Annotated in this window: 45 protein-coding genes, 2 tRNA genes and 2 pseudogenes; 31 read left to right on the top strand and 18 right to left on the bottom strand. The window is 74.2% G+C overall.

The window, feature by feature from the left end; genetic code table 11:
• Window positions 1-145 precede the first annotated feature (145 nt).
• Complete coding sequence (locus ACFWOG_RS05800; protein ID WP_380355183.1) at window positions 146-1,471, bottom strand: MATE family efflux transporter; 1,326 nt, start codon at window positions 1,469-1,471, stop codon at window positions 146-148.
• Between the two features lie 589 nt (window positions 1,472-2,060).
• Between ACFWOG_RS05800 and dnaB the strand changes: the two genes are divergently transcribed.
• Window positions 2,061-3,575, top strand: a complete 1,515-nt coding sequence (gene dnaB / locus ACFWOG_RS05795) for a replicative DNA helicase (protein ID WP_329948397.1) — start codon at window positions 2,061-2,063, stop codon at window positions 3,573-3,575.
• An 88-nt stretch (window positions 3,576-3,663) separates the two neighbouring features.
• Here the strand turns inward: dnaB and manA are convergent, their stop codons facing one another.
• Window positions 3,664-4,863, bottom strand: a complete 1,200-nt coding sequence (manA, locus tag ACFWOG_RS05790) for a mannose-6-phosphate isomerase, class I (protein WP_380355180.1) — start codon at window positions 4,861-4,863, stop codon at window positions 3,664-3,666.
• Window positions 4,864-5,179: 316 nt separating this feature from the next.
• Between manA and ACFWOG_RS05785 the strand changes: the two genes are divergently transcribed.
• The 12 genes and pseudogenes from ACFWOG_RS05785 to ACFWOG_RS05730 all read left to right on the top strand — a co-directional run bounded on the left by ACFWOG_RS05785 (window position 5,180) and on the right by ACFWOG_RS05730 (window position 17,904).
• Window positions 5,180-5,941 carry a polyprenol monophosphomannose synthase gene (locus tag ACFWOG_RS05785; protein WP_329884835.1) on the top strand — a complete coding sequence of 254 codons (762 nt, stop codon included), beginning with the start codon at window positions 5,180-5,182 and terminating at the stop codon, window positions 5,939-5,941.
• 310 nt (window positions 5,942-6,251) lie between these two features.
• Window positions 6,252-7,298 carry an MBL fold metallo-hydrolase gene (locus ACFWOG_RS05780; RefSeq protein ID WP_380355178.1) on the top strand — a complete coding sequence of 349 codons (1,047 nt, stop codon included), beginning with the start codon at window positions 6,252-6,254 and terminating at the stop codon, window positions 7,296-7,298.
• 23 nt (window positions 7,299-7,321) lie between these two features.
• A pseudogene (locus ACFWOG_RS05775) lies at window positions 7,322-7,891 on the top strand (molybdenum cofactor guanylyltransferase); the annotation flags it as partial.
• 171 nt (window positions 7,892-8,062) lie between these two features.
• Window positions 8,063-8,314: pseudogene (locus ACFWOG_RS05770) on the top strand (DUF6457 domain-containing protein); the annotation flags it as partial.
• Window positions 8,311-9,522, top strand: a complete 1,212-nt coding sequence (locus ACFWOG_RS05765; RefSeq protein ID WP_380355176.1) for a molybdopterin molybdotransferase MoeA — start codon at window positions 8,311-8,313, stop codon at window positions 9,520-9,522. The pseudogene ACFWOG_RS05770 and the gene ACFWOG_RS05765, both read left to right, overlap by 4 nt.
• Window positions 9,519-10,574 (top strand): potassium channel family protein, encoded by a 1,056-nt coding sequence (locus ACFWOG_RS05760; RefSeq protein ID WP_380355173.1) that lies wholly within the window; start codon window positions 9,519-9,521, stop codon window positions 10,572-10,574. Before ACFWOG_RS05765 ends, ACFWOG_RS05760 begins: the two co-directional genes overlap by 4 nt.
• Window positions 10,575-10,600: 26 nt before the next feature.
• Complete coding sequence (locus tag ACFWOG_RS05755) at window positions 10,601-11,164, top strand: YbaK/EbsC family protein (RefSeq protein ID WP_380355171.1); 564 nt, start codon at window positions 10,601-10,603, stop codon at window positions 11,162-11,164.
• An 80-nt stretch (window positions 11,165-11,244) separates the two neighbouring features.
• Window positions 11,245-12,222 (top strand): NAD(P)H-quinone oxidoreductase, encoded by a 978-nt coding sequence (locus tag ACFWOG_RS05750; RefSeq protein ID WP_329884839.1) that lies wholly within the window; start codon window positions 11,245-11,247, stop codon window positions 12,220-12,222.
• Between the two features lie 152 nt (window positions 12,223-12,374).
• Window positions 12,375-13,454 (top strand): hypothetical protein, encoded by a 1,080-nt coding sequence (locus ACFWOG_RS05745; protein WP_380355168.1) that lies wholly within the window; start codon window positions 12,375-12,377, stop codon window positions 13,452-13,454.
• Window positions 13,455-13,672: 218 nt separating this feature from the next.
• Window positions 13,673-14,281, top strand: coding sequence for a bacterial proteasome activator family protein (locus ACFWOG_RS05740; RefSeq protein ID WP_380355166.1), 609 nt, complete (start codon window positions 13,673-13,675; stop codon window positions 14,279-14,281).
• A gap of 302 nt (window positions 14,282-14,583) precedes the next feature.
• Window positions 14,584-15,990 carry a protein kinase gene (locus tag ACFWOG_RS05735; RefSeq protein ID WP_329948368.1) on the top strand — a complete coding sequence of 469 codons (1,407 nt, stop codon included), beginning with the start codon at window positions 14,584-14,586 and terminating at the stop codon, window positions 15,988-15,990.
• Between the two features lie 111 nt (window positions 15,991-16,101).
• Window positions 16,102-17,904, top strand: a complete 1,803-nt coding sequence (locus ACFWOG_RS05730) for a protein kinase (protein ID WP_329948367.1) — start codon at window positions 16,102-16,104, stop codon at window positions 17,902-17,904.
• Between the two features lie 9 nt (window positions 17,905-17,913).
• Here the strand turns inward: ACFWOG_RS05730 and ACFWOG_RS05725 are convergent, their stop codons facing one another.
• Complete coding sequence (locus ACFWOG_RS05725) at window positions 17,914-19,002, bottom strand: phosphotransferase (protein ID WP_329884843.1); 1,089 nt, start codon at window positions 19,000-19,002, stop codon at window positions 17,914-17,916.
• Between the two features lie 65 nt (window positions 19,003-19,067).
• Complete coding sequence (locus tag ACFWOG_RS05720) at window positions 19,068-19,727, bottom strand: response regulator transcription factor (protein WP_329884844.1); 660 nt, start codon at window positions 19,725-19,727, stop codon at window positions 19,068-19,070.
• A gap of 378 nt (window positions 19,728-20,105) precedes the next feature.
• On the opposite strand from ACFWOG_RS05720, the gene pdhA reads away from it, so the two are divergent.
• The 3 genes from pdhA to ACFWOG_RS05705 are packed head-to-tail and all read left to right on the top strand — an operon-like array spanning window position 20,106 to window position 23,723.
• Window positions 20,106-21,260, top strand: a complete 1,155-nt coding sequence (gene pdhA / locus ACFWOG_RS05715) for a pyruvate dehydrogenase (acetyl-transferring) E1 component subunit alpha (RefSeq protein ID WP_380355161.1) — start codon at window positions 20,106-20,108, stop codon at window positions 21,258-21,260.
• Window positions 21,260-22,234 (top strand): alpha-ketoacid dehydrogenase subunit beta, encoded by a 975-nt coding sequence (locus tag ACFWOG_RS05710; RefSeq protein ID WP_380355158.1) that lies wholly within the window; start codon window positions 21,260-21,262, stop codon window positions 22,232-22,234. Before pdhA ends, ACFWOG_RS05710 begins: the two co-directional genes overlap by 1 nt.
• Window positions 22,235-22,247: 13 nt before the next feature.
• Window positions 22,248-23,723 carry a dihydrolipoamide acetyltransferase family protein gene (locus ACFWOG_RS05705; RefSeq protein ID WP_380355155.1) on the top strand — a complete coding sequence of 492 codons (1,476 nt, stop codon included), beginning with the start codon at window positions 22,248-22,250 and terminating at the stop codon, window positions 23,721-23,723.
• A 91-nt stretch (window positions 23,724-23,814) separates the two neighbouring features.
• Here the strand turns inward: ACFWOG_RS05705 and ACFWOG_RS05700 are convergent, their stop codons facing one another.
• Window positions 23,815-24,801: a hypothetical protein gene (locus ACFWOG_RS05700; RefSeq protein WP_380355153.1), complete on the bottom strand. Its 987-nt coding sequence runs from the start codon at window positions 24,799-24,801 to the stop codon at window positions 23,815-23,817.
• A 222-nt stretch (window positions 24,802-25,023) separates the two neighbouring features.
• On the opposite strand from ACFWOG_RS05700, the gene ACFWOG_RS05695 reads away from it, so the two are divergent.
• The 3 genes from ACFWOG_RS05695 to ACFWOG_RS05685 all read left to right on the top strand — a co-directional run bounded on the left by ACFWOG_RS05695 (window position 25,024) and on the right by ACFWOG_RS05685 (window position 29,185).
• Entirely contained in the window at window positions 25,024-26,259 is a 1,236-nt protein-coding gene (locus tag ACFWOG_RS05695; RefSeq protein ID WP_329948364.1) for a benzoate/H(+) symporter BenE family transporter, read from the top strand.
• Window positions 26,260-26,443: 184 nt separating this feature from the next.
• The gene (locus tag ACFWOG_RS05690) at window positions 26,444-27,676 is read left to right on the top strand and encodes a M64 family metallopeptidase (protein ID WP_329884849.1); all 1,233 of its coding nucleotides are present in this window, start codon (window positions 26,444-26,446) and stop codon (window positions 27,674-27,676) included.
• A gap of 144 nt (window positions 27,677-27,820) precedes the next feature.
• Window positions 27,821-29,185: a nitrate/nitrite transporter gene (locus ACFWOG_RS05685; RefSeq protein ID WP_380355149.1), complete on the top strand. Its 1,365-nt coding sequence runs from the start codon at window positions 27,821-27,823 to the stop codon at window positions 29,183-29,185.
• Between the two features lie 95 nt (window positions 29,186-29,280).
• On the opposite strand, the gene ACFWOG_RS05680 is transcribed toward ACFWOG_RS05685, so the two are convergent.
• Window positions 29,281-30,102, bottom strand: coding sequence for a maleylpyruvate isomerase family mycothiol-dependent enzyme (locus tag ACFWOG_RS05680; RefSeq protein WP_329884851.1), 822 nt, complete (start codon window positions 30,100-30,102; stop codon window positions 29,281-29,283).
• A gap of 174 nt (window positions 30,103-30,276) precedes the next feature.
• On the opposite strand from ACFWOG_RS05680, the gene ACFWOG_RS05675 reads away from it, so the two are divergent.
• The 3 genes from ACFWOG_RS05675 to ACFWOG_RS05665 all read left to right on the top strand — a co-directional run bounded on the left by ACFWOG_RS05675 (window position 30,277) and on the right by ACFWOG_RS05665 (window position 33,161).
• On the top strand, window positions 30,277-31,074 hold the full coding sequence (locus ACFWOG_RS05675) for a carbon-nitrogen family hydrolase (protein WP_329948362.1): 798 nt from the start codon (window positions 30,277-30,279) through the stop codon (window positions 31,072-31,074).
• 157 nt (window positions 31,075-31,231) lie between these two features.
• Window positions 31,232-32,392: a GntR family transcriptional regulator gene (locus tag ACFWOG_RS05670; protein ID WP_380355145.1), complete on the top strand. Its 1,161-nt coding sequence runs from the start codon at window positions 31,232-31,234 to the stop codon at window positions 32,390-32,392.
• Between the two features lie 121 nt (window positions 32,393-32,513).
• Entirely contained in the window at window positions 32,514-33,161 is a 648-nt protein-coding gene (locus ACFWOG_RS05665; protein WP_329884854.1) for a hypothetical protein, read from the top strand.
• 103 nt (window positions 33,162-33,264) lie between these two features.
• Here ACFWOG_RS05665 and ACFWOG_RS05660 read toward each other — a convergent pair whose 3' ends face one another.
• On the bottom strand, window positions 33,265-34,050 hold the full coding sequence (locus tag ACFWOG_RS05660) for an SLATT domain-containing protein (RefSeq protein WP_329884855.1): 786 nt from the start codon (window positions 34,048-34,050) through the stop codon (window positions 33,265-33,267).
• A 461-nt stretch (window positions 34,051-34,511) separates the two neighbouring features.
• Between ACFWOG_RS05660 and purD the strand changes: the two genes are divergently transcribed.
• From purD to ACFWOG_RS05640, 4 genes are all read left to right on the top strand, one after another.
• Window positions 34,512-35,759, top strand: coding sequence for a phosphoribosylamine--glycine ligase (gene purD / locus ACFWOG_RS05655; protein ID WP_380355142.1), 1,248 nt, complete (start codon window positions 34,512-34,514; stop codon window positions 35,757-35,759).
• Between the two features lie 653 nt (window positions 35,760-36,412).
• A complete protein-coding gene (locus tag ACFWOG_RS05650) occupies window positions 36,413-37,981 on the top strand; it encodes a hypothetical protein (protein ID WP_329948359.1) in 1,569 nt (522 codons plus the stop codon).
• 225 nt (window positions 37,982-38,206) lie between these two features.
• On the top strand, window positions 38,207-39,748 hold the full coding sequence (locus ACFWOG_RS05645; protein ID WP_329884858.1) for a N,N-dimethylformamidase beta subunit family domain-containing protein: 1,542 nt from the start codon (window positions 38,207-38,209) through the stop codon (window positions 39,746-39,748).
• Between the two features lie 108 nt (window positions 39,749-39,856).
• Complete coding sequence (locus ACFWOG_RS05640; RefSeq protein WP_329948358.1) at window positions 39,857-40,756, top strand: phosphoribosylaminoimidazolesuccinocarboxamide synthase; 900 nt, start codon at window positions 39,857-39,859, stop codon at window positions 40,754-40,756.
• A 99-nt stretch (window positions 40,757-40,855) separates the two neighbouring features.
• Here the strand turns inward: ACFWOG_RS05640 and ACFWOG_RS05635 are convergent, their stop codons facing one another.
• The 7 genes from ACFWOG_RS05635 to ACFWOG_RS05605 form a co-directional block, all read right to left on the bottom strand.
• Window positions 40,856-41,476: a response regulator transcription factor gene (locus tag ACFWOG_RS05635; RefSeq protein WP_329884860.1), complete on the bottom strand. Its 621-nt coding sequence runs from the start codon at window positions 41,474-41,476 to the stop codon at window positions 40,856-40,858.
• A gap of 25 nt (window positions 41,477-41,501) precedes the next feature.
• Window positions 41,502-42,725 carry a histidine kinase gene (locus ACFWOG_RS05630; RefSeq protein ID WP_329948357.1) on the bottom strand — a complete coding sequence of 408 codons (1,224 nt, stop codon included), beginning with the start codon at window positions 42,723-42,725 and terminating at the stop codon, window positions 41,502-41,504.
• Between the two features lie 92 nt (window positions 42,726-42,817).
• Window positions 42,818-43,651: an ABC transporter permease gene (locus ACFWOG_RS05625; RefSeq protein ID WP_329948356.1), complete on the bottom strand. Its 834-nt coding sequence runs from the start codon at window positions 43,649-43,651 to the stop codon at window positions 42,818-42,820.
• On the bottom strand, window positions 43,648-44,649 hold the full coding sequence (locus ACFWOG_RS05620; protein ID WP_329948355.1) for an ABC transporter ATP-binding protein: 1,002 nt from the start codon (window positions 44,647-44,649) through the stop codon (window positions 43,648-43,650). Before ACFWOG_RS05620 ends, ACFWOG_RS05625 begins: the two co-directional genes overlap by 4 nt.
• Before the next feature lie 180 nt (window positions 44,650-44,829).
• A tRNA-Gly gene (locus ACFWOG_RS05615) sits at window positions 44,830-44,905 on the bottom strand.
• A 40-nt stretch (window positions 44,906-44,945) separates the two neighbouring features.
• Window positions 44,946-45,018 (bottom strand) — tRNA-Gly (locus ACFWOG_RS05610).
• A gap of 131 nt (window positions 45,019-45,149) precedes the next feature.
• Complete coding sequence (locus ACFWOG_RS05605) at window positions 45,150-45,467, bottom strand: Lsr2 family protein (protein ID WP_030304494.1); 318 nt, start codon at window positions 45,465-45,467, stop codon at window positions 45,150-45,152.
• Between the two features lie 466 nt (window positions 45,468-45,933).
• On the opposite strand from ACFWOG_RS05605, the gene purS reads away from it, so the two are divergent.
• From purS to ACFWOG_RS05585, 4 genes are all read left to right on the top strand, one after another.
• Window positions 45,934-46,188 (top strand): phosphoribosylformylglycinamidine synthase subunit PurS, encoded by a 255-nt coding sequence (gene purS, locus ACFWOG_RS05600; protein ID WP_329884864.1) that lies wholly within the window; start codon window positions 45,934-45,936, stop codon window positions 46,186-46,188.
• Window positions 46,185-46,862 (top strand): phosphoribosylformylglycinamidine synthase subunit PurQ, encoded by a 678-nt coding sequence (gene purQ / locus ACFWOG_RS05595; protein WP_329948354.1) that lies wholly within the window; start codon window positions 46,185-46,187, stop codon window positions 46,860-46,862. The genes purS and purQ overlap by 4 nt, the downstream gene beginning before the upstream one ends.
• Window positions 46,862-49,117: a phosphoribosylformylglycinamidine synthase subunit PurL gene (gene purL / locus ACFWOG_RS05590; RefSeq protein ID WP_329884866.1), complete on the top strand. Its 2,256-nt coding sequence runs from the start codon at window positions 46,862-46,864 to the stop codon at window positions 49,115-49,117. Before purQ ends, purL begins: the two co-directional genes overlap by 1 nt.
• Window positions 49,118-49,182: 65 nt before the next feature.
• Complete coding sequence (locus tag ACFWOG_RS05585) at window positions 49,183-50,010, top strand: sterol carrier family protein (protein ID WP_329948353.1); 828 nt, start codon at window positions 49,183-49,185, stop codon at window positions 50,008-50,010.
• 76 nt (window positions 50,011-50,086) lie between these two features.
• On the opposite strand, the gene ACFWOG_RS05580 is transcribed toward ACFWOG_RS05585, so the two are convergent.
• The 4 genes from ACFWOG_RS05580 to fbaA all read right to left on the bottom strand — a co-directional run bounded on the left by ACFWOG_RS05580 (window position 50,087) and on the right by fbaA (window position 53,593).
• Window positions 50,087-50,854: a hypothetical protein gene (locus ACFWOG_RS05580; RefSeq protein ID WP_380355134.1), complete on the bottom strand. Its 768-nt coding sequence runs from the start codon at window positions 50,852-50,854 to the stop codon at window positions 50,087-50,089.
• A 74-nt stretch (window positions 50,855-50,928) separates the two neighbouring features.
• Complete coding sequence (locus ACFWOG_RS05575; RefSeq protein WP_380355131.1) at window positions 50,929-51,744, bottom strand: DUF3152 domain-containing protein; 816 nt, start codon at window positions 51,742-51,744, stop codon at window positions 50,929-50,931.
• Between the two features lie 356 nt (window positions 51,745-52,100).
• Complete coding sequence (locus ACFWOG_RS05570) at window positions 52,101-52,514, bottom strand: DUF3151 domain-containing protein (protein WP_329884870.1); 414 nt, start codon at window positions 52,512-52,514, stop codon at window positions 52,101-52,103.
• Window positions 52,515-52,570: 56 nt separating this feature from the next.
• The gene (gene fbaA, locus ACFWOG_RS05565) at window positions 52,571-53,593 is read right to left on the bottom strand and encodes a class II fructose-bisphosphate aldolase (protein ID WP_329884871.1); all 1,023 of its coding nucleotides are present in this window, start codon (window positions 53,591-53,593) and stop codon (window positions 52,571-52,573) included.
• Window positions 53,594-53,996: 403 nt separating this feature from the next.
• On the opposite strand from fbaA, the gene ACFWOG_RS05560 reads away from it, so the two are divergent.
• Window positions 53,997-54,716, top strand: coding sequence for a VTT domain-containing protein (locus ACFWOG_RS05560; protein ID WP_329948350.1), 720 nt, complete (start codon window positions 53,997-53,999; stop codon window positions 54,714-54,716).
• Window positions 54,717-54,760 lie beyond the last annotated feature (44 nt).

Genomic DNA, 54,760 nt, shown 5'->3' with positions numbered 1-54,760 from the left:
CGCGTGCCTGCCAACCCGCGCCGCGGCGTGGGTGGTCGCACCACCCCTGCCGTTGACCCGCCGACCCATTGCCCCGTGCGCGGCCCCCCCCGGGGGGGGGAGGCCGGCCCTCGGTCGTTCCCGGGCGGGACCGCCGGTCCGGGCCTCAGCTCCGGACCGCCCCGGTGACCAGCCACCGACCGCCCAGCGCCCGGCGGACCAGGAAGCCGCCGCGGACCAGCATGAAGAGGTTCATCGCCCACCAGAGCCCGGCCAGGCCGGTGCCGCTCGCGGGCACCGCGAGGGCGGCCGGCGCGAACACCGCGAGGGTGGCGAGCATCGCCCAGGCCAGGTACGGGCCGTCCCCGGCGCCCATCAGCACCCCGTCCAGGACGAAGACCAGCCCGGAGACCGGCTGGCAGAGCGCGAGCAGCAGCAGGACGGTGTTCAGCTGGGCCTGGACCGCCGGGTCCGGGGTGAAGAGCGGGACGTACAGCGGCCGGGCGACCACCACCAGCAGGCCCAGCAGCACACCGGCACCGACGCCCCACTCGATCATCCGCCGGGTGGCGGCCCTGGCCCCCGGGACGTCCCCGGCACCCAGGTAGCGGCCGATGATGGCCTGGCCCGCGATCGCGATCGCGTCCAGCGCGAAGGCGATGAAGAGGAAGACCGTCATGGCGATCTGGTGCGCCGCCATCCGGTCGTCGCCCAGCCCGGCGGCCACCGCGGTGGCGATCATCAGGATGGCGCGCAGGCTCAGGGTGCGGACCATCAGCGGGCCGCCGGCCTTCGCGCTCGCCCGGATCCCGGCCGCGTCCGGCCGCAGCGAGGCCTGCTCGCGGCGGGCACCGCGCACCACCACGTACAGGTAGGCGCCGGCCATCCCGGTCTGTGCCAGGACGGTGCCCCAGGCCGAACCGGCCACGCCGAGTCTGGCGCCGTACACCAGCCCGGCGTTCAGGCCGAGGTTGGCGGTGAAGCCGGCGACCGCCACCACCAGCGGCGTCCGGGTGTCCTGGAGACCGCGCAGCACACCGGTGGCCGCCATCACCATCAGGACCGCCGGTATGCCCAGCGCACTGATCCGCAGGTAGGTCACGGCGTACGGGGCGGCCGTCGGCGAGGCGCCCAGCACCCCGGCCGCCCAGGGGGCGAGGAGCAGGGTCAGGACGACCACTCCGGCCGACAGGGCCAGGGCGAGCCAGATGCCGTCGATGCCCTGCTGGACGGCGGCCCGGCGGTCCCCGGCGCCGATCCGGCGGGCGACCGCGGCGGTGGTGGCGTAGGCGAGGAAGACGAAGACCCCGGTGGCGGTGGTGAGCGCGGCCGAGGCCACGCCGACACCGGCCAGCTGCGCGGTGCCGAGGTGGCCCACGACGGCCGAGTCGGCCATCAGGAAGAGCGGCTCGGCGACCAGGGCGCCGAAGGCCGGGACGGCCAGGGCGAGGATTTCCCGGTCGTGCCGGCGGCGGTCCGTGAGGAGGGTCATGGGGTCCAGGCTACTCATCCACAGGTAACAGCCGCCAGGGCATTTCGTCGCTTACTCGGAAGTGTGAGCGACCGGCTCGCCGACGTCTGTGGCCACCGCCACCCGGCTGTGTGTGAAGTATTTCTCATGCACAGCCCCGGGACGAGGGAATTGCAGGTCAGCGGGTTGACGGTGGATCGATGGTCTGGTTATCCACAGGGCTTTCCACAGGGGCGTCCACAGGTTTGCGGTACTTCTCCACAGTCGTGGGCCGCTCGTCCACACCCCCTGTGGATAACCGCCTTGGCTGAAGGGCTCCCGGCACCTTAGCGTGGGCCCTCCGCCCGACACTCCCACCCGCTCCGGCGTCCGATTTGTCGGTGCGGTGGCGTAGAAATGCGGTGGCGCGGAACGAGGCTCCGCCGCAGCCGGCCACCGGCAAGGACCGCTCCAACTCGCACCACTCGCTGATCGGGGAACACGCGTGACCGGCCCCCAGTACGACGACCACGACGCCCCGCCGCCCGAGGACGACTGGCAGACCGCCGACGACCCGTTCCCGGTCGGCGCCTTCGCCGACGCCCCGTTCCCGGACGGCCCCGGCGACCGGCTGCCGGTCTCGCGCGGACGCGGCGGCGGAGCGGGCCAGGGCGGCTCGGGGGGCGGTTCCGGGGGCGGCTTCCAGAAGGGCGGCAAGGGCGGTTCCGGAGGCTCCGGGGGTTCCGGGGGCTTCCAGCGGGACGGCGGCGGCAAGCGGCGCCAGGGCGGCGAGGAGGAGCGCGCCGAGGGCGGCCTCGACGGCTTCGAACGCGTCCCCCCGCAGGACCTCGCCGCCGAGCAGTCCGTCCTCGGCGGCATGCTGCTGTCCAAGGACGCCATCGCCGACGTGGTCGAGGTGCTCAAGCCGGCCGACTACTACCGGCCCGCGCACGAGCTGGTCCACGGCGCCATCCTCGACCTCTACGCCCGCGGCGAGCCGGCCGACCCGATCACCGTGGCCGGCGAGCTGACCAAGCGCGGCGAGCTCCAGCGGGTCGGCGGCCCGGGCTACCTGCACACCCTGGTCAACTCCGTCCCCACCGCGGCCAACGCCGAGTACTACGCCCAGATCGTCCACGAGCGCGCGGTGCTGCGCCGGCTGGTCGAGGCCGGCACCCGGATCGCCGGCATGGGCTACGCCGCCGAGGGCGACGTCGACGAGATCGTCAACGCGGCCCAGGCGGAGATCTACGCCGTCACCGAGCAGCGCACCAACGAGGACTACGCACCGCTCGCCGACATCATGGAGGGCGCCCTCGACGAGATCGAGTCGATCGGCTCCCGCAACGGCCAGATGTCCGGCGTCCCGACCGGCTTCGCCGACTTCGACGCCCTGACCAACGGCCTGCACCCCGGTCAGATGATCGTCATCGCGGCGCGTCCCGCCATGGGAAAGTCCACCCTGGCGCTGGACTTCGCCCGGGCCTGCTCGATCCAGCACAAGCTGCCGAGCGTGATCTTCTCGCTCGAAATGGGCCGCAACGAGATCGCCATGCGCCTGCTCTCCGCGGAGGCCCGGGTGGCGCTGCACCACATGCGCTCCGGATCCATGACCGACGACGACTGGACCCGGGTCGCCCGCCGGATGCCGGACGTCAGCGAGGCACCGCTCTTCATCGACGACTCGCCGAACCTGTCGATGATGGAGATCCGCGCGAAGTGCCGCCGGCTCAAGCAGCGCAACGACATCAAGCTCGTCGTCATCGACTACCTCCAGCTGATGCAGTCCGGCGGCTCCCGCCGGGCCGAGAACCGCCAGCAGGAGGTCTCCGACATGTCGCGAAACCTCAAGCTGCTGGCCAAGGAGCTGGAGGTGCCGGTGATCGCGCTCTCCCAGCTGAACCGTGGCCCCGAGCAGCGCACCGACAAGCGGCCGATGGTCTCCGACCTGCGTGAGTCCGGCTCGATCGAGCAGGACGCCGACATGGTCATCCTGCTCCACCGCGAGGACGCCTACGAGAAGGAGTCACCGCGGGCGGGCGAGGCCGACCTGATCGTCGCCAAGCACCGAAACGGCCCCACCGCCACCATCACCGTGGCCTTCCAGGGCCACTACTCCCGCTTCGTCGACATGACCCGGGACTGACGGCCGAAGCCGTCGCACGGGGGAGGGGCAGACCCGGAAGGGGCGGACCCGGACGGGCCGGGGCGGACGCCGCCCGGGCCCGCCGGCGTCAGAGCGTGACGGTCGCGCGGAAGACGGTGGCGCCGGTGCCGGTGAGGCGGGTGGTGGTGCCGGTGGCCGGCAGGAAGGCGGACTCGCCGCGGGCGAGGTCCAGGGTGGTGCCGTCGGCGGCGGTGAGCCGGGCGGTCCCGGCGGTGCAGAGCAGGATCTGCGGGGCCCGGCCGTCCACCTCCCGGTCACGGCCGTCCAGGGCGAACCGGGAGAGCCGGAACTCGTCGATCGGCACGGGGTAGAGCTCCTCGCCGGGCGTCCCGTCGACCGGTACCGGCAGCAGCGGCGCCGGCGAGCAGGCGGCGAACTCCACCACTTCGAGCAGCTCCGGCACGTCGATGTGCTTGGGGGTGAGCCCCGCCCGCAGCACGTTGTCCGAGTTGGCCTGCAGTTCCACGCAGACGCCGTGCAGGTAGGCGTGCGGCACACCGGCGCCGAGGTAGAGCGCCTGACCGGCCCGGAGCCGGACGTGGTTGAGCAGCAGGCCGGCGATCAGCCCGCGGTCCCCCGGGAAGTCGCGGGTGATCCGGGTGTACGGGGCGTACGGGCCGTCCGGGTCCTCGGCGGCGGCCTTGTCGACCGCCTCGGCGGTGTCCCGGACCGCGGCCCCGGCGGCCGGACCGTCCAGGTCGAGGGCGGCGGCCAGGGCACGGCTGAGCGCCTCGGCCTCGTCGCCGGCCCCCAGCAGGGCGATCAGCGGCTCCAGCGCGGGCACCCGCAGCCCGGCCAGCAGCGCGGCCGCCCCGGCGGGCCGGCGGAAGCCGCAGAGGCCGTCGAAGTCACCGAGCGCGCAGATGAGTTCGGGCTTGTGGTTGTCGTCGCGGTAGTTCCGGTGCGGGGCGTCCAGCGGGATGCCCCGGGCGTTCTCGGCGGCGTACCCGGCCCGCGCCTGGTCGAGCGAGGGGTGGGCCTGGATGGAGATCGGGATGCCGGGCGCGAGCACCTTGAGCAGGAACGGCAGCGTGGGCCCGAACCTGGCCACCGAGGCGGCGCCCAGCTCGCGTTCCGGGTCGGCGGCGATCAGCTCGTCCAGCCGGCGCGGCCCGTCGCCCCGGTCGGCCCGGGAGGGGTCGCCGGGGTGGGCGCCCATCCAGAGCTCGGCCTGCGGTTCGCCGGTCGGCTCCTGTCCGAGCAGCTCGGGGAGTGCGGTGACCGATCCCCAGGCGTACGGGCGGACGGTGTTGACGAGCTTGTCCATGGGCGCGGTCCTGCTCCTTTGCTGCAGTGGCTGACGGGTCCCTGCCGCCGGGCGGCGGTCCCCGGACGGGCGGGCGATCCGGGCAAAGGCCGGGCATCGACCCTAGCCGACCGGCCCCTCCCCGGGGGAAACGGCCGGTACCGACCGGGAGTGCCTCGGGCGGCGGGGCAGTCCGATGACGCGGTAGTAGGATGCCAGGACCCAGTGTTTTCCACAGTGGTCTCCAGGTCGGCGGGACGCCGCCGGGGACCGCGTCTTCTGATGAGTGCGGGCAACGGTGACTGGCACTTCCCGCCACCGGCCGAGAGGTTAGTACGTGACCGTCAACCAGCAGAGTTTTGCTGATCTCGGCAGGGTGCTGGTGATCATCCCGACCTTCAACGAGGCGGAGAACGTCGAGTCGATCGTCGGCAGGGTCCGCGCCGCCGTTCCCGAGGTCCACGTCCTGGTCGCCGACGACAACAGCCCGGACGGCACCGGTGAGCTGGCCGACAAGCTGGCCGCCGAGGACCCGCACGTCCACGTCCTGCACCGCAAGGGCAAGGAGGGCCTGGGCGCCGCCTACCTGGCGGGCTTCCGCTGGGGCATCGACCAGGGCTACGACGTGCTGGTCGAGATGGACGCCGACGGCTCGCACCGCCCCGAGGAACTGGACCGGCTGCTGACCGCGCTGCGCGGCGCCGACCTGGTGCTGGGCTCGCGCTGGGTGCCGGGCGGCCGGGTGGTGAACTGGCCGAAGTCTCGCCTGCTGCTCTCCCGCGGCGGCTCGACCTACTCGCGGCTCATGCTCGGCGTGCCGATCCGGGACGTCACCGGCGGCTACCGGGCGTTCCGCAAGGAGACCCTGCTGGGCCTGGGCATGGACGAGGTCGCCTCCGCCGGGTACTGCTTCCAGGTCGACCTGGCGTGGCGGACGGTGAAGGCCGGCTTCAAGGTGGCCGAGGTGCCGATCACCTTCGTCGAGCGGGAGCTGGGCGCGTCCAAGATGAGCCGGCACATCGTGGTCGAGGCGCTCTGGAAGGTCACCTCCTGGGGTGTCGCCGACCGGGTGGCCCGGCTGACCGGCCGGAAGGCCTGAGCCGGCCGGAGCGGCCGGGTTCCGGGCCGGGCCCGGAACCGCGAGTGGGAAGGCGTGCCCCGTCGGGCGCGCCTTCCGCGCTTTCGGCGCGCCGTACTCCCATGCTGTAGGGCGCGGGGACCCGGACGACGGCCGTCCGACCCGCCACCCGCCCGGCCGTACCGCAGGCCGGACCGCGGCCCGGCCCCCGCCGGGTCCGAGGTGCGGGAGCGCCGGGCAACCGGCCGACCGGGCAACCGGCCGACCGGACCGCAGGCCGGACCGCCGAACAGGACCGCCGAACAGGACCGCAGACCAGAGGGAGCAGCCAGTGACGTCGTCCTCGCCCGAGGAGAACGCCGCCCCGGTGGACGCGGCGGCCCCGGTGGACGCGGCCGACGGAGCCGCCGCCGAACCGCCGGTCCGACCGCTGGAGACCGCCGTCTTCACCGGCCCCGAGTCGGCCTTCTTCGCCACCTCCACGCTGATCCTCGGCGAGCGCACCGCGATCCTGGTCGACGCCCAGCTGACCCGCAGCGCCGGCCGCGAGCTGGCCGAGTGGGTCGCCGGCAAGGGCCGCCGGCTGCTCGCCATCGTGGTCACCCACCACCACCCGGACCACTACTTCGGTGCCGAGGAGGTGCTCCGGCTCTTCCCCGAGGCACAGCTGCTGGCCGCTCCGCCGGTGGTGGACGGCATCCTGCGCACCGCCGCCGCCAAGGTCGCCCAGTGGAAGCCGGTCTTCGGGGACGACATCCCGGACCACCCGCTGGTGCCGGCCCCGCTGCTGCCCCAGCCGCTGATGCTCGACCGCCAGGTGATCCCGGTGCTGCTGCTCGGCCAGGGCGACTGCGACGGCTCCACGGTGGTCCACGTGCCGAGCATCCGCACCGTGATCGCCGGGGACTTCGTCTACAACGGCACCCACGTCTGGACCGCCGACACCACGCCGGAGCAGCGCACCGCGTGGACCCGCAACCTCGGCCGGATCGCCGACCTCGGGGTCGAGCGGGTGATCGCCGGGCACCGAGCGCCGGAGCAGGGCGACGAGGCGGCCCGGGTGCTCGCCTTCACCGGCGAGTACCTGCAGGACTTCGACCGTCTGCTGGCCGAGCACCCGGACGACCCGGAGGCGCTGGCCGCGGCGGTGAACGAGCGGTACGGGGAGCTGACCCTCCCGGCGGTGCTGGAGCTGAGCGCCGCCGCCAACACGGCGCGGGCGGCAGGGCCGGCGGAACCTGCGGAGCCGGGTGGCCCGGAGGAGACCACGGAGCCGGGTGGCCCGGAGGAGTCCGCGGAGCCGGACGCGCCGGGGGAGACCGCCGCCGGGCCGGACGGGCCTGCGAAGGAGCCGGGGGCCGGGTCGGACGGGTCCTGACCCGTCCGGCGGATACTGGCGGCATGACCCCGTACGACGTGATCGTCCCGGCCGGCGGCGCCGCCCGGCGGCTCGGCGGGGCGGACAAGCCCGGCCTGACCGTGGGCGAGGCCACCCTGCTGGACCGGGTGCTCGCGGCCTGCGCCGGAGCCCGCACCACCGTCGTGGTCGGCCCGGCCCGGTCCACCGCCCGCCCCGGCGTCCGGTGGACCCGTGAACGGCCGCCCGGCGGCGGGCCGGTGGCCGCCGTGGCCGCCGGCCTGGCCGAGGTGACCGCCGACCTGGTGCTGCTGTTCGCCGCCGACCTGCCGTTCCTCGACGAGCGGACCGTCCACCGGCTGGCCGCCGCCCTCGACGCCGCCGCGCCGGACACCGAGGCGGCCGTCCTGGTCGACGCCGGCGGACGTGACCAGCCGCTGGCCGCCGCCTACCGCGCCGCCGCCCTGCGGGCCGCGCTGGCCGCCGCCGGAGACCCCGCGGGGCTGCCGCTGCGCCGCCTGACCGGCGGGCTGCGCACCCTCCGGCTGGCCGACACCGACGACGTCACGTACGACTGCGACACCTGGGAGGACCTGGCCCGGGCCCGCGAACGCGACACCACCGGACCCACCGCCTAGCCCGCCGCCCGGCCCACCCCCGGCCCCCACCTCCGGCCCGCTCACGTGCGCCGGCGCCTGGGCGTGAGCGAAACGACGCGCGCCGCTCACCGGGCAAACATGCCGGGGAAACCACCGATCGGGCAGCATGGGCGCATGGAGCGCACGCTGGATGACTGGATCGCCGAGGTCCGGGCCGAGCTGGACATCGACCTGGACGTCGACGTCCACGGACTGCTCGACCTGGCCCGGGTGGTCGCCCACGGGGTGGCCCGGCCCGCCGCGCCGCTGACCGCCTTTCTGATCGGCTACGCGGCCGCCCGGCAGGGCGGCGGCCCCGGGGCCGTCGCCGAGGCGGCCCGGCGGACCGCCGCACTCGCCGAGCGGTGGGCGGCGGACGCCGAGCCGGGGCGGACGTGAGCACGGTGGAGGAGCTCGCCGTGCTCGACCAGCCGCCGGCCCCTGCCCGACCGACGAGCTGGGCGCGGGCCAGGGACGCCGCCCGCCGGGCCGGCCGGACGCCGCTGCCGCCGCTGCGCCTGCCGCTGGCCGGGGCGCTCGGCCACACCCTCGCCGAGCCGCTCGCCGCGCTCACGGACCTGCCCGCCTTCGACACCTCGGCCATGGACGGCTGGGCGGTCGCCGGCCCCGGCCCCTGGCGGGTGGCCGGACGGCAGCTGGCCGGCCGGCCGGCCACCGGGGCGCTCGCCGACGGAGCCGCCGTGGAGATCGCCACCGGCGCCCAACTGCCCCCCGGCGCCACCGCCGTACTCCGCCGGGAGCACGGCGAGCCGGCCGGCCCGTTGCTGTACGACCGCACGCCCGGCTCGCTGACCACCGGCCAGGACGTCCGCCCGCGCGGCCAGGAGTGCCGGCTCGGCGAGCCGCTGCTCCCGGCCGGCACCCCGGTCGGTCCGGCCGTGCTGGGCCTGGCGGCCGCCTGCGGCCACGACCTGCTGACCGTCCGCCGCCGCCCGGTGGTCGAGCTGCTGGTCCTCGGCGACGAACTGCTCGGCTCCGGCCTGCCCCGGCCCGGCCTGGTCCGGGACGCGCTCGGCCCGCTGCTGCCGCCGTGGCTGTGCGCCGCCGGGGCCACGACCGGCGAACCGCGCGCCGTCCGGGACGACTTCGGTCTACTGCGGGACGCCCTGCGGCACTCCACCGCCGACGTGGTGGTCACCACCGGCGGCACGGCCGCCGGACCGGTGGACTACCTGCACCGGGCGCTCGCCGAGGTCGGCGCCCGGCTGCTGGTGGACGGGGTCGCCGTGCGCCCCGGCCATCCGATGCTGCTCGCCGAACTGCCCGGCGGTCGCCACCTGGTGGGCCTGCCCGGCAATCCGCTGGCCGCCGTGGCGGGGGCGGTCACGCTCGCACTGCCGCTGCTGCACGGGCTGGCCGGCCGCTCCACCGCCCGCCCGGTCCGGGCGGCGGCCGTCGACGACCTGCCCGGGCACCCGGCGGACACCCGGCTGCTCCCGGTCCTGCGCACCGACCGAGGGATCGTCCAGCTCCGGTACGACGGACCGGCGATGCTCCGGGGTCTGGCCCGGGCCGACGCACTGGCGGTGGTGCCGCCCGGCGGCGCGGCGGCCGGCGACCTGATCGAACTGGTGGAGGCCCCGTGAACACCCGACGCAGGCGCGAGCGGTTCCCCGGCCCGCTCACCCCCGGGACCGAGCCCTGGGCGGACGCCGGGATCGTGCTGCCGGCCCGGCGGTCGGCGCCCGCCGTCCGGCAGGTCGGCGTCCGGCTGCTGATCGCGCTCGCCGTGCTGCTGGCCACCACGTTGGTCGTCTGGCTGGACCGCGACGGCTACAACGACAACGCCGGCGGCGGGCTGAGCTTCCTCGACGCGGCGTACTACGCCACCGTGACGCTCTCCACCACCGGGTACGGCGACATCACCCCGTACAGCGAGGGTGCCCGCCTCACCAACATCTTCGTGATCACGCCGCTCCGGGTGGTCTTCCTGATCATCCTGGTCGGCACCACCCTTGAGGTGCTCACCGAACGCACCCGTCAACAGTGGCGGTTGAACCGCTGGAGGTCCACCGTGCGCGAGCACACCGTCGTGATCGGCTACGGCACCAAGGGCCGCAGCGCCGTCGACACGCTGCTCGGCCAGGGAGTGCGCAAGGACGAGATCGTGGTGGTCGACCCGCAGCGCAAGGTGGTCGACCAGGCCGCCCAGCACGGCCTGGTCGGCGTGGTCGGCGACGCCACCCGGACCGACACCCTGATCCGTGCCGGACTGCCCACCGCCGCCCGGGTGGTGGTCGCGCCGGAGCGGGACGACACCGCCGCACTGGTCACCCTGACGGCGCGCCAGCTCACCAGGGCGGCCACCATCGTCGCCGCCGTCCGCGAGGACGAGAACGCCCCGCTGCTCCGGCAGAGCGGCGCGGACGTCGTGGTCACCAGCTCCAGTTCGGCCGGCCGGCTGCTCGGCATGTCGATGCTCAGCCCGCACGCCGGCGAGGTCATGGAGGACCTGCTGACCTACGGCAACGGCCTGGACGTGATCGAGCGCCCCGTCACCCGGGCCGAGGCCGGGCACAGCCCGCGGGAGTGCGAGGACCTGGTGGTGGCGGTGGTCCGCGGCCGCCGGGTGATCAACTACACCGAGCAGGAGGCGCAGACGCTGCAGCTGACCGACCGGGTGATCGTCATCAAGTGATCCGGTTGCCCGTAGGGTCGGGCACCATGACCGATCAACCGCAGCTCCCCTTCGGCACCTTCGACGCCTTCGGACCCGCGCTGGACGTGGTCGACCAGCTGGCCGGGCCGGTGGCGGACGCCCTCAAGAACTGGGACGACCGGGAGGCCGCCCGGTCCGTGCTGTACGTGGACACCGACCCGGAGAAGGCCGACACCGCCGTCTTCTGCGAGACCTACGGCGTCCCGCCGGAGGCCTCGGCGAACTGCGTGGTGGTCGCCGCCAAGCGCGGCGGCGGGACGACCCTGGCCGCCTGCCTGGCACTGGCGACCACCCGGGTGGACGTCAACCGCGCGGTCCGCCGGCACCTGGAGGCCCGCAAGGCGTCGTTCGCGCCGATGGACACGGCCGTCGCCGCGAGCGGCATGGAGTACGGCGGCATCACCCCGGTCGGTCTGCCCGCGGACTGGCCGCTGCTGGTCGACGAGGCGGTGGCCGCGACGCCGTACGTGCTGGTGGGCAGCGGGCGGCGGCGGGGCAAGCTGATCCTGCCGGGCCGGGTGCTGGCCGGGCTGCCGGGCGCCGTGGTGCTGCCGGATCTGGCGGGCTGACGCGACGGGCCCGACCGGATCCGGTCGGGCGGGCACCGGGAGCGGTCCCGACCGGGGTGCCGCGGAGTAGCGTCGGGATCATGCATGCGATGACGATTCCTGAACCCGGTGGGCCCGAGGCGCTGGTCTGGGCCGAGGTGCCGGATCCGGTGCCCGGTGAGGGCGAGGTCCTGGTCGAGGTGGCGGCGACCGCCGTCAACCGCGCCGACCTGCTCCAGCGGCAGGGCCTCTACAACCCGCCGCCCGGCAGCTCGCCCTACCCCGGTCTGGAGTGCGCGGGCCGGATCACCGCCCTGGGTCCCGGGGTGGCCGGCTGGGCGGTCGGCGACGAGGTCTGCGCGCTGCTGGTCGGCGGCGGGTACGCGGAGCGGGTGGCGGTCCCGGTCGGGCAGCTGCTGCCGGTACCGAAGGGGCTGACCCCGGAGGAGGCCGCCGCGCTGCCGGAGGTCGCCTGCACCGTCTGGTCCAACGTGTTCCTCACCGCCAACCTGCGTCCGGGCGAGACCGTGCTGGTGCACGGCGGCGCCAGCGGCATCGGGACGATGGCGATCCAGCTGGCCAAGGCGGTCGGCGCCCGGGTGGCGGTGACGGCGGGCAGCGCCGGGAAGCTCGCCCGGTGCGCGGAGCTGGGCGCCGACGTCCTGATCGACTACCGGGAGCAGGACTTCGTCGAGGTGCTGCGGGAGGCCACCGACGGGGCCGGGGCGGACGTGATCCTGGACATCATGGGCGCCCGGTACCTGCAGCGGAACGTGGACGCGCTGGCGGTCAACGGGCGGCTGGTGATCATCGGGCTGCAGGGCGGCGTGCAGGGCGAGCTCAACCTGAACACCCTGCTGCGCAAGCGCGGCGCGGTGATCGCCACCAACCTGCGCGGCCGGCCGCTCGCCGAGAAGGCGGCGATCGTGGCGGCGGTGCGCGAGCACGTCTGGCCGCTGGTGGAGTCGGGCGTGGTGAAGCCGGTGATCGACCGGGTGGTGCCGCTGGCCGACGCGGCCGCCGCGCACCGGGCACTGGAGGCCGGCGAGCAGGTCGGCAAGGTGGTGCTGCGGGCCTGACGGGGCCGGGTCCGAGGGCGGGCGGGAACCGGGGGGCGAACGGCCCAGGATGGTTCGAAATGCCCTGAATGTCGGATTGTGTGAGGCTGTTCGGGAGCTGTCCCGCCGCCGACCCGCCCTGCGCGGTCGGCCGTCGCGGAAGGACCTCGATCGTGGCCGCACCTTCGTACGCGTTCCTCGGGCCGCTGCCCGCAGCGTTGTCGCACCGCCGTTCCCGCCGCGCCGGGCGTGTCCTCGCCCGGCGCGCCGAGCGGTGCTCGCGGCGCCTGCTGGCGGTGGCGGTGCTCGGTCTCGCGGTGCCGCTGACGGTCCCGGTGGCGGTCGCCGCCCCGGTCGGACCCGGCGCCGCCGTCCGGCCCGCCTCCCTCGCCCCGCCCCCCTCGACCGGGTCCGGCACGCTGTCCGGGACCGCCGGGGCGGACGAACCCCCCGCGGCGGACGAACCTGCCGCGGCGGGCGGGGCGGGCGTGTCGGCGGAGCCGGGCGCGGCGCTGCCCTCGGGCGGGGTGGTGCGTTCCGGTTCGCCCTCCCCGGCCCCGGCGGGGCCGTCCGGGCCGTCCGGTGGAGCCGCCACCGGGCCCGCCGCCTCGCCGGCCCCGGTCTCCGGGCCCGCCGCCACCGGGCCGGTGACCTCGGAGCCGTCCACCCCGCGACCCGCCGCCACGGGGCCGGCCGCGCCGGGGCCCGTTCCCGCCCCGGAGCCGGAGCCGGAGCCCTCGGCCGCGCCGGACACGCCGGACACGCCGGACACGCCGCCGGTCACGTCTCCCGTCCCGGCCGTGTCGGCGACCGCCGTCGCCACCGCGGCGACCCCGACCGCCGTCACGCCGCCGCGGGTCCAGAGCGCTCACCCCCGGCCCGGCGCCGGCGGGCTCCGGGCCGATCGGGACCAGAAGTGGTTCCGGCACCGCCCGGGCTCGGCGCCCGAACGTGTGCGGTCCGCGCCGGAGCGCGGCCGGGAGCACTCCGTCGAGCAGCCGCCGGAGCAGCCCTCCGCGACCGCCGCCCCCGGGGCGGACCCCGCCGGTGCCGGGGGGCCGACCGACTCCGCCGACACCACGGGGAGCGCGGTGGTGGCGCTCGGCCGGCCCGACGCGCAGGCCGTGGCGGCCCCGGTCGTGCTGCCCGCCCGCTGGCACGACGCCTCCACCCTCCAGCTGCCGCTCGGCGCCGGCCTCGGCCTGATCGGCTGCGGCCTGGGGCTGATCGGCCTCCGGCTGCGCAGGAACTGAGCGGCGCCCGGGCCGGGGAGGTCGGTCGGCACCCGCGGTGGCGGGCGTGCCCCGGCCCCGGGCGAACTGAGTATCCGTACGGATACCGGCGGCCCGCCCGGGGGGCGTAGCGTCGTGTCCGGGCAGGCGGCGGTACGCGTGCGGCGGCCGATGCCGGTCCGGGGCGGTGCGGTCGGGGGCCTCCACCCGACCAACCCCAGTGAGGGAGAATGTGATTCATGACGAATCCGATGAACGAGCGCTCGTCGCAGGAGCTCTACCAGGGCATGGGCGGGCAGTCGCAGGACGGCCAGAAGGTGCTGATCGTCGGACCGGACGGCCTGCCGGTGGGCCACGGGTTCCCCGGTTCGCCGGGGAACGACGACGGTGACGGCCCGCGTGAACTGCCGGTGACCGAGATGGTCGAGCAGCCGGCCAAGGTGATGCGGATCGGCAGCATGATCAAGCAGCTGCTGGAGGAGGTCCGGGCGGCCCCCCTCGACGAGGCCAGCCGGGCCCGGCTGAAGGACATCCACGCCAGTTCGATCAAGGAGCTGGAGCTCGGCCTGGCGCCCGAGCTGGTCGCGGAGCTGGAACGGCTCTCGCTGCCGTTCACCGAGGACTCGATCCCGACCGAGGCCGAGCTGCGGATCGCGCAGGCGCAGCTGGTGGGGTGGCTGGAGGGCCTGTTCCACGGCATCCAGACCGCCCTGTTCGCGCAGCAGATGGCGGCGCGGGCGCAGCTGGAGCAGATGCGGCGGGCGCTGCCGCCCGGTCTGCACGGCGGCGAGCCGGAGGGCGACGACCCGGGCGAGGGCCGCGGCATCCGTTCCGGCCCGTACCTGTAGGCCCGGCGGGACACCGCGGGACGGCGCGCCGCCGCACCGCGGCGGCCGTCACGGCATCGGGCGTACCACGACGACCCGGTGTCGAACGCACTACCGACCGGTACCGGGTCGCGGACCGGACACAGTGTCGGCCCTGAGCCGATCACCGGCGCCGCGAGCCGATACCCTGGGCCCCTGTCGCAGGCCGGGCGAGCGCCGCGACAGGGGTCGGGCAGGCCGTCGGGCCGGGCCCGGACACGCACGGACGAGACCGAACGTCACGGTCGCGGCGGCACTGCCGCGACGAGGGGGAGCAGAGGACCATGAGCGAGCACGGCAACGCGGAGGTCGAGGGCTACTCCCTGGGCAACGGCCGGTACGTGCTGCAGCGGGTGCTGGGCGAGGGCGGCATGGCCTCCGTGCACCTCGCGTACGACAACGTCCTGAAGCGGCCGGTGGCGCTGAAGAGCATGCACGCCGAGCTCGGCCGGGACGCGTCGTTCAAGGAGCGGTTCCGCCGTGAGGCGCAGGCCGTGGCCCGTCTGGAGCACGAGAACATCGTCCGGGTCTACGACACCGGCGAGGACGTGGCCCCCGACGGCTCCACCACGCCGTACATCGTGATGCAGCTGGTCGACGGCAAGGGCCTGCGGGACGCGATCAACGAGGCGGTCGCCCAGCACGGCGCGATGCCCGTCGAGGAGGCGCTGCGGGTCACCGTCGGCGTGCTGAACGCGCTGGAGGCCTCGCACGACCAGGGCCTGGTGCACCGTGACATCAAGCCCGGCAACGTCATGTTCGACCGCAAGGGCGTCGTCAAGGTCATGGACTTCGGCATCGCCCGCGCGCTGGAGAGCGGGGTCACCTCGATGACCCAGACCGGCATGGTGGTCGGCACGCCGCAGTACCTCTCGCCCGAGCAGGCGCTGGGCAAGCCGGTGGACGCGCGCTCCGACCTGTACTCGGTCGGCGTGATGCTCTTCGAGATGATCACCGGCCAGCTGGTCTTCGACGGCGACTCGGCCTTCTCGATCGCCTACAAGCACGTCCAGGAGGAGCCGCCGGCGCCGTCCACGCTCAACCGGGCGCTCGACCCGGCGGTCGACGAGTTCGTCGCCACGGCGCTGCGGAAGGACCCGGCGCACCGGTTCGCGAGCGCGGCGGCGATGCGGGACGAGGCCGAGCGGCTGATCGCGGTGGCCAAGGGCGGCGGCAGCCCCCTGGCGGCCAGCTCCCCGCTGGTGATCACCGACGGCCCGCGTTCGGTGCACGCCGCCCCGCCGGTCCCGTCCGTCCCGCAGGCCCCGCAGACGCCGCAGCCGTTCCACCGGCCGCCGGCCTACCAGACCCCGCCGCCGGCGTTCCAGACGCCGCCGCCGCACTTCCCGCAGCAGGCGCACACCCCGCCGCCGCAGCCGCAGGCCTACCAGACCCCGCCGCCGGCGTTCCAGACGCCGCCGCCGCACTTCCCGCAGGCGCACACCCCGCCGCCGCAGCCGATGCCGGCGCCGTTCCAGCCGGCCCCCGCGTCGAACAGCGGTGGCTGCTCCACGGCCCTGGTGATCGTCGGCATCATCGTCGGCGTGATCGTGCTGGCCGTCATCATCATTGCGATCGTGGTCAACCGAGCCAAGAACGAGACCGCCGGCGGGTCGACCTCGCGGGTCTCGGAGCGGACGGCCACCGTGCTCCACCTGGACGGTCCGGCCGACCGGAATGGCCTGCTCTGACGCATTCCGTCCGGATCGGGCGTGCCACGGGGGCAGGCCGGAGGCGGTAGCGTTCGGGCAAACGAGGCGACAGGGCACCGCGATCCGAGCGAAGGCCCGGGGCGAGGAGCGATGGCACAGACGCAGCAGCCGGACGACGACGAGGGCGCCTGGGCGACCGGTTCGGCCGGTGGTGCCCCGAGGACGCCCGGAACCGGTAGCGACGCCGCCACCACCGCGCTCCCGCCGTTCGGCGGCCCGCAGACGCCGGGCCGTGGCACCGCCGCCCCGCTGGGCACGGTCGGCGACGGCCGCTACCGGCTGACCCACCGGCTCGGCCGGGGCGGCATGGCCGAGGTGCTCGCCGCCCAGGACGTCCGGCTCGGCCGGACCGTCGCGGTCAAGCTGCTCCGCGGCGAGCTGGCCCAGGACGAGATCGCCCGGCTCCGCTTCACCCGGGAGGCGCACGCCGTCGCGGCGCTCAACCACCACGCGATCGTCGCGGTGTACGACACCGGCGAGGAGTACGTCGGCGAGGAGTCGACGCCGTACATCGTGATGGAGCTGGTCGAGGGCCGGACCGTCCGCGAGCTGCTGGTGGACGAGTCGGAGCCGCCGGTCGACCAGGCGCTGCTGATCATCGCCGGGGTGCTGGAGGCGCTCGCCTACAGCCACCGGCACGGCATCGTGCACCGGGACATCAAGCCGGCCAACGTCATCATCACGACCACCGGCGCGGTCAAGGTGATGGACTTCGGCATCGCCCGCGCGCTGACCGGGACCGCCTCCACCATGACCCAGACCGGCATGGTCATGGGCACCCCGCAGTACCTCTCGCCCGAGCAGGCGCTCGGCAAGCCGGTCGACCACCGCTCCGACCTGTACGCGGCCGGCTGCATGCTCTACGAGCTGCTGACCCTGCGCCCGCCGTTCACCGGCGACACGCCGCTCTCGGTGGTCTACCAGCACGTCCAGGACATGCCGGTGCCGCCCTCGCAGGCCAACCCGCGGGTACCGGCGGCGCTCGACCCGCTGGTGCTGCGCTCGCTCGCGAAGAACCCGGACGACCGCTTCCAGGACGCCGACGAGTTCCGCGCGCACCTCGAACACGCGTTGCGCGAACTGCAGGGCGGCACGGGTGCCTGGGCGGCCGGTTCCGCGGCCTCCGGCCTGGCCGCGGCCGGGCAGGGCTACGGCGGCATGCCGGTGCCCGGCGCGGACGAGACCGCGGTGCTCGGGGCCGGCGTCCCGGGGGACCCGACGGCGATGCTGCCGTACCAGGTGCCGGGCGGCCCGCACACCCCGTCCTCGCCCTACCCGGCGGCCGGCGGACCGTACGGCGGCGGTGACGGCGGCGACGGCTCCGGCGGCGGCGGCCACGGACGCGACCGGGGGGGCCGCGGGCCGTGGCGCTGGGTGGCCGGCATCGTGGCGGTGATCGTCGCGTCCGGCGCCGGGATCGCCCTGGCGCTCAGTGGCAACGACGAAGGCTCCGGCGGGAAGATCCAGCCGACCACCCCGCCGCCCGGTGTGGTGTCGACGGCGCCGGAGGCCACCACGCCCACCACGGGCGGCGCCGTGACCACGGCCCCGACCACCCAGAACACCCGGCGCCCGCAGCAGCCGACCGACACCGGCAACGGGAACGGCGGCAACGGCGGCAACCAGAGCCAGCCGCCTGCCACCTCGGGCGGCAAGCACACCATGTCGTCGACCCCGAGCACGACCGGCAGCAAGCCCGCGACGACGGCTCCGCCGGCGACCGGGACGCCGACCGCGCCGCCCACCACCGCCCCGACCACCGCGGGCGGCGGCGCGACGACCGCGCCGCCGGCGACGTCGACGGCGACCCAGCCGCCGCCGGCGACGACGGCACCGCCCGGGGGCAACACCTCGCCGAAGCCGCCGGTCTCCCCGCCGGCGACCGCGGGCTGACCCGAGGGGTCAGTTGGCGAAGGCGTCCAGGACCTGCTCGTACTCCTGGCACCACCACGCCAACTGGCCCGCCGAGGCGGGGTAGAGCGGGTCGGCCCGGTGGTCGGCCCGCTGATAGCGCCACTGGAGCATCCAGAAGTCGTTCAGCCGCTCCCACCAGACCCGGTGCACGGCGGCGGCCAGGTGTTCGGCGGTGGCGGCCCCGGTGGCCCGGTACGACTGCGAGTAGTGCCGGACGCGGACGAGGTCCAGCACCCCCGTGGCCCGGTCGTTGAAGACCAGGGTGGCCGCGCGCACGGCCTCCTCGGCGCGCGGCTGGGGCCCGAGCTTGTCCCAGTCCAGGACCGCCGAGATCCGGCTGCCGTCGTGCAGCAGGTTGAGCCCGTGGAAGTCGCCGTGGGTCCAGCCGGTGGGCGGGGCGGTCTGCGGGGCGGGACGCCGGTGCGCGTGGTCGGCGAGCAGCTCCAGCCGCTCGGAGAGACGCCGTTCGACCAGGGCGTCCAGGTCGTCGAACGGGCGGTGCTCGCGGGCGTGCGAGCGCAGTTCACGGGCGAGTACGGAGCTGTCGCGCGCGTCGGCGCTCCGGTAGCCGGAGGGCTGGGCGACGGGGGCGCAGACGTCGTCGAGGGCGCCGTGCAGTCGGCCGAGCAGCGTGCCGAGGTCGTCGCACTGCGGCAGGGAGAGGTCCGTACCGTGCCGGTGCCGGCCGTCCACCCAGGGGAAGAGGGCGAACAGCCGGCCGCCGAAGGCGGCGACGGTGCCGGTCCGTTCGGCGAGGGCGAGCGGAGGGGCGACGGGCAGCCCCAGGGCGGAGAGCGCGGCCATCGCGCGGTGGTGGCCGGCGACGGCCTCGCGCCCGGCGGTCGCGGCGTCGACGTAGCACTTCAGGAAGTAGGTGCCGGCTTCGGTGGTGACGCGGTAGCCCCGGTTCAGCAGGCCTTCGGCGACGGGTTCGGCGGTGAGCAGGCGGCCCACCCGGTAGCGGCGGAGGATCTCGGCGAGGGCGGCGTGCGGGACGGGCGGGCTGAGCGTTCCTATCGGGGGGGCCGTGAGGTCGGGACGGGCTGGTGCACAGGCAAGGGTCTGGCTGAAAGTCACAGCCAGAGGTTAGGGCCCCCCGGCGGGGGCCCTTGACAGGGCGTCAGATGTGTGCAGCTCGCGAGTCAGTGCTGGTGGTCCGCCTGGTGCCGTGCCACGAAGGCGGCCGCCTGGGTCCGTCGCTCCATCCCCATCTTGGCGAGCAGACTGGAGACGTAGTTCTTGACCGTCTTTTCGGCGAGGTGCAACTCGTTCCCGATCTGACGATTGGTCATCCCTTCGCCGATCAGGTCGAGGATGCGGCGCTCCTGCTTGGTGAGCTGGGACAGTCGTTCGTCCTCCTTCTCGCCGCCGTCGCGCAGCCGGGCGAGCACCCGGCTGGTGGCCACCGGGTCGAGCAGCGACTTCCCGGCGGCGACGTCCCGCACGGCGGTGATCAGGTCGGTGCCGCGGATCGCCTTCAGCACGTAACCGGAGGCACCCGCCATGATCGAGTCGAACAGCGCCTCGTCGTCGGAGAAGGAGGTCAGCATCAGGCACTTGATCTCCGGCAGCCGGGAGCGGATCTCCCGGCAGACCTCGACGCCGTTGCCGTCCGGCAGGCGGACGTCGAGCACCGCGACGTCGGGGTGGACGGCCGGGATCCTGGTGAGCGCCTCGGCGGCGGTGCCGGCCTCGCCGACCACCTCGATGTCGTCCTCGACCGAGAGGAGTTCGTGGACGCCCCGCCGGACCACTTCGTGGTCGTCGAGCAGGAATACCCTGATTTGTCCAATATCAGTCACGCGCAAAGCCTCCCATATCACCCTACAAAAGACCTATCGCCCGCACCAGGGCGGGGGTGCGATCCGGCCAGAGCGGGAGAAAGCGATGCCGGTAACCCCCTTACGCGGGAGCCCCCGCCCGGATAACGTGCGCAGGTGTCCTGATGGCGACCGAATTGAGAGCTGCGCCACACCCGTAGTTGTCGGCATCCAACAACTAGGACGTCCTAGCGCAGACGCGCCCGGGGCGGACGCTGGGTAACGTTCTCGTGAGGGCGACGTCGGAAGAGGATCACCACCTGCCCCGCAGTAGGTGCGCACACCCACGCGCGCCCCGCGAGGCGGTGACCGGACCGGTCACCGGCGACCCCGGGCGGCCGGACAGACCGAGGAGTGAACGTGACCGTCAAAAGCACGGCGAGGGCCCGCAAGAAGGCGGCCCCCGGCGTCCCTGACACCCTCCGCGCCACGGGTACGGACGCCCAGCCGGAGCTCGTGCAACTGCTCACCCCGGAAGGCGAGCGGGTCGAGCACCCGGACTACCCGCTCACGGTGGAGCCCGACGAGCTTCGCGCCCTCTACCGTGACCTGGTGCTGGTGCGCCGGTTCGACGCCGAGGCGACCTCCCTGCAGCGACAGGGGGAGCTGGGCCTCTGGGCCTCGCTGCTCGGCCAGGAGGCCGCCCAGGTCGGCTCCGGGCGCGCGCTGCGCCCCGGCGACTACGCCTTCCCGACCTACCGCGAGCACGGTGTCGCCTGGTGCCGTGACGTGGACCCGCTGAACCTGCTCGGCATGTTCCGCGGCGTGAACCACGGCGGCTGGGACCCGAACGAGAAGAACTTCCACCTCTACACCATCGTGATCGGCGCGCAGACCCTGCACGCCACCGGCTACGCGATGGGCATCACCAAGGACGGCTCCGACGACGCGGTCATCGCGTACTTCGGCGACGGTGCCTCCAGCCAGGGCGACGTCAACGAGGCCTTCACCTTCGCCTCGGTCTACAACGCGCCCGTGGTGTTCTTCTGCCAGAACAACCAGTGGGCGATCTCCGAGCCCACCACCACCCAGACCAAGATCCCGCTGTACCGCCGCGCCTCCGGCTTCGGCTTCCCGGGCGTCCGGGTCGACGGCAACGACGTGCTGGCGTGCCTGGCCGTCACCCGCTGGGCGCTGGAGCACGCGCGCAGCGGCAACGGCCCCGTCCTGATCGAGGCCTTCACCTACCGGATGGGTGCGCACACCACCTCCGACGACCCCACCCGCTACCGGCTCGCCGAGGAGACCGAGGCCTGGAAGGCCAAGGACCCGATCAGCCGGCTCAAGGTCCTCCTGGAGAAGGAGGGCCTGGCCGACGAGGAGTTCTTCGCCTCGATCGACGCCGAGAGCGAGCAGCTGGGGCTGCGGGTGCGCGAGGGCGTGCGCGGCATGCCGGACCCGGACCCGACCCTGATCTTCGACCACGTCTACGCCGAGCCGCACACGCTGGTCGATGAGGAACGGGCCGGGTACGTCGAGTACGCGGCCTCCTTCGAGGCGGGGGAGAACCTCTGATGGCCGGTCAGCTCAGCATTGCCAAGGCGCTCAACGACGCGCTGCGGAAGTCGCTGGAGAACGACCCGAAGACCGTCCTGATGGGCGAGGACATCGGCAAGCTCGGTGGCGTCTTCCGGATCACCGACGGCCTGCAGAAGGACTTCGGCGAGGACCGGGTGATCGACACGCCGCTCGCCGAGTCCGGCATCGTCGGCACCGCGATCGGCCTGGCCCTGCGCGGCTACCGCCCGGTGGTGGAGATCCAGTTCGACGGCTTCGTCTACCCGGCCTTCGACCAGATCGTCTCCCAGCTGGCGAAGATGCACGCCCGCGCGCTCGGTCACGTGAAGATGCCGGTCACCGTCCGCATCCCGTTCGCGGGCGGCATCGGCGCGGTCGAGCACCACAGCGAGTCGCACGAGGCCTACTTCGCGCACACCGCCGGTCTGCGCGTGGTCGCCCCCTCCAACGCGCACGACGCGCACTGGATGCTGCGCCAGGCCATCGAGTCGGACGACCCGGTGATCTTCCTGGAGCCCAAGCGCCGCTACTGGGACAAGGGCGAGATCGGCGACGCCGCCGACCTGGGGCTGCACGACGCCCGGATCGTCCGCCCCGGCACCGACGCCACGCTGATCGCCTACGGCCCGATGGTCAAGGTCTGCCTGGAGGCCGCCGCGGCCGCCGAGGAGGACGGCCGCCGGCTGGAGGTGGTCGACCTGCGTTCGCTCTCCCCGGTGGACTTCGCCGCCCTGGAGGAGTCGGTCAAGCGCACCGGCCGCGGCATCGTGGTGCACGAGGCGCCGGTCTTCCTGGGCATGGGCGCCGAGCTGGCCGCCCGCCTCACCGAGCGCTGCTTCTACCACCTGGAGGCGCCGATCCTGCGGGTCGGCGGCTACCACGCGCCCTATCCGCCGTCCCGGGTCGAGGAGGCGTTCCTGCCCGACCTGGACCGCGTGCTCGACGCCGTCGACCGCGCGTTCGCCTACTGAGCGGGGAGCGAAGATGACCACCGAAGTTCGCTCGCTCCGCGAGTTCAAGATGCCCGACGTGGGCGAGGGCCTCACCGAGGCCGAGATCCTCAGCTGGCACGTCAAGCCCGGTGACACCGTGACGGACGGCCAGATCGTCTGCGAGGTGGAGACCGCCAAGGCCGCCGTGGAGCTGCCGATCCCGTTCAACGGGGTCGTCGAGCAGCTGTTCTTCCCGGAGGGCGCGACGGTCGACGTCGGCGCCGTGATCATCTCGGTCGCGGTGGCCGGCGAGGCAGGGGCTCCCGCCCCCGCCGTCGCGGCCCCGGCGGCTCCGCCGGCCCCGGCCGCCGAGGTCGAGCCCGAGCGGCGCGAGGTGCTGGTCGGCTACGGCCCGCGGACCGGTGTCGCCCAGCGCCGGGCCCGCCGCACGACCGTGGTGGCGACCGCCTCCACCTCGGCCCCGGTGGCCCCGGCTCCGGCCGTGACTCCGGTTCCGGCCCCGGTCGTGGCCCCGGCCCCCGTCGTGGCTCCCGCTCCCGCGGCGGTGCCCGCACCGGCGGTGGCGCCCGCCGCCGTCACCGGTGACCGCCCGCTGGCCAAGCCGCCGGTGCGCAAGCTCGCCAAGGACCTCGGGATCGACCTGCGGGCCGTCACCCCGACCGGCCCCGCCGGCGTCGTCACCCGCGAGGACCTGCACGCCCACGCGGCAGCGTCCACCGCTCCGGTGCCCGCCGCGGTCGAGGCCGCGGCCCCGGCCCCGGCCGCCGAGCCGACGGTCGCCGCCCAGGTGGCCGTTCCGGTCGCGGGCGACGTCCGGGTGCCGATCAAGGGCGTCCGCAAGGCGATCGCGCAGGCGATGGTGGCCTCGGCCTTCACCGCCCCGCACGTCACCGAGTTCGTCCAGGTCGACGTCACCCGCACGATGAAGTTCGTCCGCCGGCTCAAGGAGAGCGGCGAGCTGGGCCGGGACGTCCGGGTCAGCCCGCTGCTGCTGGTCGCCAAGGCGCTGCTCACCGCGATCAAGCGCCACCCGGAGATCAACGCCCAGTGGGACGAGGCGGCCCAGGAGATCGTCATCAAGGGTCAGGTGAACCTCGGCATCGCCGCGGCCACCCCGCGCGGCCTGATCGTCCCCAACATCAAGGACGCGGGCGGCAAGACCCTCGGGGGCCTGGCGGTGTCGCTCGGGGAGCTGATCGACACCGCCCGCCAGGGCAGGACCTCGCCGAACGACATGCAGGGCGGCACGGTCACCATCACCAACGTCGGCGTCTTCGGCGTCGACACCGGCACCCCGATCCTCAACCCGGGCGAGGCCGCGATCCTGGCCTTCGGCGCGGTCCGGGAACTGCCGTGGGTGCACAAGGGCAAGGTGGTCCCGCGACAGGTGACCACACTGGCGCTCTCCTTCGACCACCGCCTGGTGGACGGGGAGCTGGGCTCGCGGGTGCTGGCCGACGTGGCGGGCATCCTGGAGTACCCGAAGCGTCTGATCACCTGGGGCTGAGCCCCGGCTGCCGAAAGGGCCCTGCCTCCGCACCGCCGTGCGGAGGCAGGGCCCTTCGTCTACCCCGTGCGTCGGCCGCTACCGCCCTGGCTCAGTGGCGGGCGCCGCGCAGGCGGCGCACGGCGACCAGGACGGCTGCGCCGGCGGTGGCGAGGGTGCCGGCGAGGGCGGCGAGGAGGCCGTTGGGGGTGCCGGCGCCGGTCTGGGCGAGCTCCGGGGTGCCGGCGGGCGCGGTGGTGGCCGGTGCGGTGGTGGGCGTGGCCGCGGGGGCCCCGGTGGCCGCGGTGCCGGGGGAGGCGGCCGGAGTCTGCGCGGCGACCGGCTCGGCGGGAGCGGGCTTGGCGGTGCCGGTCGGCTTGGCGGCCGGCTTCGGGGTGGCGGGCTTGGCCGTGGCGGAGGGCTTCGCGGTGGGCTTCGCGGTGGGCTGGGCGGCGCCCGTGCCCTGGGGCCGCGTCACCTTGACCGCCTTCAGGTCGGTCGCACCCGGGGCGCCCGCGCCGGCGCGGCCGACCGAGGCCAGCAGGTTGATCGTGGTGACGTCCTCGGGAGTGGTCGGGGCGAGGGAGAAGCGGAACCTGAAGGTGACCGACGTGTTGTCGGACATCCTCTGGCGCTGGGCGTCGCCGGCGTCGATGATGCGGTAGCAGCCTTCGGTCGCCGGGACGTTCTTCCACGCGCCGGTGTAGTCCAGGAACTGGATCCGGACATCCTTCGAACGCACCGCCGCGCGCTCACCCGGCGTGTAGATGGCGAACTGGGGCTCCATCCCGTGGGCCTCGGTGCCGGTCTTGTTGGTGACCTTCAGGGAGACCTCGTTCCAGCCGCCGTCCGCGACGACCGAGGACTTGGCGGAGGTGAGGGCGGCGTCCGGGGAGACCAGGGTTCCGGGGGCGTGGTGCTCGGTGCCGGTGGCCGGGTGCGGGCCGCCGATCCGGTCGTCCCCGCAGGCCCAGGAGGTGTCGGCGGTCATGAGCTGGACGGAGCCGACGAGGACGGCGGTGGCGGCGACGGTGGCGAGGCGGCGGCCGGAGAGCGGGCGGATGTTCTTCGCGAATGCGGGCATAACGGACTTGCTCATGACGTGTCTCCCCAGGGTCATGGTGGTGCGGGTGTGTGAGGTGAAGGTGACCGGCGTCCGCTGCTCGCGAGCGGTAGCGCCCCCCGGCCCTCGCCGGTCTCGCTCTCCGTGCCTTCATCCGTATAGACGTCCGTCCCCGCCGGGGGTTGCAGGTGGGTTCGGAAGTTTTTCCGGGAATCCTCGAACCGCCCGCGGTGGGGGCTGCTCCGCGATACTGCCGGGATGGCAGAGGAGCTGATAACCCGTGCGGCCGAGGGTCCTTCCGACCACCCCGAGGAACGCCGCTCGCTGCGGCGGGACGCCTCCGTCCCGGCGCTGCTGGCCGGACTGGTGTGCATCGTGGTGTCGTTCTCCGGTCCGCTGGTCGTGGTGCTCGCGGCGGCCGCCGCCGGGCGGCTGGACCAGGCGCAGACCGCCTCCTGGATCTGGGCGGTCGCGGTCGGCAGCGGGCTGACCTGCCTGCTGCTCAGCTGGTGGACCAGGACGCCGGTGATCACCGCCTGGTCCACCCCCGGCGCCGCCCTGCTGGTGACCAGCCTCGGCGACTACCCCTACCGGGAGGCGATCGGCGCCTTCCTGGTGAGCGGGGTGGTGGTGGCGCTGTTCGGGGTCACCGGGCTGTTCGGCCGGCTGATCGCCGCCGTCCCGGCCGGGATCGTCAACGCGATGCTGGCGGGCATCCTCTTCTCCTTCGGCGCCGGGATCTTCGGCGCGGTGAAGGGGGCGCCCGTCCTGGTGCTCGGCAGCTTCGCGGCCTTCCTGCTCGCCAGGCGGACGGCCCCCCGGTACGCCGTGCCGGCCGCGCTGCTGGTCGGCGGGGTGCTGGCGGCCGTCACCGTCGGTCTGCCGCTGGACCTCGGATCCGGCGGGCCGACCCGGCCGGTGTTCACCGTGCCCGCGTTCACCGGGCCGGCCATGGTGGGTCTGGCGCTGCCCCTCACCATCGTCGCGCTGGCCTCGCAGAACGCGCCCGGCCTCGGCGTGATGCGGGCCTTCGGCTACCGGCCGGACGACCGGCTGCTGATCGGATCCACGGGCGGGGTCTCCGTCCTGCTGGCGCCGTTCGGCTCGCCCGGCGTCAACCTGGCCGCGATCACCGCCGCCATCTGCGCCGGCCCGGAGAGCCACCCCGACCCGCGCCGTCGTTATGTGGCCGGGATGTCGGCGGGCCTGCTCTACCTGGTGGTGGGCAGTTTCGGAGGGGTCCTGGTGAGCCTGTTCACCGGACTGCCGAAGGAACTGATCGCGGTGATCGCCGGGGTGGCGCTGCTGGCCTCGCTGCAGGGCAGCCTGGCCGCGGCGGTCGCCGAGGAGCGCGGCCGGGACGCGGCGGTGGTGACCTTCCTGGCGACCGCCTCCGGGATGAGCCTGTTCGGCATCGGCGCGGCCTTCTGGGGCCTGCTGTTCGGCCTCGTCACCCATCTGGTGCTGGAGGCCCGGCGGGACCGGGGCCGCTGAGGTCACGGCCCGGGGTGATCATCCACCTGACAGGACTCATAGGTATGACTGGTGAGGTGCCTGTCGTTCGGCCAGGTCGGTGACATTTTCGCCGACCGGTGAGGCCGACACACCGGGCCGGGTACGTCTTCGCGTCCACCACCCGGGCGACACCGGGTGACCGGAACGTCGAGGACGCACCCGTATGCCGCCTGGCAACCCTGGCCGGCTCGTCCGGAGTCTGGCCGCGCTCGTGCTGGTGTCCACCGCCGTACTCCCGGCCGCGCTCGAACTGGCCGGCCCGTCACCGTTCGGGGTGATCGGTCCCGGCGCCCCCGCCGACCGGGCGGTGCCGCCGCACGCCGCGCTCCGGGCCGACGTGCGCGTCGCCGGCACCGCGCCGACCGTCGACATACGGCGGACCGGCGACCCGGCCAACCGGATCACCCTCGTCCTGCTCGGCGACGGGTACACCGAGGCCGAGCAGGAGCTGTTCCGCGAGCAGGCGGACCGGGCCTGGCACGCCCTGATGGAGATCGAGCCGTTCCGCAGCTACCAGGGGTTCTTCAACATAAGGCGTGTCGAGGTGGTCTCCCCGGTCTCGGGCATCGCCGAGACCGAGAGTCGCGGACGCCAGGCGGCCACCCCGCTCGGCATGCACTTCTGGTGCGAGGGCACCGCCCGGCTGCTCTGCGCCGACGAGGACGAGACGGCCCGCTTCGCCGGCCGGGGCGACGGCCCGCAGTACCTGATCGCCCTCGCCAACTCCGGGGAGTACGGCGGTGCCGGCGGGACCGGGGTGACCACCCTGGCGGGCGGCAGCCCGGACGCGGGCCGGATCATCCAGCACGAGATAGGGCACACCGTCGGCGACCTCGGCGACGAGTACGACAGCGCGCCGGACGACGCCGACTACCCCAACCTCGCCGTCGAGAACGCCGACGAGATGCGCCGCAAGCAGGTCAAGTGGTGGCGCTGGCTCGGCGCGGAGTCCCCGGACGGCGCCGGGACGATCGGGGCGTACCGCAGCGCCAACGGCGTCTACCGGCCCACCCCGGACTCGGTGATGCGAACCCTCGGCGGCGCGTACAACCTGCCGTCGCGGGAGGCGATCATCGAGGAGATCTACCGGCGGGTCCGGCCGACCGACACCCCGGTCCCGCCCCCCGGTGAGGTCACCGGCCGGCCCCGGCTGGAGGCCAGGCCGCTGCCGCTGGCCGGCGCCCGGCAGCTGCGGGTCGACTGGACGGTGGACGGCGTCCCGGTGGAGCCGCAGGCGGCGGACCGCAGCTGGCTCGACACCGCGCTGCTGGGGCTCGCGCCCGGGCACAGCGCCACCGTCACCGCCACGGTCCGGGACACCACCGACTGGGTCCGCGACGAGGCCTTCCGGGACCGGTACATGACGCGGTCGGTCTCCTGGACGGTGGTGGGGTAGGGGAGCACGGGGCGGGCGGAAAGGGGGCAGGGGGCAGGGGCAGGGCGGGCAGGACCGGGAGTGGCCGGATCGGGACGGCCGGTGTCCGTCCTCGGTCACCCCGGTCTGGGCGTCCAATGATGGGATGACTACGCTGGGCGCACTATGACCGTGGAGCCAGCCCGTCCAGCCAGCCCCCTGCCGGCCGTCGCTCCCGGTGCCACCGCCGCGGTGTCCGCGCCCCCGGTCGTGGCCCACCCGCCGGGCGGGCGGGCCGCCTGGCTGGCCTGGTCCATCGGCGTCAGCGTCTACGTCCTCGCCGTCATCCACCGCACCAGCCTCGGCGTGGCCGGACTCGACGCCGCCGACCGCTTCGGCATCGGCGCCTCCGCGCTCTCCACGTTCTCGATCCTCCAGGTCCTGGTCTACGCGGCCATGCAGATACCCGTCGGGCTGCTGGTCGACCGGTTCGGACCGCGCCGGGTCCTGCTGCTCGGCATCCTGCTGCTCAGCACCGGGCAGCTCGCCTTCGCCTTCTCCGACGCGTTCGCCCCCGCGCTCGCCTCCCGGGCGGTGCTGGGCTGCGGCGACGCCATGACCTTCATCAGCGTGCTGCGGATCGCCGCCCGCTGGTTCCCGGCGGCCAGGAACCCGTTCGTCGCGCAGCTGACCGGCCTCGCCGGGATGGGCGGCAACCTCGTCACCACCGTGGTCCTCGCCCAGGCCCTGCACAGCGAGGGCTGGACGCCCACCTTCACCGCCATCGCCCTGCTCGGCATCGGGGTGTTCGCCCTGGTCGCGCTGTTCCTCCGGGAGGCGCCGGGCACCGTACCTGTCGGGCCCGCCGGGCCCGCCGGGCCCGGCGGGCTGTCCGGGCCCCGGCCCGGTGTCGGGGGGCAGGTGCGGGAGGCCTGGCGGGAGCCGGGCACCCGGCTCGGGCTCTGGGTGCACTTCACCACCCAGTTCCCCGGCAACGCCTTCGGCCTGCTCTGGGGCCTGCCCTACCTGGTCGAGGCGCAGGGCATGTCCCGCACCGAGGCCGGCGGGCTGCTCACCCTGCTGGTGCTCGCCAACATGAGCTTCGGCTTCCTCTTCGGCCGGCTGCTCTCCCGCACCGCCCGCGCCCGGATGCCGATCGTGTTCACCGCCATCGGCGCCACCGCCGCGCTCTGGGCCGCCGTCCTGGCCTGGCCCGGCGGCCACCCCCCGCTCTGGCTGCTGGTCGCGGTCATCCTGGTGATGGGCAGCAACGGCCCGGCCTCCCTGGTCGGCCTCGACTACGCCCGCGCCCGCAACCCCGTCGAACGCCTCGGGACGGCCTCCGGCATCGTCAACATGGGCGGCTTCATCGGCACGATGATCACGCTCCTCGGCATCGGCGTCCTGCTCGACACCCTCAGCCCCGCCGGCGCCGACACCTACTCCGCGACCGCCTTCCGCTGGGCGTTCTGCTGGCAGTACGTCCCCCTCGCGGTGGGCACGCTGATGATCCTCCGGCTCCGCCGGAAGCTGGCACCGGCGACGCCGTAGGGCTTCCGACCTGCGGAAACCTCGGAGCCCTCAGAACTTCTGACGCCTACCGGGCGGAGGTCGACGGTTTGCGCCTCCTGAGGCCGCACGGAGGGCTACGGGGTGACGGCGAAGTTGGTGAGGACGCGGTCGGCGAGCTCCTTGTCGCCCTCGACGGCGACCGGGCCGGGGCGGCCCCGGCCGCAGGCGAGGCGGACGTAGGTCTCCCAGTCGAGGGTGAGCTGCACGTCGGGCGCGAGGCTGATGGACTCGTCGACGGTGCCGCGGCCGGCGGAGTCGACCCGGACGGTGCGCAGGAACTCGACGCGTCCGGTGACGTCGACGACCAGGGCGGTGCCGGCCGGGGCGCCGGCCTGGTGGGCGACCGCCTTCGGCAGCGCCTCCAACAGGACGTCACGGGCGATCAGCGCGGCCGGGGAGTCGAGGTCGCCGGGCAGCCCGAGGGCGCGGCGGAGGTCCTGCTGGTGCACCCAGACGTCGAAGGCCCGCAGGCGCAGCAGCTCGTGGTACGGCACGTCGCGGCCGTGCGGGCCGCCCGGCCGGCGGACCGGTTCGGTGGGGGTCTGCTTGGCGTTCCGCAGCGCGCGGGAGCGGCGGATGATCGTGTACTCCAGCTCGCTGGTCATCTCCAGCGCGGTGTGGCAGCGGCGCTTGTCGACCGGCAGCTCGATGTAGCGGGCGTAGTCGCTGGCGACGTGGCGGAGGTCGCGGGGGAGCGAGTGGATCGGGCGGGGGTCACCGAGCAGTTCGGACTCGACGGCGATGACGTGCGAGACGACGTCCCGGACGGACCAGCCGGGGCATTCGGTGGCCCGGTTCCAGGAGTTCTCCGGCAGTGGCGTCACCAGCTCGGATATCGCCTCGATGGCCTGCGTCCACGCCTCGGTGTAAGCCTGCACGGTCTGGTTGTCCGTCACGGGAATCTCCGGCCCTCCGTCAGCTGCCTTGCCACGCGTGCCCCGGGTTCGGGGTCGGCCGGGAAAGGTCCGGCTTCCGGGCACACACGCTAACCGCACGTTACGCTGCCGGGTGATAGCAGGGCAGCGCTTTCGGGTGACGATCGTAGGACTCTTGCCGTGGACGGTGGTACTGTGCGCGCTTCATTGATCCAACTCGGGGTATCCGACGCCGAGCCGCCCGCCGAGCGGCGGGCCCGCGCGGCCGCGCTGGTCCGGGCGCAACAGGGGGCCGATCTGGTCGTCCTGCCGGAGCTGTGGCCGCTCGGCGGTTTCGCCCACGACCTCTGGTCGGACGGCGCGGAGGCCCTGGACGGGCCGACCTCGGACGCGATGGCGGCGGCCGCGAAGGCGGCCGGTGTCTGGCTGCACGCCGGTTCGATCGTCGAGCGCGATCCGGACGGGCCGATCTACAACACCTCGCTGCTCTTCGCCCCGGACGGCGAGCTGGTGCACACCTACCGCAAGATCCACCGCTTCGGTTTCGACAGCGGGGAGGCGGTGGCGATGGGCGCCGGCCAGGAGATCGTCACGGCCACGACGGACCTCGGCACGCTGGGCCTGGCGACCTGCTACGACCTGCGGTTCCCGGAGCTGTTCCGGGCCCTGCTGGACGCGGGTGCGCAGCTGCTGGTGATTCCGGCGGCGTGGCCGGAGCGGCGGCGGGAGCACTGGACGCTGCTGAACCGGGCCCGCGCGGTGGAGGAGCAGGCGTACGTCCTGGCCTGCAACACGGCGGGCACGCACGGCGGGGTGGAGCAGGCGGGCCACAGCATCGTGGTGGACCCGTGGGGCCGGGTGCTGGCCGAGGCGGGGTCCGGGGAGGAGGTGCTGACCGTGGAGTTCGATCCGGCGGAGGTGGCCAGGGCGCGCGCCGAGTTCCCGGTGCACCGGGACCGTCTGCTGGGCATTCCGGCGCCCGTGCAGAGGTAGCGGCGGCGGAGGAGCGCGCGGGGCGCGCCCGGGGCGTATGGGGGGCTTGTACACGTCGGTGTCCTTTTTGAGAAGATGAGCCTTCGTCGTGTTACCAGCCGTTCTACCGCCGGTCTGTCCCCGTCAGGCCGTCCAGCCCGCCGAGGAGGTCGCGCGCATGTTCGGCACCGGCCCAGGCGACACCCGCCCCGTGATCCACCGGAACAGCCTGCGCGAACAGATCGCCGGCGCGCTGCGCGAGGAGATGATGGCCGGCCGCCTGGCGGCCGGGCGCAACTTCACCGTCAAGGAGATCGCCGAGCTGTACGGGGTCTCGGCGACCCCGGCCAGGGAGGCACTGGTCGACCTGTCCGCGCAGGGGCTGCTCCGGGCCGAGCACCACCGGGGCTTCACGGTGCCCGAGTTCGGCTGGGAGGACTTCCTGGAGATCTTCGAGTCCCGGGTGCTGATCACCGACAGCTACTTCCGGCAGCTGGCCGCGCGTCCCGGACCGACGGACGAGAGCCGGCTGCCCTCGCTGCGCCGCCGTGCGGACGCGGCGGTGCGGGCGGCCCGCGCCGGGAACCTCGACGTGATGGTGGGGTGCGACCGCCGGTTCTGGCAGGAGGTCGCCGGGCTGCTCGGCAACCGCCGGATCGCCGACTACCTGGACTGGCTGCGGGTGCAGTCCTGGATGTTCGCCGCGCCGCACCTGCGGGCGATGCCCGAGCTGTCCGGGGTCTGCTGGGACAGCCACGTCGAGCTGGTGGACGCGATCGAGGCCCGGGACCTCGCGGCCGTCCACCGGATCGTCTGCGAGTACAACCTCTTCACCGTCCGGCTGCTGGCCGAGCTGTCCGGGCAGTCGGTGGAGTCGGTGGGGGTGCTGGCGCTGCTGGCCGGTCGGCCGGTGCCGGAGCGGGCGGCCGTCTCGCCGGGCGGTGCCGCCCTGCCGGGCACCGGCCCGGACCCGACGGCTCCCGGGGACGCCCCGCCGGGCGGTGCCGGAGCGGGTGTGCCGGACGCTCCGGGGATCGCCGCGCCGGTGGAGGGCCCGTCCGACGGCGCGGCCGTCCCGGGCGAGGCGGCGCGCGCCGACGCCGAACTCGGACCGGGCGGGGCGGGCCGGGACCCCGGGCCGGTCCGGCCGGCCGGCGGCGCCCGCGGCCGGGAGCACGAGCTGGGCCGTGAACTGGGCCGTGAACTGGGCCTGGGCCTCGGTCTGGTGCCGCAGCCCCGCTCCGTCCCGTACGGGCGGTTCGGCCGCCGGCTGCCCGAACCGCAGCCCGGCCAACTGCCGGAGGGGCGGCCCGATCCGCATCGCGCGCCGGGCCGGTAGGGTGGGCGGTCGTCCGCCCCGGCCGGTCCTCGGACCGACTGCCCCGGGCGCCGACCCGCCCGTTCGCCGTCCGCCGCCCCGCGCGGCCGGCCCCCGATGCCCGGAGAGGAAGAGCCGTCCCATGGCCTGCGACCTCTGGCTCGTCCCGCTGGTGGACGTGCTGAGCCACAGCCCCGACAATCCCTTCCGGGACGACCTCGCGCTCTACAACCAGGTGCTGGCCTCGTACGGCCTGCCCGAGGTGCCGGTGTACCACTACGTACCGGGTCTCAGCGGGGCGGTCGAGCCGATAGCCGCCTTCGACTACGACTCGCTGCACTTCCTGCGCCGGGCCTACCTGCTGGGTCTGACCGGTCTGGACATCACGCCGGTCGACGAGCTCGGCGGCGACTACGAGCAGTTGCTGGAGATGTTCGAGAGCAGCGCCGAGCAGTCGCACCTGGTCTGGCACTTCGATCACGCCGGCGCGTACGTGCCGATCGAGTTCGCCGTTCCGCTGGTGGACGAGGCCCTGCTCGCCTCGGGCGGCCCGCTCGGCTCCAGCCACGGGCTGCTGCGCGAGCTGCAGGCCGTCGCCCCGGCGCTGGGCATCGACCCGTTCGACCCGCCGGCCCCGACCCGGCCGCTCGGCCCGACCGGGCTGGAGCAGCCGTTCGGCCCGCCGCTGGACGACCTGCACCCGTTCGCCCGGGAGCGGCACGCCTGGGCGGGCCTGTACGCGGCGGCGACCCGCAGCCTGCACCAGGGCTCGATGATCGTCTTCGCCTGACGGGGCGGCTCGGCACCCGCCGCCCGCGCTGCCCACGCCTCACGCCGCCCAGGGCTCACGCGCCGCGCGGCGCGGCGCCCGGGAACCGCCCGTACGGCCTCCGCTAGCGCAGCGGCCCCTCCGGCGGCCGCTGGCGCGGCATGGTCGGCCGGGTGCCCGGCGGCGGCAGCACCCGCACCTGGGCGCCGATGCCCGGCTCGGTGCGACCGCCCCAGCTCCCGGGGGCCTGGGTGGGCAGCTGGGTCATCCCGGCGCGGAACTCCAGCATCCACTCCGAGGTCTCGGTGCGGACCATGTCCGAGATGTCCTCGCAGAACCGCCGCAGCACCCCGAGGCACCGCTCGGCGGCCTCGCCCGCGGTGCCCTCCGTGGGGCCGAGCACCTCCCGCACGCACTCCGACGCCCAGTCGAACTGGAAGGCCTCCAGACGGCGTTGCAGCGCCTGCCCGGTGGAGACGTCCCGCATCCAGCCGGAGGTGAGGCCGAACACCCGGTCCACGCCGTGGCAGGCGGCGGCGAGGGCCAGCCCGACGTAGCCCCAGCTGGTGCCGTTCGCCACCGCCCCGGTCAGGTCGACCAGCGGGGCGGTCACCCCGCCGATCGCGAAGCCGGCCGTGCCGAACCGCAGCAGCCGGGCCCAGCGGCGCTTCCAGACCCGGTCCCGCCGGTACCACTCGATCGCCTCGACCGCGCGCTCCTCCGACCAGCGGTAGAGCTCCTCCAGCCGCTCGGCGGGCTCGCCCCAGTCCCCGAGGGGGAACTGGCGGGTGCTCAGATCGGACCGGCGGCGGGTGGAGGCAGGGCGCGCGACGGTCGCGGCCGGCGGGTCCTCCTCGCCGATCTCCTTGCCCCAGGCACTCTCCTCGGGCTGCATTTCCGGCTGGCTCACCTGTGGGGCTCCCTGTGGCGGGCGGACTGCTGGGTCTGACTGTGCGCCGACTGACGTGACATCGGCCTGACGGCCCGTGAAACACCGGTCGAACCGTCGGACACGTGCCGGGTCCGGGGCGGACGCGGATGCCCCGGGGCGGCGGTACCGGCTGCGGCCGGTAGTGGTCCAACAGCACTTCTTACCGCCAAATGGCTGACCGTGTGGCCGCTTCGCCAATGATCGTTACCGGATTCGGCCACCGGATCCCGAGGTGGGAGGGTTGCGGCGGTCGGCGAGATTTCACCCGTCCGAGCGAGGCCCCGGTGACCCGCTGTCCTGACCCGGGCACTGCGCGCCTACCGTCCGGCGCCGGGATCGGACGATCCTCCGGGGCCGTGCGTGTACCGGAGCCCTCCGTTCGTGGCTTCCGACGGGACCGGAGAGCGGCCCGAACCGGCCACCGGCTACCCTTGCGCAGCGTGAAGGTCCTCGTCATCGGCGGCGGCGCCCGCGAACACGCCCTGTGCCGCTCTCTGTCCCAAGATCCCGCCGTGACCGAGCTGCACTGTGCCCCGGGCAACGCCGGGATCGCGCAGGTGGCGACGGTCCACCCGGTCGACCAGCTGGACGGCGCGCAGGTCGCGGCGCTCGCCCGGCGGCTCGGCTCCGACCTGGTCGTGGTCGGCCCGGAGGCCCCGCTGGTCGCGGGCGTCTCCGACGCCGTGCGCGCGGCCGGCATCCCCGTCTTCGGCCCGTCCGGGGAGGCCGCCCTGCTGGAGGGGTCCAAGGCCTTCGCCAAGGACGTGATGGCCGGCGCCGGCGTGCCCACCGCCCGCTCCTACGTCTGCACCACCGCCGAGGAGGCGGCCGAGGCGCTGGACGCCTTCGGCCCGCCCTACGTGGTCAAGGACGACGGCCTGGCCGCCGGCAAGGGCGTCGTGGTCACCTCCGACCGCGAGGCCGCGCTGGCCCACGCCACCGCCTGCGATCGGGTGGTCATCGAGGAGTACCTGGACGGCCCCGAGGTCTCGCTCTTCGCGATCACCGACGGCACCACCGTGCTCCCGCTCCAGCCGGCCCAGGACTTCAAGCGCGCGCTGGACGGCGACGAGGGTCCGAACACCGGCGGCATGGGCGCCTACTCGCCGCTGCCGTGGGCCCCCGAGGGCCTGGTGGAGGAGGTCCTGGAGACCGTCCTGCAGCCGACCGTGGACGAGCTGCACCGCCGGGGCACCCCGTTCTCCGGCCTGCTCTACGCCGGCCTGGCGCTGACCTCGCGCGGCACCCGGGTGATCGAGTTCAACGCCCGCTTCGGCGACCCGGAGACCCAGGTCGTGCTGGCCCGGCTGCGGACCCCGCTGGCGGGCGTCCTGCACGCCTCGGCCACCGGCACGCTGGACCAGCTGGAGCCGCTGCGCTGGGACGAGGGCGCCGCGGTCACCGTGGTGATCGCCTCCGAGGGCTACCCGGCGGCGCCGCGCACCGGTGACCCGATCGAGGGTCTGGCCGAGGCGGAGGCCGCCGACGGCACCGCGTACGTGCTGCACGCGGGGACGAAGCTGGACGAGGACGGCCGGGTGCTCAGCGCCGGCGGCCGGGTCCTGTCGGTCACCGCCACCGGGACCGGCCTCGCCGAGGCGCGGGACCGGGCGTACCGGGCGCTCGACCGGATCTCCCTCAAGGGCGGCCAGCACCGGACCGACATCGCGCTGAAGGCGGCGGGCTGACGGCTCCCCCTCAGGCACCCCCGGGCCCCCGGCGAGCGATCGCCGGGGGCCCGGGCCGTTCCCGGCCGGCCGCCCCGCCCGCCGACCCGGGCCCGCGGGTCCCCGGCCCGTCGGCCGGCGGAGCGGGACGGCTGGGCCAGCGGGGCGGCGGGACAACCCCCATGGCCGCAGAGCGGACCGGCGTTTCGGGGGCGGGAGGGGCCGGAGCGGATCCGGGGCCGCCGCACCGTTCGGCGGCCGGAATCCAGCCCATCGAGTGACAGCGGCCGCATCCGGCTGACGCAGCCGGGCGCCCGGCCTTATGGTGCGCTGGATCGCAGCGCCCCGGGCCGCGCCGTTCCCGGCCGCCGCCGGGTAGCGGCGGTCCTGCGGGGGGATGCTGGACGGCGTCCGGCCGGGTCGGACGCCCGGGCCGCTTCGTGCGACGCCCGGGTGCGGTCGTCCGGAATTCGGACGGCGTCACCGGGACGAGTGGAAACCGGGGCGATCCGGAACACCCACCCGGACACGGGCGTCGAGAATGTCAGAAGCGCCACGCAGCATGCACTACCGGGGACCGGACGTCACCGTCCCCCGGTCGGAACTGATCGTTCGAGTCGGCTCGGACCCCCGTCACCGGGTGCCCGAGGGCTCCGAAGGGGGTGCCGCACCGTATGGCCGTTGTCGACACCGCGCGCGCTCATGCCCAGGCGGTCCTGCGGATCCGGGGTCTCGCCCTGGCCGCCGCCGCGCTGCCCGCCGCCGCTGCGGCGGTGCTGCTCGCAGGCCGGTTCACCGGCCGGCTCGGCGCCCCCGGTTCCCCGGACGCCGCCGGCTGGGACGCCGCCCGCTGGGTGCTCTGCGCGGTCGCCGCGCTCACCCTGCTGGTGGCCGGGCTGGCCGCCCGGACGTACCGCCGGGCCGTGCCGCCGCAGACCCCGGCCGTCCCGATCGCCCGGGGACAGGCCCCCGAGCTGTACCGGCTGATCGACGAGCTGGCCGACCGCCTGGAGGTCCCCGCGCCCTCCGCCATCGCGCTCACCCCGGACTGCGACAGCTGGCTGGAGGACGTCCCGCCGCCCCGCCCGGCCCGCCGGTCCCGCCGGGCCGACCACCACGAGCAGCCCGCGCCGGTCCTGGTGATCGGTTCGCCGTTCCTCTGGTGGATGCGGGCCGGCGAGCTGCGCGCCCTCCTCGCCCCGGTGGTGGCCGGCACCGCGGCCGCCGCCGACCCCGAGATCGCCGCGGCACGCCGCTTCCTGCGCGCCCTGGACGCCAGCCTGGACGCCGCCCCGGCCTCCGGTCTGGTCTGCGCCCCGCCCGAAGGCCCGCGGCCCGCCCGCCGGGGCCCGGCCGGGCTCACCGACCGGATCACCCGACGGCTGCTCGGCGCCTGCCGCGGGCACGCCGCCGAACTGGAACGCGCCGTCGCCGGCTGGGCGTCCGAGCAGGCCCGCGAAGTCGACTACGGCCTGCGGATCGCCGCCCAGGAGCAGGTCGGCCTCGCCTACGCGGGTTGGGACCGGCTGCTCACCCGGGTCGCGCTGCCCGCCTGGCGGCTGGGCCGCCACCCCGCGCACCTGAACGCGGGTGTGGTCGCCGCGCTGACCGAGCTGTCCCGGCGCGACCGGCTGGCCGACGGCTACAGCAGCCGGCTCGGCGACCGCCCCGCCTGCGACCTCCTGGAGGAGCCCGGCGCGGTGGACGCGGCGGTCTCCCGGCTCGCCGCCGAGCTGTTCTTCGGCCGGCCCGCCTCCGGCGCCTGGCGCGAGCTGGAGTGGGCCGACTACCCGGTCGAGGTGGTGGACGCCGGCTGGCGCGCCCGGGCCGCGGAGCTGCAGTCCGCGCTGGACCGGCTCGCCCCGCAGGCCCGCCCCGGCGCCCCGACGCTGACCCGCCTGCTGGTCCGGCTCGCGGAGGGCGACGGCGAGCGGCTGGCCGCCGCGCTCACCGCCCAGCTGGCCCGCACCACCGCACCCGCGCCGCTGCTCGAACCGGTCCGCTCCGGGCGGGACGTGCTGGTCGACCACGTCACGGCGATGGTCTGCTGCGCCTCCGTGGACACCGCCGGGGCCGTTCCCGGCCTGGACTGGCTGGACGGCCCGGTCCTGCAGCTCGGCGGGGTCCGCCGCACCGACCTCGCCGAGCCGGTCGCGCAGGCCGTCGAGCAGGGCCAGGACGGCCCGCTGCGGGCCTGGCTGGACGCCGCCGGCGTCCGGCTGGAGAAGCCCGTCCGGCTCTGACGACCGGCACTCGGGGGCGCGTGCTCCCGGAATGTGCGCCCCCGGAACGGCCGGCCGCCCCGGGTCTTCGCAGGCCGGAGGCCCTCCGGGGCCCGGGCCGGGAGATTCGTCACCACTAGTTGCTACCGTAGGGTGACGCAGCGCCAGCACTGTGTGGTGTATTAGACCGCACGCACATCCGGGAGGCACATGCCAACCGCGTAGGTGCACCTGGGAGGGGCGCGCGTGGGGACCGAACTCAACCGCCGCTGGGAGTCCGGGACGCACGCGCACAGCGTCTCCGATCCCTTCGGCCAGGGCCCGTTGCCCTGGCTGCGCAGCCCGGACCAGTACCTCGCGGGCGCCGAGGGCGCCGTCCCCTGGTACGTCTCGGTGGACGCCCCCGGACAGCGGCGGCTGTCCGCCGGCCTCCGGGGCAAGCCGCCGGTCGGCACCCCGCTCAGCTCCAACGACGAGGAGCAGCAGATCAAGGGCTTCGCCTCGGCCGGCGTGGTCCGCCCCGGCGGCTCCGTGGACTTCCGGGTCACCGTCAACCCGCCGCGCGAGTTCACCGTCGACGTCTACCGGATCGGCCACTACGCCGGCGACGGCGCCCACCACATGACGTCCAGCCCGCTGATCGCCGGCATGGTCCAGCCCGCCCCGCTGGTCGCCGGGAGGACCGTCTCCTGCCACCACTGGTGGCACACCTGGCGGCTGCAGATCCCGGCCCACTGGAGGCCCGGTGCCTACGTCGCCGTGCTGACCACCGCCGACATGCTGCACCGCAGCCACATCCCCTTCACCGTCCGGGACTTCGAGGACCAGGCGCGCGCCGCCGAGCTGCTGCTGGTGGTCCCCGACGTGACCTGGCAGGCGTACAACCTCTTTCCCGAGGACGGCCGCAGCGGCGCCAGCCTCTACCACGCCTGGGACGGCGGCGGCCGGCTGGTCGGCGAGCCCGAGGCGGCCGTCACCGTCTCCTTCGACCGCCCGCACGCCACCGCCGGACTGCCGCTGCACGTCGGCCACGCCTACGACTTCATCCGCTGGGCCGAGCGGTACGGCTACGACCTCTCCTACGCCACCGCCACCGACCTGCACGCGGGGCTGGTCGACCCCGCCCGGCACAAGGCGCTGGTCTTCCCCGGCCACGACGAGTACTGGTCCGAGCCGATGCGCCGGGCCGCCGAACGGGCCCGGGACGGCGGCACCTCGCTGGTCTTCCTGTCCGCCAACACCATGTACTGGCGGGTCGAGCTGAGCGCCGCGCCCTCCGGCGAGCCCAACCGGCTGCTCAACTGCCGCAAGCGCCAGAAGGTCCAGCCGGGCAGCCCCGCCACCGGCGCCCCCGGCGCCGCCAGCGCGCTCTGGCGCGACGCAGGCGAGCCCGAGCAGCACCTGCTCGGCCTGCAGTACTCCGGCCGGGTCGCCGCGCCCGTCCCGATGGTCGCCCGGCACACCGGCCACTGGCTCTGGGAGGGCACCGGCGTCCAGGAGGGCGACGAGCTGCCCGGTCTGGTGGCCGGCGAGGCCGACCGGTACTACCCGAAGGTCGCGCTGCCCGCCCACACCGACCGGGTGCTGCTCTCGCACTCCCCGTACCGGGACCTGGCCGGCCGCACCCGCTACCAGGAGACCTCGCTCTACCGGGCGCCCAGCGGCGCGTACGTCTTCGCCTCCGGGACCTTCGCCTGGTCGCCCGCGCTGGACCGCCCGGGCCTCACCGACGAGCGGATCCAGCGGGCCACCGCCAACCTGCTCGACCACCTCTGCAAGAACGGCTGAGCGGCCGACCCCTCCGGGGTCCGGGTGGGAGCCATGACAGACTCGACCCCAGTGACCTCCCCTTTCGCGCCCCACGCCCGCGAACGACCCCTGAGGACTGAGACGACCTTGAGCGGATTTGTCACCAAGCCCGAGCCGGTCCAGGTGCCCGGCCTGGTCCACCTGCACACCGGCAAGGTGCGCGACCTCTACCGGACCGAGTCCGGCGAGCTGGTGATGGTCGCCAGCGACCGCACCTCGGCCTACGACTGGGTGCTGCCCAACGAGATCCCGGACAAGGGCCGCATCCTGACCCAGCTCTCGCTGTGGTGGTTCGACCGGATCGCCGACCTGGTGCCCAACCACGTGATCTCCACCGAGGTCCCGGCCGGCGCCCCCGCCGACTGGAAGGGCCGCACGCTGGTCTGCCGCAGCCTCGACATGATCCCGGTCGAGTGCGTCGCCCGCGGCTACCTGGCCGGCTCCGGCCTGGAGGAGTACCGCGACTCCCGCACCGTCTGCGGCATCGCCCTGCCCGAGGGCCTGGAGGACGGCTCCGAGCTGCCCGCCCCGATCTACACCCCGGCGCTCAAGGCCGAGGTCGGCGAGCACGACGAGAACGTCCCGTACGAGGAGACCGCCCGCCGGATCGGCGCGGACCTGGCGGTGCAGCTGCGGCAGACCACCCTGGCCGTCTACTCCCGGGCCCGGGACATCGCGCGCGACCGCGGCATCATCCTGGCCGACACCAAGTTCGAGTTCGGCCTGCTGGACGGCGAGCTGGTGATCGGCGACGAGGTCCTCACCCCCGACTCCTCGCGGTTCTGGCCGGTCGACCAGTGGGAGCCGGGCCACGCCCAGCCCTCCTTCGACAAGCAGATCGTCCGCGACTGGCTGACCTCCCCGGCCTCCGGCTGGGACCGGAAGGGCGAGCAGCCGCCGCCGCAGCTGCCCGCCGAGGTCGTCGAGCGGGTCAGCGCCAAGTACGTCGAGGCCTACGAGCGGCTGACCGGTCTCAGCTGGGTCTGAGGCCACCGTCCGGGTCCGTCCGGGTCCGCCCGCCCGGGCGGACCCGGCGGCGTCCGCGGGCAGGGCGGGACGGGCAGGGCGGGGCGGGCCGGTTCCGGCTCAGATCCAGCCGTGCTCGCGGGCGATCCGCACCGCCGCGTGGCGGTTCTCCGCGCCCAGCTTGGCGGCCGCCGAGGAGAGGTAGTTGCGGACGGTGCCCTGGGAGAGCGACGCGCGCGCGGCGATCTCCGCGATCGAGGTGCCGTCGGCGGCCAGCTCCAGGACGTCCGTCTCGCGCGGCGTCAGCGGGGTCTCCCCGGCGGCGATCGCGTCCGCCGCCAGCTCCGGGTCCACGTACCGGCCGCCGGCCCGCACGGTGCGGATGATCCCGGCCAGGTCGGCCGCCGAGACGGTCTTCGGCAGGAAGCCCCGGATCCCGACCTCCAGCGCGCGCTTCAGGTAGCCCGGCCGGCCGTGGCCGGTGACGATCATGCAGCGGCAGTCCGGCAGCAGTGTGCGCAGCCGGGTGGCCACCTCGATGCCGTCCAGCCCGGGCATCTGCAGGTCCAGCACCGCGACGTCCGGCCGGTGCGCCTCGGCCATCGCCAGGGCCTCCGGGCCCGAGGCGGCCTGGGCGACCACCACGATGTCCTCCTCCAGCGCGAGCAGCGCGGCCAGCGCGCCCCGGATCAGGTGCTCGTCGTCGGCGAGCAGGACGCGGACGGGCGCGGAGTCGGTCATCGGGGGTGCCTTCCGGTGGAGCGGTTCAGATCGGGACGCTGGCGAGCAGCCGGAAGCTGCCCGGCGCGGCGACCGGCAGGGTCAGCTCGCCGTCGTGGACGGCGAGCCGCTCGCGCAGGCCGCCCAGCCCGGTACCGCCGCCCTGGGAGGGCAGCGGGACGGCCGGCACCCCGTCATTCTCCAGCTCCAGCAACGCCCGGTCGTCCTCCCGGCGGAGCCGGATCGAGCAGCGGGCCGCCTCGCTGTGCCGCAGCACGTTGGTGGTGGCCTCGCGGATCACCCAGCCGAGCACCGACTGGACCGGGGCCGGCAGCTCGTGGGCGTGCTCGCCGAGGTCGATCTCGCAGGCCACGTCGGCCGAGCGGAGCACCGCGCGGGCGCCGATCGCCTCCGCGTGCAGGTCCGCCGTGCGGTAGCCGCGGATCACGTCCCGGACCTCGCGCTGCGACTCCTGGGCGATCCGCTGCACCTCGGCCATCTGGTCGGCGGCCTCCGGCCGGCCGCGCCGGGCCAGTTGGAAGGCCAGCTCGCTCTTGAGCGCGATGGTGGTGAGGTTGCGGCCCATCACGTCGTGCAGGTCGCGGGAGAACCGCAGGCGCTCCTCGGCGACGGCCAGCTGCGCCTGGGCCTCGCGGGCCGAGTCCAGCTCCCAGACCACCGACTGGAGCCAGGCGAAGCTGCGGCAGCTGCAGCCCATGAAGGTCATGGCGGACGCGGTGAACACCAGCATCCCGCAGGTGGTCGCGAGGTCCACGCCGGCCAGCATGATCGCGGGGGCGACGGCCAGCAGCGCCCCGAGTCCGGCGAGGGCCGCCGTGCGCGGCGCCAGCCCCACGGCGGCCGGACCGAAGGAGGAGAAGAGCATGGCGATCACGATCGAGGCGGTGAACGGCGCGCCGTCCGGGCCGTCGCCGGTCCGGGGGCCGATCAGCATGACCGCCCAGGAGCCGGCCACCGCGACGGCTCCGGTGATCAGGAGCCAGCGGGGGTGGTCCGCGGGCCGCTTCAGGTAGTGGTCCAGCGAGGTGCGGTAGGCGCGCAGGGTGACCAGGACCAGGGCGAGGCCCACGACCAGGCTGACCCGGACGGAGGCCGGGTAGTGCCGGGTCTCCGGGGCGGAGGTGCTGCTCAGCAGGGCGGCCGGCAGCGGGGCGAGCGCCATCAGGTAGAGCGACCAGCGGAGGTAGAGCTCGGAGCGCTGGGGCTTGCTGAAGCCTCGCCACCTGCGCACCGGATTCACGACACCCATCTGCTCCGCTCCCCGTCCGGCCATGATCGTGCTGCTGCCTTCCTATCAGAGGTGCAGCGGGGTGCGGGCCACCGGTTCCCGGTCCGGGCCGGTCAGCGGCGCGGCTCCCAGCGGAAGTACCGGACGGCGCCCCAGGCCGCGAGGGCCAGCCAGACGGCGCCGGTGACCAGGTGCGGCGCGGCGGTGGACCAGGTGCCGGCGAAGCCGGTGGCGTCGGCCGAGCCGTCGGTGCCGAACCAGCCGACCCGGATCAGCTGGAACGCCGGGGTGGTGGGCAGCAGGCGGCAGAAGTCGGCGAGCCGGTCCGGCATGACCTCCAGCGGGTAGAACAGGCCGGAGCCGAACTGGGAGATCAGCAGGACCGGCATGGTGGTGATGCCGGCGCTCTCGACGGTCCTGGTGAAGGCGCTGGAGACGGCGGCCAGGGCCATCAGGGTGCCGACGGCCATGACCAGGCCGACGATCAGCAGCAGCGGGTTGACCGGCGCGGTCAGGTTCAGGACCGAGGCCCCCGCGATGCCGATCACGGCGCACATCAGCAGGGCCAGGGCCACGGAGGGGACGGCGGTGCCGGCCAGGATCTCGATGTCCCGGGCCTCGCCGGTGCGCAGCCGCTTGAGCACCAGCTCGCCGCGGCGGGCCACGTAGGCGGCGGTCAGGTTGTAGTAGACGACGAAGGCCAGCACCATCCCGACGGCGCCGTTGACCAGCAGGGAGTCGACGTCGAGGCCGGGGGTGGTCTCGGCCTGCTGGTCGAGCACGCTCTTCAGCCCGCCGATGAGCAGCAGCGGCAGCAGCAGGGCGGTGAACAGGGCGGTCCGGTTGCGCAGCAGCAGGATGCCCTCGGCCCGGCCGAGGGCCAGCAGCCGACGGGCGGTGGTGCTCCGGGGACCGGCGGTGGTGGCGGAGGCGGTGGCGGTGGTCATCGGGCGAGTCCGATCAGGCGGCGGCGGGCGGTGGGAGCGGCGGGGGTCCCGGCCGGGGGCCGGTCGGCGGCCTCGGAGGCGATGGCCAGGAAGGCCTCCTCCAGGGAGGCGCTGCGGGCGTCGAGCGCGCCGAGTTCGACGCCGTGGTGGGCGGCCCAGCCGAGCAGGTCGGTGAGGGTGGCCTGGAGCCGCGGGGTCTGGACGGTGATCTTCCGGCCGTCGGCGGTCACCGTGGCGCCGGCCAGCGGCGGCAGCGAGGTGCCGGTGAACTCGGGGAGCTCGAAGGAGATCCGGGACGGCCGGCCGGCGATCACCTCGGCCACCGTGCCGGTGGTGACGACCCGGCCGCCGTGCATGATGGCCAGCCGGTCGGCGAGCTCCTCGGCCTCCTCCAGGTAGTGCGTGGTGAGCAGCACCGTGGTGCCCTGGGCGCGCAGCTCGCGGACCAGCCGCCAGACGGCGACGCGGGCCTCCGGGTCGAGGCCGGTGCTCGGCTCGTCCAGGAAGAGCACCTCGGGCCGGCCGAGCAGGGCCATCGCCAGGTCGAGCCGGCGGCGCTCGCCGCCGGAGAGCTGCTTGACCCGGACGTTGCGGCGGTGGGTGAGGTCGACCAGGTCCAGTGCCTCGTCGAGCGGGCGGGCGTTGCTGGTCATCCCGGCCCACGCACGGCCGGTCTCGGCGACGGTGAGCTCGCCGGGGAAACCGCCCTCCTGGAGCATGATGCCGATGCGCGGCCGGACGGCGCTGCGCTCGCCGTGCGGGTCGTGGCCGAGGACGCGGACCCGTCCCTCGCTCGGGGCGGTGAGGCCCTCGATCAGCTCCATGGTGGAGGTCTTGCCGGCCCCGTTGGTGCCCAGCAGGGCGAACAGCTCGCCGCGGCCGACGGTCAGGTCGACGCCGCGGACCGCGTGGTAGCGGGTGGTGCCGGTGCCGTAGTGACGGTGCAGGTCGGTGACCTCGATCACGTGGTCGCCGTGGAGGGGCTGGCTGGTTTCCATGTCCCAAGCCTCCCGTCGCCGGGGCACCGCGGACAGTGCGCGGCCTCACGGGAACGGGGTGCGGATCCACGGGTCGGCCATGACATATGTCACCGGTCGGTGGGCCCGGGTGCTGCGGGCGGTCGCCGGCGAATGCCGGAAACGCCGAAGGGCCCTCTCGACCGAGAGGACCCTTCGTCATGGAGCGGACGACGAGATTCGAACTCGCGACCCTCACCTTGGCAAGGTGATGCTCTACCAACTGAGCCACGTCCGCAGGATAAAGATATGAAGTTGTGCTGTGCTCGCGCACTGCGAGCGGACGACGAGATTCGAACTCGCGACCCTCACCTTGGCAAGGTGATGCTCTACCAACTGAGCCACGTCCGCACGGTACCTGGTGGGGCACCTTCCGCCTCTTCGGATCTCTCCGTTGCGGCGACGAGGAATACTCTACAGCATCCGTCGGGGTGGTCGCCCCACCCTTTGGGTTTGGGCGGGACGACCGGGTACCGCGGTGGTCAGTTCGCCTCGGCGAACGCCTCGTAGACGTGCTTGGGGATGCGGCCGCGGGCGGGCAGCTCCATGCCGCGGGACTGGGCCCAGGCACGCACGGCGGCGGGGTCCGGGGTGAGCGCGGTGCGCCGGAAGGACTTCCCGGTGCGGCTCTGGCGGCGGCCGGCCGCGACGAACGGAGCGAGGGCCTCCCGCAGCTTTTCCGCGTTGTCCACGGACAAATCGATCTCGTACGACTTCCCGTCGACGCCGAAGTGGACGGTTTCCGCGGCTGCGCCGCCGTCCAGGTCGTCGGAGAGCGTGACAACTACACGCTGAGCCATGGGTGTCAATCCTCTCGGGCAATTCGGCCGACCGGGCGCGGGTGCGCTCCGGGGCCTGATGTGCACCCCTCGCGCAAGCGCATACGGGCAGGCCCGATGGCATGCCGGATACGCAGCACTTGCCGCGGCAGGTGGCCCTATTCTGCACCCGAAGCGGGGAGAAATCGAAGAGTCCGGCTTTCTTTTCCGGATATTCACGTGTCTTCGCCGCCGCGTCGGATACCCGGGCACGCGGTTGGGGGATCTGTCCCGGAGTGGCGGTATTCGGGTGCTCTTCGGGTGTTCTCGCTGGGGTCCGGGAATCCGGCGAAATGGGACGGTGTGCGGGGGGCGCCCGGCGTCCGGAGCCCTTGTGACGTAAGGGTCTCGGGTCTACGCGCGTCGCGCCGCCCGGCCAGCAATCCCGCCCGAAACCCCCGGTAGTCTGGAGTTCCCCCGCCTCACGAAGACACCACCGGGAGTGCCAGTGGCACGCGTCGTAGTCGACGTCATGCTCAAGCCGGAGATCCTCGACCCCCAGGGACAGGCGGTGCAGCGTGCGCTGCCCCGTCTCGGATTCACCGGGATCGCCGACGTCCGCCAGGGCAAGCGCTTCGAGCTGGAGCTGGAGGGCCCGGTCGACGACGCCGTGCTCGCCCGTATCCGCGAAGCCGCCGAGACCTTTCTCGCCAACACCGTGATCGAGGACTTCACCGTCCGCGTCGAGGAGGAGGCGAAGTGACCACCCGCGTCGGCGTCGTCACTTTCCCCGGCTCGCTCGACGATCGCGACGCCCGTCGTGCGGTCCGCCTGGCCGGCGCCGAGCCGGTCGCCCTCTGGCACCGTGACAAGGATCTCCACCAGGTCGACGCGGTCGTCCTGCCGGGCGGATTCAGTTACGGCGACTATCTGCGCTGCGGCGCCATCTCCCGCTTCTCGCCGGTGATGGACACCGTCATCGAGCAGGCGAAGCTGGGAATGCCGGTTCTCGGTATCTGCAACGGCTTCCAGGTGCTCTGTGAATCGCACCTGCTGCCGGGCGCCCTCACCCGCAACGACTCGCTGCACTTCGTCTGCCGCGACCAGAAGCTGCGGATCGAGAACAACGGCACTGCCTGGACCCGGGATTACGCGGTCGGTCAGGAAATCGTCGTGCCGCTGAAGAACGGCGAGGGCCGCTTCGTCGCCGACGAGCGCGTCCTCGACGAACTGGAGGCGGAGGGCCGTGTGGTCGCCCGTTACCTGGACGTCAACCCCAACGGTTCGTACCGCGACATCGCGGGCATCACCAACGCCGCCGGCAATGTCGTCGGCCTGATGCCGCACCCCGAGCACGCCGTGGAGCCGCTCACCGGTCCCACCACCGAGGGCCTGGGCTTCTTCACTTCCGTCCTGAAGCAGCTGGTGAACGCCTGATGAGCCTCGACACCGTCAAGAACGCCGAGCAGACCCCGGACGCCGGCCAGCCCTGGGCCGAACTCGGCCTCAAGAAGGACGAGTACGCGCGGATCCGGGAGATTCTGGGCCGCCGTCCGACCGGCGCGGAACTCGCCATGTACTCGGTCATGTGGTCCGAGCACTGTTCGTACAAGAGCTCCAAGGTCCACCTGAAGCAGTTCGGCGAGAAGAAGCCGGAGACCGACGCGATGCTCGTCGGCATCGGCGAGAACGCCGGTGTGGTCGACGTCGGCCAGGGTTACGCGGTCACCTTCAAGGTCGAGTCGCACAACCACCCGTCGTACATCGAGCCCTACCAGGGCGCGGCCACCGGCATCGGCGGCATCGTCCGCGACATCCTGGCGATGGGCGCCCGCCCGGTCGCCGTGATGGACCCGCTGCGGTTCGGCGCGGCCGACCACCCGGACACCCGGCGCGTGCTGCCCGGCATCGTCGCGGGCATCGGCGGCTACGGCAACTGCCTGGGCCTGCCGAACATCGGCGGCGAGGTCGTCTTCGACTCCTGCTACCAGGGCAACCCGCTGGTCAACGCCCTGTGCGTGGGCGTCATGAAGCACGAGGACATCCACCTCGCGCAGGCCACCGGCGCCGGCAACAAGGTCATCCTGTACGGGGCCCGGACCGGCGGCGACGGCATCGGCGGTGTCTCGGTGCTCGCCTCCGAGACCTTCGACGCCACCGGCCCGGCCAAGCGCCCGGCCGTCCAGGTCGGCGACCCGTTCCAGGAGAAGCTCCTCATCGAGTGCACCCTGGAGATCTTCCGGGAGAAGCTCGTCAAGGGCATCCAGGACCTCGGCGGCGCCGGCCTGTCCTGCGCCACCAGCGAGTTGGCCTCGGCCGGCTCCGGCGGCATGCGGATCGAGCTCGACACCGTGCCGCTGCGCGACCACACGCTCTCGCCCGAGGAGATCCTCATGAGCGAGTCGCAGGAGCGCATGTGCGCCATCGTCGAGCCCGACAAGGTCGACCGCTTCCTGGAGATCTGCGAGAAGTGGGACGTCATCGCCACCGTCATCGGTGAGGTGACCGAGGGCGAGCGCCTGGAGATCTTCTGGCACGGTGACCTGGTCGTCGACGTGCCGCCGCGCACCGTCGCCCACGAGGGCCCGACCTACGAGCGCCCCTACGCCCGCCCGAGCTGGCAGGACGCGCTGCAGGCCGACGCCCCGACCGCCGAGCGGCTGGCCCGCCCGACCACCGGCGAGGGCCTCAAGGCCGACCTGCTCAAGCTCGCCGGTCACCCGAACCAGGCCTCCAAGTCCTGGATCACCGACCAGTACGACCGCTACGTGCTCGGCAACACCGTGCTCTCGGTCGGCGAGGACTCGGGCATGATCCGGATCGACGAGGAGACCAACCTCGGCGTCTCGGTCGCCACCGACGGCAACGGCCGCTACACCAAGCTGGACCCGTACACCGGTGCCCAGCTGGCCCTCGCCGAGGCGTACCGCAACGTCGCGGCCGGCGGCGCCAAGCCGCTCGCGGTCTCCGACTGCCTCAACTTCGGCTCCCCCGAGGACCCGGACGTGATGTGGCAGTTCGCCGAGGCCACCCGCGGCCTGGCCGACGCCTGCCTGACGCTCGGCACCCCGGTCACCGGCGGCAACGTCTCGCTCTACAACCAGACCGGCGAGGTCGCCATCCACCCGACCCCGGTGGTCGCGGTGCTCGGTGTCATCGACGACGTCACCCGCCGCACCCCGGTGGCCTTCGCCGAGGAGGGGCAGCTGCTCTACCTGCTCGGCGACACCGAGGACGAGCTGGGCGGCTCGGCCTGGTCGCAGGCGGTCCACGACCACCTGGGCGGTCTGCCGCCCAAGGTCGACCTGGAGCGCGAGCGCCTGCTCGGCGACATCCTGATCGCCGCCTCGCGCGACGGCATGATCGACGCCGCGCACGACCTCTCCGACGGCGGCCTCGGCCAGGCCCTGGTGGAGAGCTGCCTCAAGGGCGGCCACGGCGCGCGGATCATCGTGCCCGAGGGCCAGGACCCGTTCGTGTTCCTGTTCTCCGAGTCGGCCGGCCGCGCGGTCGTCGCGGTGCCGCGCAGCGAGGAGCTCCGGTTCAACGACATGTGCACCGCGCGCGGTCTGCCGGCCACCCGGGTCGGCGTGGTCGACGGCGACGTGCTGGACGTGCAGGGCCTGTTCACCGTCTCGCTGGCCGAGCTGAAGGACGTCCACACCGGCGTCATCGAGGCTCTGCTCGCCTGACCGGGCTGTGCTGAGGGGCGGACGGTTCTGCGGAACCGTCCCCCCCCCGGCGTATGTTGGGGCGCATGCCTGCCAAGTCCCGTACGTACCAGCACTCCAAGGTCAGCGCCGCGCTGGCCGAGCAGACCGTCGCGCTGCGCGACGCCGTCCGGGAGTTCTGCGCCCGCCCGGACGCGGCGGAGCTGCTCGCCCGGCCCACCCGGCTGGGGGAGTGGCGGGTGCGCGAGCTGGTCGCGCACCTCGCCGTCCAGATCGACTGGGTACCCGCGCACCTCGGCGACCCGCTGGAGGGCCGTCCGCCGCTCGACCTGCTGGCGTGGGTCGCCCGGGTCGGCACGGTCGCGCCGCTGCTCGACGGGCAGGCGCGGGAGAAGGCCGCGGGCGAGTTCGGCGGTGAGCCGGCCTCCGTGGCGGAAGCCTTCGCGCGGGCCGCGGACGGGCTCGTCGACGCACTGGACGGGGAGGACACCCGGATCCCGGGCCGGCGGTTCGAGATCCGGCTCGGCTCGATGACGCTCACCGACATGCTGGTGACCCGGCTGGTCGAGACGGTCGTGCACGCCGACGACCTGGCCGACGCGCTCGGCCGGGCGGACTTCCCGCACGCCCGGCAGGCGGTCGCCGCCGTCACCCGGCTGCTGGCCGACGCCTTCGCCGACCAGGCACCCGGCGGTGCCGTCGAGCTGCGGATCCCGCCGTACGCGGTGGTGCAGGCCGTCGAGGGGCCGCGGCACACCCGGGGCACCCCGCCGAACGTGGTCGAGACCGATCCGCTCACCTGGATCCGGCTGGCCACCGGCCGGACCGGCTGGGCGGACGCGGTGGAGGCCGCCGCGGTGTCGGCCGGCGGCGAGCGCAGCGACCTGCGCGGTCACCTGCCGGTCCTGGGCTGAGCCCGCCGGCCCGCGGCAGCCGGCATGCGGTCGGGCGGCGGCGGCCGGGTGATGGGCGGAGCCGGTCGACGGTCGGTCAGGGACGCAGTTGCGCGGCGAGCCGTTCGGTGGCCCTGCGCAGCGGTTCGCCGGTCAGGGCGGGCTCGGTCGGGGCCTCGCCGGTGGTCTGGGTGAGGGTCAGCGCGAGGTCCCCCTTGCCGCGGACGGCCGGTCGGGAGACGCCCACCAGACCCCCGCCCGGGGTGACCTTGGTCTGGCCGGTGGCGGGCTGCCGGTCGGCGAAGTCCTGGAGCTGGTCCACACCGAGGTTCCCGAACCGCTGGATGTGCGGGAGCATCAGGCTGATCGCCGGGCCGTGCTCCGCGAGGGCCAGCAGGTCGACCCGGACCGGAGTGGCGCCGGCCGTGAAGTGGCAGGTCACCCATGCCCTTGCGGGCGTGGCCGGGATCGAGGGTATCCCCGCGGGCGGGGTGGCCCCGGAGGGCCAGGGCTGGGCCGGGACCTCCGCCTCGACCTCGGTCTCGGCCGTCAGGTGCCCCTTGGCCCCGGCGGTGACCGGGAGGTCCACCCCGGCCCCCTTGAGGGCCGCCGCGAGGTCCAGGCCGAACGGGCAGGGGCCGGACTCCGACAGGTCCTGGGCGGTCGACCGGGCCTGGTCGTAGGAGAGCCGGCCCGCGCCGGCCGCGCCGGTGCCGCCGCCGTCGGAGCCGCAGGCGGCCGTGCCGAGCAGGAGTCCGGCGGTGCCCGCGAGGGCGAGCAGCCGGTGGCGGGAGGGGGCGGGGCGCGCAGCCGCGGAACGGGCGGTCGCGAGGCGGTCGTCGGTCGGGGCGGTTGCGCTGATCATGGCGCCAGCCTACGGCCGGAGCCGTTCCGGCCGTACGCCGAACGTGTCTCAACTCCGTCCCGTTCCAGGCAGGTTCAGGAGACTGCGGGACCGCCCAGGTAGGTGCCCTCGGGGCTGTACGGCCAGGCGTTGGGCACGCAGCCCTTGAGGCCGTAGATCTGCTGCATCATGGCCGGCGCGGGCTTTCCCTGGCCCGGGCAGGTCTCGTGGCCGTGGCCGATCCGGTGGCCGACCTCGTGGTTGACGATCAGTGCCCGGTACTCGTCGATCGGGCCGCTGAACTGGGGGGACCCGATCGTCCAGCGCTTGACGTTGACCAGCACCTGGTTGCCGACGTTGCAGTTCACCTCGCCGCGGGTGTCCAGTCCGGCGGCGCCGCAGATCCTGTCGACGGTGGCGGGTGAGGCGATCTTCACGGTGAAGTCGTAGGCGCCGCCGGACACCAGTTGAAAGCCGTTCCTGCGGTCGTTGGTCCAGCCGCGCTTGTCGGCGAGGATCGCCTGGACCTGTGCGGCGGCGGCCGGCGGATCGATGCCGATGCCGTCCTCGACCTCGACCCGGTAGCGGCGGACGGTGCCCTTGCCGACCGGGGCGGCGGAGCCCTGGGCGACGGTGAAGGTACCCGTGCCCTTGAAGCCGGGGTCCGGCGTGGTCGGTTCCGGTGTGGGTGTGGGTGTGGGTGCGGCGGTCGGCGTCGGGGTGGGCGTCGGGGTGGGCGCGACGGGGGCGGCTGCCGGGGCCGCCGGAGGGGTCGGGGCGGGGGCGTTGCCGTCGGCCGGGGCCACCCGGCCCTGGGCGGTCCGGTCGGCGCCGGGCAGGGCGTCGGGGCGCTTCAGGACGAACAGCGTGCCGCCGAGTATCGCCACCGCGGCCACCAGGGCCGCGACCATGCCGGGCCCGAGCCGCCGGCGGGGCCTGCTGCGGCGGCGCGAGGACGACCGGGGGCGGGGAGCCGTGCCGCGCCGTGCGGTGCCGGGCCCGGAGGTACGGGCGCGGGCCCGACGTGCACCGTTCGTGCCGGAACCACGGGGGCGGTCGCCGCGGGGGGCGGGGCTGGCTGCTGGCACGGTGGAGCTTCCTGTCGACCCGTGGGGCCGCGGAACCTCGAACCGATGCGCCCCCCTCGCCCGCCCACCCTGACACGGTGGACCGACGGGTGTCCACGTTCCGGGTGGGCGGAGCGGACGAAACCGCCCCTGCCGCCCGTCCGGGCAGCAGGGGCGGTCGTCCGGCGCGTCGGGTGTCGTCAGCCGAGCGTGGCGGCGGCGGTCGGCGAGCTGTCCCGGAGGAACTGCAGGCAGCGCTCCGCCTCCTCCTTCTCCTCGATCGCGCCGGCGGCCCGCCCGAGCGCGTGCAGCGCCCGCAGGAAGCCGCGGTTCGGCTCGTGCTCCCACGGCACCGGGCCGTGGCCCTTCCAGCCGGCCCGGCGCAGCGCGTCCAGCCCGCGGTGGTAGCCGGTACGGGCGTACGCGTAGGACTCGACGGTGCGGCCGGCGGCGTAGGCGTCGTCGGCGAGCTGGGCCCAGGCGAGGGAGGAGGTCGGGTACTTCGCCGCGACCTCGGCCGGGGAGGCGCCGCCGGCCAGCAGCTCCAGCGGAGCGGGCTCGGCGGGCAGGTGGGTCGGAGGCGGACCCCCGAGGAGGTCCTTGTGAATGGTCATGCCCCCCAGTGAACCACTGGGGGGCATGACCGCAGACCCTGCCGTCGGGCGGGACCCTACTTCAGGCGGTTGCCGGCCGAGCGCAGCTGCTTGGCGGCCTCCAGCACGCGGGCGGCCATGCCCGCCTCGGCGAGCTTGCCCCAGGTGCGGGGGTCGTAGGTGTTCTTCTTGCCGACCTCGCCGTCGACCTTCAGGACACCGTCGTAGTTGCGGAACACGTGGTCCACGACCGGGCGGGTGAAGGCGTACTGGGTGTCGGTGTCCAGGTTCATCTTCACGACACCGTTCTCCAGCGCGGTGGCGATCTCCTCGGTGGTCGAGCCGGAGCCGCCGTGGAAGACGAAGTCGAACGGGTCGTTCTTGCCGTACTGCTTGCCGATCGCGTCCTGCAGCTCGCGCAGCAGCTCCGGCTTCAGCACCACGTTGCCCGGCTTGTAGACGCCGTGCACGTTGCCGAACGAGGCCGCCAGCAGGTAGCGGCCCTTCTCGCCCAGGCCCAGCGCCTCGGCGGTGCGGACGGCGTCGTTGACGGTGGTGTACAGCTCGTCGTTGATCTCGTGGGTGACGCCGTCCTCCTCGCCGCCGGTCGGGGTGATCTCGACCTCAAGGATGATCTTGGCGGCGGCGGCCTGGGCGAGCAGCTCCTGGGCGATCGCCAGGTTGTCGGCCAGGGTCTCGGCCGAGCCGTCCCACATGTGCGACTGGAAGAGCGGGTTCCGGCCCTGGGCCACGCGCTCGGCGGAGACCGCCAGCAGCGGCCGGACGTAGCCGTCCAGCTTGTCCTTCGGGCAGTGGTCGGTGTGCAGCGCGACGGTGATGTCGTACTTGGCGGCGACGATGTGCGCGAACTCGGCGAGCGCGACGGCGCCGGTCACCATGTCCTTGTTGTGCTGGCCGCCCAGGAACTCCGCACCACCGGTCGAGATCTGGATGATGCCGTCACTCTCGGCCTCGGCGAAGCCGCGCAGCGCGGCGTGCAGGGTCTGCGACGAGGTCACGTTGATCGCCGGGTAGGCGAACTTTCCCGCCTTGGCCCGGTCCAGCATCTCGTTGTAGACCTCGGGAGTTGCGATGGGCATGCGAATCCGCTCCTGTCGGGTTTTGCGGCGTACGGACGGTGCTGTCCGACGCTGTGTACGCCTGGTGACGACTCCGGGGTACCAGGGCCGATGCGCGGCTCTGCGGTGCGGCCTGCCGGTACCAAGGTTCGAGGCAACCGCCGCGGGTCGGCCATGAGGGTGGTGCCACCGCGGACCGGGCGCCCGTGCCATCTTCCCAGAACGCCCACCGGCTCCACCATGTGGCCCGCCAGTCGGGACGGCGGGCCTCCCCGGGCGCTCCCCGGGGAGGCCCGGGGAGCGCCCGCCGGGGTGTCCCGCAGGGGTGTGCGGCGGGCGCGGAGCGGCATGCGACGAAGGGATGAGGGCCCGCTCAGCCCCGGGCGCGAAGCTTTGGTAAAGACAAGCCCGCTATTCTGCGCCCGTGGACTACAACCAGCTGGCCGTCAATCTGCTCGACGCCAAATCACTGATCTCGTCCCTCGGTGCCATCGGGCTGATCGCGATCATCTTCGCGGAGACCGGCCTCCTGGTCGGGTTCTTCTTCCCGGGTGACTCGCTGCTCATCATCGCGGGTGTCGCCGCCTCGGACGCCGCTTCGTCGGTCCTCGGCGAAGGCACCCGGCTGCCGATCGCGACTCTCCTGATCGGGGCCCCGATCGCCGCCATCGTCGGCGCCCAGCTCGGGCACCAGATCGGGGTGAAGGTCGGGCCGAAGATGTTCGACAAGCCCGAGTCGAAGATCTTCCGCCGCGAGTACGTGCTGAAGGCCGAGGAGTACTTCAACAAGTTCGGGCCGGGCAAGGCCGTCGTGCTCGCCCGCTTCATGCCGATCGTCCGGACCTTCCTGAACCCCGTCGCGGGCACCCTGGAGATGCCGGCGAAGACCTTCTTCCTCTGGAACGTCATCGGCGGCGTGCTCTGGACCGAGTCGATGCTGCTGATCGGCTACTTCTTCGGCGACGCGCTCGCCCCGGTGATCGACAAGTACCTGATCCCGGCGGTGCTGCTGATCGTGCTGCTCTCCGTCTCGCCGATCCTCATCGAGATCGTGCGCGAGCGCCGGAAGAAGAAGGCCGGCGGCGCCGCGGCCGAGGACGACGAGGCCGTCCAGGCCGGCGGCGGACGGCACCGGCGCGGCTGAGGCCCGAGAGCGACGAACGGCCGGGGCCCGGTCCTGTTTCACGT

The sequence above is a fragment of the Kitasatospora sp. NPDC058406 genome, from assembly GCF_042722765.1.
Taxonomy (GTDB): Bacteria; Actinomycetota; Actinomycetes; order Streptomycetales; family Streptomycetaceae; genus Kitasatospora.
Note: the sequence above shows the minus strand (reverse complement) of the source record. Positions and strands in the feature narration are given on the sequence as shown.

Bases quoted from the DNA above. Each gene is read 5' to 3' on its own strand.
- ACFWOG_RS05800 (WP_380355183.1), bottom strand. From the start codon at position 1,471: ATGACCCTCCTCACGGACCGCCGCCGGCACGACCGGGAAATCCTCGCC.
- manA (WP_380355180.1), bottom strand. From the start codon at position 4,863: ATGGACAAGCTCGTCAACACCGTCCGCCCGTACGCCTGGGGATCGGTC.
- ACFWOG_RS05755 (WP_380355171.1), top strand. From the start codon at position 10,601: ATGACCGATCAACCGCAGCTCCCCTTCGGCACCTTCGACGCCTTCGGA.
- ACFWOG_RS05750 (WP_329884839.1), top strand. From the start codon at position 11,245: ATGCATGCGATGACGATTCCTGAACCCGGTGGGCCCGAGGCGCTGGTC.
- ACFWOG_RS05740 (WP_380355166.1), top strand. From the start codon at position 13,673: ATGACGAATCCGATGAACGAGCGCTCGTCGCAGGAGCTCTACCAGGGC.
- ACFWOG_RS05735 (WP_329948368.1), top strand. From the start codon at position 14,584: ATGAGCGAGCACGGCAACGCGGAGGTCGAGGGCTACTCCCTGGGCAAC.
- ACFWOG_RS05730 (WP_329948367.1), top strand. From the start codon at position 16,102: ATGGCACAGACGCAGCAGCCGGACGACGACGAGGGCGCCTGGGCGACC.
- ACFWOG_RS05710 (WP_380355158.1), top strand. From the start codon at position 21,260: ATGGCCGGTCAGCTCAGCATTGCCAAGGCGCTCAACGACGCGCTGCGG.
- ACFWOG_RS05705 (WP_380355155.1), top strand. From the start codon at position 22,248: ATGACCACCGAAGTTCGCTCGCTCCGCGAGTTCAAGATGCCCGACGTG.
- ACFWOG_RS05700 (WP_380355153.1), bottom strand. From the start codon at position 24,801: ATGAGCAAGTCCGTTATGCCCGCATTCGCGAAGAACATCCGCCCGCTC.
- ACFWOG_RS05695 (WP_329948364.1), top strand. From the start codon at position 25,024: ATGGCAGAGGAGCTGATAACCCGTGCGGCCGAGGGTCCTTCCGACCAC.
- ACFWOG_RS05690 (WP_329884849.1), top strand. From the start codon at position 26,444: ATGCCGCCTGGCAACCCTGGCCGGCTCGTCCGGAGTCTGGCCGCGCTC.
- ACFWOG_RS05685 (WP_380355149.1), top strand. From the start codon at position 27,821: ATGACCGTGGAGCCAGCCCGTCCAGCCAGCCCCCTGCCGGCCGTCGCT.
- ACFWOG_RS05670 (WP_380355145.1), top strand. From the start codon at position 31,232: ATGTTCGGCACCGGCCCAGGCGACACCCGCCCCGTGATCCACCGGAAC.
- ACFWOG_RS05665 (WP_329884854.1), top strand. From the start codon at position 32,514: ATGGCCTGCGACCTCTGGCTCGTCCCGCTGGTGGACGTGCTGAGCCAC.
- ACFWOG_RS05650 (WP_329948359.1), top strand. From the start codon at position 36,413: ATGGCCGTTGTCGACACCGCGCGCGCTCATGCCCAGGCGGTCCTGCGG.
- ACFWOG_RS05635 (WP_329884860.1), bottom strand. From the start codon at position 41,476: ATGACCGACTCCGCGCCCGTCCGCGTCCTGCTCGCCGACGACGAGCAC.
- ACFWOG_RS05630 (WP_329948357.1), bottom strand. From the start codon at position 42,725: ATGGGTGTCGTGAATCCGGTGCGCAGGTGGCGAGGCTTCAGCAAGCCC.
- ACFWOG_RS05625 (WP_329948356.1), bottom strand. From the start codon at position 43,651: ATGACCACCGCCACCGCCTCCGCCACCACCGCCGGTCCCCGGAGCACC.
- ACFWOG_RS05620 (WP_329948355.1), bottom strand. From the start codon at position 44,649: ATGGAAACCAGCCAGCCCCTCCACGGCGACCACGTGATCGAGGTCACC.
- ACFWOG_RS05605 (WP_030304494.1), bottom strand. From the start codon at position 45,467: ATGGCTCAGCGTGTAGTTGTCACGCTCTCCGACGACCTGGACGGCGGC.
- purL (WP_329884866.1), top strand. From the start codon at position 46,862: ATGAGCCTCGACACCGTCAAGAACGCCGAGCAGACCCCGGACGCCGGC.
- ACFWOG_RS05585 (WP_329948353.1), top strand. From the start codon at position 49,183: ATGCCTGCCAAGTCCCGTACGTACCAGCACTCCAAGGTCAGCGCCGCG.
- ACFWOG_RS05580 (WP_380355134.1), bottom strand. From the start codon at position 50,854: ATGATCAGCGCAACCGCCCCGACCGACGACCGCCTCGCGACCGCCCGT.
- ACFWOG_RS05575 (WP_380355131.1), bottom strand. From the start codon at position 51,744: ATGGTCGCGGCCCTGGTGGCCGCGGTGGCGATACTCGGCGGCACGCTG.
- ACFWOG_RS05570 (WP_329884870.1), bottom strand. From the start codon at position 52,514: ATGACCATTCACAAGGACCTCCTCGGGGGTCCGCCTCCGACCCACCTG.
- fbaA (WP_329884871.1), bottom strand. From the start codon at position 53,593: ATGCCCATCGCAACTCCCGAGGTCTACAACGAGATGCTGGACCGGGCC.